The organism is Streptomyces sp. NPDC058000 (assembly GCF_042886435.1).
GTDB lineage: Bacteria > Actinomycetota > Actinomycetes > Streptomycetales > Streptomycetaceae > Streptomyces.
The window spans coordinates 1-57,671 of sequence record NZ_JBHVQS010000026.1; the positions used below are offsets into that span (position 1 = coordinate 1).

The 57,671-nt window shown below is 72.2% G+C and carries 41 protein-coding genes and 1 tRNA gene (1 of these 42 running past the window's edge); 12 read left to right on the top strand and 30 right to left on the bottom strand.

Features of this window, described 5'->3' with window-relative positions; translation table 11 throughout:
* Positions 1–467: 467 nt before the first annotated feature.
* The 3 genes from ACFVT2_RS23835 to ACFVT2_RS23845 all read right to left on the bottom strand — a co-directional run bounded on the left by ACFVT2_RS23835 (position 468) and on the right by ACFVT2_RS23845 (position 3,218).
* Positions 468–1,325: a MetQ/NlpA family ABC transporter substrate-binding protein gene (locus ACFVT2_RS23835; RefSeq protein ID WP_390021175.1), complete on the bottom strand. Its 858-nt coding sequence runs from the start codon at positions 1,323–1,325 to the stop codon at positions 468–470.
* A 100-nt stretch (positions 1,326–1,425) separates the two neighbouring features.
* Positions 1,426–2,163, bottom strand: coding sequence for a methionine ABC transporter permease (locus ACFVT2_RS23840; protein ID WP_390021177.1), 738 nt, complete (start codon positions 2,161–2,163; stop codon positions 1,426–1,428).
* Positions 2,160–3,218: a methionine ABC transporter ATP-binding protein gene (locus ACFVT2_RS23845; protein ID WP_390021179.1), complete on the bottom strand. Its 1,059-nt coding sequence runs from the start codon at positions 3,216–3,218 to the stop codon at positions 2,160–2,162. Before ACFVT2_RS23845 ends, ACFVT2_RS23840 begins: the two co-directional genes overlap by 4 nt.
* A gap of 668 nt (positions 3,219–3,886) precedes the next feature.
* Here ACFVT2_RS23845 and ACFVT2_RS23850 point away from each other — a divergent pair.
* Both ACFVT2_RS23850 and ACFVT2_RS23855 read left to right on the top strand, forming a co-directional pair.
* Positions 3,887–4,255: a hypothetical protein gene (locus ACFVT2_RS23850; RefSeq protein ID WP_390021180.1), complete on the top strand. Its 369-nt coding sequence runs from the start codon at positions 3,887–3,889 to the stop codon at positions 4,253–4,255.
* Positions 4,248–4,709 carry a hypothetical protein gene (locus ACFVT2_RS23855; RefSeq protein WP_390021181.1) on the top strand — a complete coding sequence of 154 codons (462 nt, stop codon included), beginning with the start codon at positions 4,248–4,250 and terminating at the stop codon, positions 4,707–4,709. The genes ACFVT2_RS23850 and ACFVT2_RS23855 overlap by 8 nt, the downstream gene beginning before the upstream one ends.
* A gap of 46 nt (positions 4,710–4,755) precedes the next feature.
* Here the strand turns inward: ACFVT2_RS23855 and ACFVT2_RS23860 are convergent, their stop codons facing one another.
* Positions 4,756–5,244 carry a GNAT family N-acetyltransferase gene (locus ACFVT2_RS23860; protein WP_390021183.1) on the bottom strand — a complete coding sequence of 163 codons (489 nt, stop codon included), beginning with the start codon at positions 5,242–5,244 and terminating at the stop codon, positions 4,756–4,758.
* Positions 5,245–5,447: 203 nt separating this feature from the next.
* Entirely contained in the window at positions 5,448–6,629 is a 1,182-nt protein-coding gene (locus ACFVT2_RS23865; RefSeq protein ID WP_390021184.1) for a glycerophosphodiester phosphodiesterase, read from the bottom strand.
* Positions 6,630–6,942: 313 nt separating this feature from the next.
* Between ACFVT2_RS23865 and ACFVT2_RS23870 the strand changes: the two genes are divergently transcribed.
* Positions 6,943–7,614, top strand: a complete 672-nt coding sequence (locus ACFVT2_RS23870; RefSeq protein ID WP_390021186.1) for a lysophospholipid acyltransferase family protein — start codon at positions 6,943–6,945, stop codon at positions 7,612–7,614.
* Positions 7,615–7,715: 101 nt separating this feature from the next.
* On the opposite strand, the gene ACFVT2_RS23875 is transcribed toward ACFVT2_RS23870, so the two are convergent.
* The 6 genes from ACFVT2_RS23875 to ACFVT2_RS23900 form a co-directional block, all read right to left on the bottom strand.
* Positions 7,716–9,686, bottom strand: coding sequence for a bifunctional metallophosphatase/5'-nucleotidase (locus tag ACFVT2_RS23875; protein WP_390021187.1), 1,971 nt, complete (start codon positions 9,684–9,686; stop codon positions 7,716–7,718).
* 378 nt (positions 9,687–10,064) lie between these two features.
* Positions 10,065–11,717: an MFS transporter gene (locus tag ACFVT2_RS23880; protein WP_390021188.1), complete on the bottom strand. Its 1,653-nt coding sequence runs from the start codon at positions 11,715–11,717 to the stop codon at positions 10,065–10,067.
* Complete coding sequence (locus ACFVT2_RS23885; protein ID WP_390021190.1) at positions 11,714–12,265, bottom strand: TetR/AcrR family transcriptional regulator; 552 nt, start codon at positions 12,263–12,265, stop codon at positions 11,714–11,716. The genes ACFVT2_RS23880 and ACFVT2_RS23885 overlap by 4 nt, the downstream gene beginning before the upstream one ends.
* 173 nt (positions 12,266–12,438) lie before the next feature.
* Positions 12,439–13,866 (bottom strand): argininosuccinate lyase, encoded by a 1,428-nt coding sequence (argH, locus tag ACFVT2_RS23890; RefSeq protein WP_390021191.1) that lies wholly within the window; start codon positions 13,864–13,866, stop codon positions 12,439–12,441.
* 116 nt (positions 13,867–13,982) lie between these two features.
* Positions 13,983–15,179, bottom strand: a complete 1,197-nt coding sequence (locus ACFVT2_RS23895; protein ID WP_390021193.1) for an argininosuccinate synthase — start codon at positions 15,177–15,179, stop codon at positions 13,983–13,985.
* Positions 15,180–15,383: 204 nt separating this feature from the next.
* Entirely contained in the window at positions 15,384–15,785 is a 402-nt protein-coding gene (locus ACFVT2_RS23900) for a DUF488 domain-containing protein (protein ID WP_390021195.1), read from the bottom strand.
* Positions 15,786–15,927: 142 nt separating this feature from the next.
* On the opposite strand from ACFVT2_RS23900, the gene ACFVT2_RS23905 reads away from it, so the two are divergent.
* Positions 15,928–16,001, top strand: a tRNA-Pro gene (locus ACFVT2_RS23905).
* Between the two features lie 133 nt (positions 16,002–16,134).
* On the opposite strand, the gene ACFVT2_RS23910 is transcribed toward ACFVT2_RS23905, so the two are convergent.
* From ACFVT2_RS23910 to ACFVT2_RS23935, 6 genes are all read right to left on the bottom strand, one after another.
* Entirely contained in the window at positions 16,135–16,677 is a 543-nt protein-coding gene (locus ACFVT2_RS23910; RefSeq protein ID WP_100602218.1) for an arginine repressor, read from the bottom strand.
* Positions 16,678–16,696: 19 nt separating this feature from the next.
* On the bottom strand, positions 16,697–17,947 hold the full coding sequence (locus tag ACFVT2_RS23915) for an acetylornithine transaminase (RefSeq protein ID WP_390021196.1): 1,251 nt from the start codon (positions 17,945–17,947) through the stop codon (positions 16,697–16,699).
* Positions 17,944–18,897 carry an acetylglutamate kinase gene (gene argB / locus ACFVT2_RS23920; protein WP_390021197.1) on the bottom strand — a complete coding sequence of 318 codons (954 nt, stop codon included), beginning with the start codon at positions 18,895–18,897 and terminating at the stop codon, positions 17,944–17,946. Before argB ends, ACFVT2_RS23915 begins: the two co-directional genes overlap by 4 nt.
* Positions 18,898–18,961: 64 nt before the next feature.
* Positions 18,962–20,116 (bottom strand): bifunctional glutamate N-acetyltransferase/amino-acid acetyltransferase ArgJ, encoded by a 1,155-nt coding sequence (argJ, locus tag ACFVT2_RS23925; RefSeq protein WP_390021198.1) that lies wholly within the window; start codon positions 20,114–20,116, stop codon positions 18,962–18,964.
* A 112-nt stretch (positions 20,117–20,228) separates the two neighbouring features.
* Positions 20,229–21,257, bottom strand: coding sequence for an N-acetyl-gamma-glutamyl-phosphate reductase (argC, locus tag ACFVT2_RS23930; protein ID WP_390021200.1), 1,029 nt, complete (start codon positions 21,255–21,257; stop codon positions 20,229–20,231).
* Between the two features lie 202 nt (positions 21,258–21,459).
* Entirely contained in the window at positions 21,460–22,413 is a 954-nt protein-coding gene (locus ACFVT2_RS23935; protein ID WP_390021201.1) for a phosphotransferase family protein, read from the bottom strand.
* 194 nt (positions 22,414–22,607) lie between these two features.
* On the opposite strand from ACFVT2_RS23935, the gene ACFVT2_RS23940 reads away from it, so the two are divergent.
* Positions 22,608–23,075 (top strand): hypothetical protein, encoded by a 468-nt coding sequence (locus ACFVT2_RS23940; protein WP_390021203.1) that lies wholly within the window; start codon positions 22,608–22,610, stop codon positions 23,073–23,075.
* A gap of 330 nt (positions 23,076–23,405) precedes the next feature.
* Here the strand turns inward: ACFVT2_RS23940 and ACFVT2_RS23945 are convergent, their stop codons facing one another.
* Positions 23,406–23,993: a cysteine hydrolase family protein gene (locus tag ACFVT2_RS23945; protein WP_390021205.1), complete on the bottom strand. Its 588-nt coding sequence runs from the start codon at positions 23,991–23,993 to the stop codon at positions 23,406–23,408.
* Between the two features lie 83 nt (positions 23,994–24,076).
* Here ACFVT2_RS23945 and ACFVT2_RS23950 point away from each other — a divergent pair, with 83 nt between their 5' ends.
* Positions 24,077–25,078: a GlxA family transcriptional regulator gene (locus ACFVT2_RS23950; RefSeq protein WP_390021284.1), complete on the top strand. Its 1,002-nt coding sequence runs from the start codon at positions 24,077–24,079 to the stop codon at positions 25,076–25,078.
* A 273-nt stretch (positions 25,079–25,351) separates the two neighbouring features.
* Here the strand turns inward: ACFVT2_RS23950 and ACFVT2_RS23955 are convergent, their stop codons facing one another.
* The 3 genes from ACFVT2_RS23955 to ACFVT2_RS23965 form a co-directional block, all read right to left on the bottom strand.
* On the bottom strand, positions 25,352–26,389 hold the full coding sequence (locus ACFVT2_RS23955) for a D-alanine--D-alanine ligase (protein WP_390021206.1): 1,038 nt from the start codon (positions 26,387–26,389) through the stop codon (positions 25,352–25,354).
* Between the two features lie 229 nt (positions 26,390–26,618).
* Positions 26,619–28,226, bottom strand: a complete 1,608-nt coding sequence (locus ACFVT2_RS23960) for a N,N-dimethylformamidase beta subunit family domain-containing protein (protein WP_390021208.1) — start codon at positions 28,224–28,226, stop codon at positions 26,619–26,621.
* Positions 28,227–28,500: 274 nt separating this feature from the next.
* Positions 28,501–28,692 (bottom strand): DUF1059 domain-containing protein, encoded by a 192-nt coding sequence (locus tag ACFVT2_RS23965; RefSeq protein ID WP_390021210.1) that lies wholly within the window; start codon positions 28,690–28,692, stop codon positions 28,501–28,503.
* Positions 28,693–28,824: 132 nt separating this feature from the next.
* Here ACFVT2_RS23965 and ACFVT2_RS23970 point away from each other — a divergent pair, with 132 nt between their 5' ends.
* A complete protein-coding gene (locus tag ACFVT2_RS23970; protein WP_390021212.1) occupies positions 28,825–29,928 on the top strand; it encodes a class I SAM-dependent methyltransferase in 1,104 nt (367 codons plus the stop codon).
* A gap of 130 nt (positions 29,929–30,058) precedes the next feature.
* Complete coding sequence (locus ACFVT2_RS23975; protein WP_390021214.1) at positions 30,059–30,838, top strand: LuxR C-terminal-related transcriptional regulator; 780 nt, start codon at positions 30,059–30,061, stop codon at positions 30,836–30,838.
* A gap of 234 nt (positions 30,839–31,072) precedes the next feature.
* Here ACFVT2_RS23975 and ACFVT2_RS23980 read toward each other — a convergent pair whose 3' ends face one another.
* Positions 31,073–31,525: a GNAT family N-acetyltransferase gene (locus ACFVT2_RS23980; protein WP_390021216.1), complete on the bottom strand. Its 453-nt coding sequence runs from the start codon at positions 31,523–31,525 to the stop codon at positions 31,073–31,075.
* Between the two features lie 68 nt (positions 31,526–31,593).
* Entirely contained in the window at positions 31,594–33,060 is a 1,467-nt protein-coding gene (locus ACFVT2_RS23985; RefSeq protein ID WP_390021218.1) for a PLP-dependent aminotransferase family protein, read from the bottom strand.
* Between ACFVT2_RS23985 and ACFVT2_RS23990 the strand changes: the two genes are divergently transcribed.
* Positions 33,059–34,012: a DMT family transporter gene (locus ACFVT2_RS23990; RefSeq protein ID WP_390021220.1), complete on the top strand. Its 954-nt coding sequence runs from the start codon at positions 33,059–33,061 to the stop codon at positions 34,010–34,012. The two genes, ACFVT2_RS23985 and ACFVT2_RS23990, sit on opposite strands and share 2 nt — an antisense overlap.
* 191 nt (positions 34,013–34,203) lie before the next feature.
* Complete coding sequence (locus ACFVT2_RS23995) at positions 34,204–34,413, top strand: DUF1918 domain-containing protein (protein ID WP_390021221.1); 210 nt, start codon at positions 34,204–34,206, stop codon at positions 34,411–34,413.
* A 74-nt stretch (positions 34,414–34,487) separates the two neighbouring features.
* Here ACFVT2_RS23995 and ACFVT2_RS24000 read toward each other — a convergent pair whose 3' ends face one another.
* Positions 34,488–35,711: a glycoside hydrolase family 10 protein gene (locus tag ACFVT2_RS24000; RefSeq protein WP_390021223.1), complete on the bottom strand. Its 1,224-nt coding sequence runs from the start codon at positions 35,709–35,711 to the stop codon at positions 34,488–34,490.
* Positions 35,712–35,870: 159 nt separating this feature from the next.
* On the opposite strand from ACFVT2_RS24000, the gene ACFVT2_RS24005 reads away from it, so the two are divergent.
* Positions 35,871–36,740, top strand: a complete 870-nt coding sequence (locus ACFVT2_RS24005; RefSeq protein ID WP_390021224.1) for a 3-hydroxybutyryl-CoA dehydrogenase — start codon at positions 35,871–35,873, stop codon at positions 36,738–36,740.
* A 558-nt stretch (positions 36,741–37,298) separates the two neighbouring features.
* On the top strand, positions 37,299–37,925 hold the full coding sequence (locus tag ACFVT2_RS24010) for a hypothetical protein (protein WP_390021225.1): 627 nt from the start codon (positions 37,299–37,301) through the stop codon (positions 37,923–37,925).
* Between the two features lie 152 nt (positions 37,926–38,077).
* Here the strand turns inward: ACFVT2_RS24010 and ACFVT2_RS24015 are convergent, their stop codons facing one another.
* From ACFVT2_RS24015 to ACFVT2_RS24040, 6 genes are all read right to left on the bottom strand, one after another.
* Entirely contained in the window at positions 38,078–39,196 is a 1,119-nt protein-coding gene (locus tag ACFVT2_RS24015; protein WP_390021227.1) for a zinc-binding dehydrogenase, read from the bottom strand.
* The gene (locus tag ACFVT2_RS24020) at positions 39,193–40,005 is read right to left on the bottom strand and encodes a phytanoyl-CoA dioxygenase family protein (protein ID WP_390021228.1); all 813 of its coding nucleotides are present in this window, start codon (positions 40,003–40,005) and stop codon (positions 39,193–39,195) included. Before ACFVT2_RS24020 ends, ACFVT2_RS24015 begins: the two co-directional genes overlap by 4 nt.
* 60 nt (positions 40,006–40,065) lie before the next feature.
* Entirely contained in the window at positions 40,066–40,803 is a 738-nt protein-coding gene (locus tag ACFVT2_RS24025; RefSeq protein WP_390021230.1) for an SDR family NAD(P)-dependent oxidoreductase, read from the bottom strand.
* Entirely contained in the window at positions 40,800–42,473 is a 1,674-nt protein-coding gene (locus ACFVT2_RS24030; RefSeq protein ID WP_390021231.1) for an amidase, read from the bottom strand. The genes ACFVT2_RS24025 and ACFVT2_RS24030 overlap by 4 nt, the downstream gene beginning before the upstream one ends.
* Positions 42,474–42,670: 197 nt before the next feature.
* Complete coding sequence (locus tag ACFVT2_RS24035; RefSeq protein ID WP_390021232.1) at positions 42,671–52,975, bottom strand: amino acid adenylation domain-containing protein; 10,305 nt, start codon at positions 52,973–52,975, stop codon at positions 42,671–42,673.
* Positions 52,972–57,671 carry the 3' portion of an amino acid adenylation domain-containing protein gene (locus tag ACFVT2_RS24040; protein ID WP_390021233.1) on the bottom strand. It continues 3,136 nt past the right edge of the window, so 4,700 of the gene's 7,836 nt are visible here — the last part of the coding sequence; its start codon lies off the right edge, out of view; the stop codon is at positions 52,972–52,974. Before ACFVT2_RS24040 ends, ACFVT2_RS24035 begins: the two co-directional genes overlap by 4 nt.

Genomic DNA, 57,671 nt, shown 5'->3' on the forward strand with positions numbered 1-57,671 from the left:
GCCTCAGGGGCCCGCGGGGGCGCCGCGGGCCGGGGCCGGGGCGGGGGGGGGGGGGGCGGCGGGGGCCCGTGACCCCACCCGCCCACCCCCCGAAGGGGGGTGGGCGGCGGGGAAAAACAAGAGGTACGGGTGGGCGGCGGGCTATATAGGAGCGCACCCGCCACCCCCGTTACCAAGGGCGTGCTCACCGCTCTTCGATAAGAGCCGCGAGCACCTCTCCCGTAAAAGAGGCGAGCACCGTGATACGGCCGAGCACCGCTCCCTTAATAGGGCGGGCACAACCGCTCCCCTAAATAAAGGACAACGGCTTCGCCAGGGAGACGGCTCCCCTGAAAAGACACCTCCCGTAGGGAGAAGCCCCTCCGGGGAAGGAAGGGCGACTCCTTGGGAAGACGACTCTTGTGGGGCACGACTCCGGTACGAGGAGGGAGCCGCCGAGAGGACGGCTCCCCCACGGGAACGAGGCGTCAGCTCTTGACCGGGCCGAAGGCCGGGATGACCGAGCCGTCCTTGTACTTGCCCTCGATGAACTTCTTGACCTCGTCGGAGTTGAGGAGCTTGGCGAGCTTCTTGATCCGCGGGTCGTTCTCGTTGCCCTTCTTGACGGCGAGGAAGTTGGCGTAGGGGTTGCCCTGCGCCTTCTCCAGCGCCAGCGCGTCGGTGGACGGCTTGAGGTCGGCGCCGACGGCGAAGTTGCCGTTGATGACGGCGGCGTCGACGTCGGCGAGGCGCGCCGCGGTCTGGGATGCCTCCAGCTCGGTGATCTTGATGCCCTTGTTGTCCTTGACGTCGGTCAGCGTGGCGTCGGCTCCGACGCCGGACTTGAGGGTGATCACACCGTTGTCGGCGAGCAGCTTGAGCGCGCGGCCCTCGTTGGACGGGTCGTTGGGGACCGAGACGGTGGAGCCGGACTTCAGGTCGGAGAGCTTGTGGATCTTCTTGGAGTAGACGCCAAGCGGCTCGATCTCGACGTTGACGACCGGGACGATGTGGGAGCCGTTCTCCTTGTTGTAGGTGTCCAGGAACGGCTTGTGCTGGAAGAAGTTGGCGTCGACCTGGCCGTCTTCGGTGACCTTGTTGGGCAGCTTGTAGTCGTTGAAGGTCTTGACGACCAGCTTGAGGCCCACCTGGGGCGCCAGCTTGTCCTTGACGTAGTCGAGGATCGTGGCGTGCGGGGTGGGGCTGGCGGCGATGACCAGCGGGGCGTTCTTGTCGCCCTTGTCACTGCTCGCGGACACGTCGGAGGGGGCGCTGCAGGCGCTGGCGCCGAGGGCTACGGCGGAGGCGGCGGCCACCGCCACGGTGATCTTGATGGTGTTACGCACGAAGAGTGCCTCTTTCTGGTGCACACGGGGGTCCGTGTGAGCTGCGCCCGGCAAAGGGTCCGGGCTTACGGGGTGCGGGTGACGCGGGTGGTTCGTGGGGTCAGGCTGCCTCGGTGGCCGGGGCCGGCTCATCGGTGCGGACCCGGCGCAGACCGACCCGCAGAGAGGAAGAAGGACGGGTGCCGCGGCCGGCGAGCCGGCGGACGATCAGGTCGCCCAGCAACTGAACGACGGTGACGATGGCGATCAACTCGACGACGGTGACGATCATGAGCGTGGTGTCGTACCGCAGATAGCCGTAGTTGTAGGCCAGGGCGCCCAGTCCGCCGCCGCCGACCGCGCCGGCGATCGCCGAGTAGCCGATCAGCGTGATGACCGTGGTGGTGACGGCGGCGACCAGGGCCGGCAGCGCCTGCGGGAGCAGCACCTTGAAGATGACGGTCCAGGTGCCGCCGCCCATCGCCTGGGCCGCCTCGACCAGCCCCTGGTCGACCTCGCGCAGCGCGGCCTCCACGAGGCGGGCGAAGAACGGGATGGCGGCGATGGTGAGCGTGACCACGGCACCCGTCGGGCCGATGGCGGTGCCGACCAGGAAGCGGGTGAAGGGCATCAGCACGACGATCAGGATCAGGAACGGGAAGGACCGCCCGATGTTCGCGATCGCGCCGAGGACCTTGTTCACCACGACGTTCTGGAGCAGGGCCCCGCGGTCGGTCAGGTGCAGCAGGACGCCGATGGGGATGCCGATCAGGACCGAGTAGACCGTGGACCACCACAGCATGAAGACGGTGTCGAGGGTGGCGTCGGACAGCAGCGGCTGCATGTCGTTCCAGCTCACTGGGCATCTTCCTTCTGGAGCGGGGTGGTCGTCGGGGCGGCGTCGGCAGCGGCGCCGTCGACGACGTCGACCTGCAGACCCTGCTCGCGCAGGAAGCCGATGGGGACGACGTTGTCGTCGAAGCGGCCGGGCAGCTCGATGCGCATCCGGCCGACCTGCTTTCCGCCGACGGTGTCCATGGCGGCGCCGAGGATCGAGACGTCGACGTTGTAGGTGCGGGCCAGTTCGGAGACCACCGGGCGGGTGGCGGCCGAACCGTGGAAGGTGACGTCGACGACGGTGCGGTCCTCGCCGGAGGGCTCGCCGCCGACCGGGAACAGCTCCCGGGCGAGTTCGGAGCCGGGGGTGGCGAGGAGTTCGGCGACGGTGCCCTGTTCGACGACCCGGCCGCCCTTCATCAGCGCGGCGGAGTCGCAGATGGTCTTGACGACGTCCATCTCGTGCGTGATGAGGACGACGGTCAGGCCCAGCTGCTGGTTGAGGTCGCGCAGCAGTCGGAGGATGGAGCGGGTGGTCTCCGGGTCCAGGGCGCTGGTGGCCTCGTCGGAGAGGAGCACCTTGGGGTCGCCGGCCAGGGCGCGGGCGATGCCGACGCGCTGCTTCTGGCCGCCGGAGAGCTGGGCGGGGTACGCCTTGGCCTTGTCGGCGAGGCCGACCAGGTCGAGGAGTTCCAGGGCCTTGCGGGTGCGGTCGCGGCGCCCGACCTTGAGGATCTCCAGCGGCAGTTCGACGTTGTCCTGGACGGTGCGTGAGGACAGCAGGTTGAAGTGCTGGAAGACCATGCCGATGTGGCTGCGGGCGGCGCGCAGTGCGGCGTTGGCGCGCTGACCGCGTCCGCCGAGGGCGGTGAGGTCCTGGCCGGCCACGGTGACCGTGCCGGAGGTGGGGCGCTCCAGGAGGTTGAGGCAGCGGATGAGGGTGGACTTGCCGGCGCCGCTCTGACCGATGACGCCGTACACCTCGCCCTCTCGGACGTGCAGGTCGACGCCGTCCAGGGCGGTGACCTCACGGCCTCCCGATCGGTAGACCTTGGTCAGGCCCGTTGTGGTGATCACAGGGAATTCCGTCACTGTCGAGTGCTCGGCGGCTGGCCGGGCACGGGGCATGCTGTGCGAGTGCGGCAGGGGGGGAACGGGGAGCGGCGGTGGGCGCGGGGCCCGGCTCCGGGTTCCGGTGACGCGGGGCGGCCGATGGCGCCGGGTTCTCGGCGTGCGGCTCATGGTGGGGTCCCCTGCTCCTTCGGAGCGCGGGGGCAGGTCTCGCTTCGGGGCGCGAGGCTCAGACGGGGGCCCTCAGCGGTCACACATTCGACACATGCAACGAGCACCGGGCGTGGGGTACGCCTCGGTCGCGGGGGTGCGGCGGCTCGTCGTGGTCATGGCGGTCAGTAAACCAGACAGCGGTACGACCCGATCAACCCTGTCCGCATAGCGGACGGTGGTGCCCGGTCCGTGGACGGCGCCCCGTCCACCCCGGACGATCCTGCCGGTCCGCCCGTGGCCTGCGCGGATACTGCCGGCGGCACGGAGGCCCGGCGGCCGGGCGCCCGGCCGGTGCGGGACGAGCTGTGGCCAACGCCACGACCGCCGGGCCGCCCCCGTACCCCGGCGCCGGTCCGGCGGGCAACGGCGGGGCCGGACGCGGTGATCCGTCCGGCGCCGATTAGCATCGGGCCCATGCTCCACAACCCCACAGCGCGCGGCCGCCTCGCCCGGAGGCCGCGGTGATCGACGCGCTGACGATCGCGGTCGGCGTGGCCGCTCTCGCGCTGGCCGCCTGGTGCGGCTTCGCCGCGTACCGCAACGAACCCACCAAGGACTGGCACTTCATCGGCATGATCGTCGTGTCGCTGCTGTGCATCGTCCAACTGGCCATCGCCATCGTGCAGTTGGCGCGCGGACACTCCCCCGCCAAGGGCACCGCGCTCTTCCTCGCGTATCTGCTCGGGGCGGTCGCGTGCGTCCCGGCGACCGGGTTCATGTCGCTCTCCGAGCGGACCCGGTGGGGTTCGGCCAGCGTCGCCGCGGGCGCCGTGGTGCTGGCTGTTCTGGAAGTACGGCTCTTCGACATCTGGGGAGGCGGCAGTGTCTGAGACTGCCCCGAAGACCGCGGCGACCGGTGCCGCGGAGGAGACCACGGTCCGGGATCCGGCCACGAGGCTGGGCGCGGGCCCGGGGCGGCTGCTGGTCACCCTCTACGGCGTCTTCACCGTGGCCGCCGCGTCCCGCTCGCTCTACCAGCTGATCGCCCAGTTCGACCGCGCCCCGCTGGCGTACCTGCTGTCGGCGGTCTCCGCGCTGGTCTACGGCTTCATCACCTTCTCGCTGGTGCGCGGCGGCGAGGGGGCCCGCCGGGCGGCGGTCGTCTGCTGCGGCCTGGAGCTGCTCGGGGTGGTCGGCATCGGCACCTGGACGCTGGTGGACCCGGCGGCGTTCGCGGACTCCACGGTCTGGTCGTACTTCGGCATGGACTACCTCTTCATCCCGGTCGCCCTGCCGGTCACCGGACTGATGTGGCTGCGCCGGGCCCGTACGGCGACGGCGTAGCGCACGGGGGGATGTCCGGGCCCGCCGTCGCGGGCCCGGTCCGGCGTCACTGCGCTGCGGCGGGCTCCTTCTCCAGCGTGACCAGGCTCAGCCGGTGGGTCAGCTGCTCGGTGCCGACCGGGGCGTAGCCGTGGCTGCGGTAGAGCCGGAGGTTGCCCTCGCTGCGGTGGCCGGTGAAGAGGCGGTAGCGCTTGGCCGAGCGTTCGTCGGCCAGTCGCCGCTCGACGGCGGCCAGCAGCCGGCCGCCGATGCCGTGCCGCTGGAGCCGGGGGTGCACGATCAGCTTGGCGATCTTCGCCGTGCCGTCGGTGTCGACCGTGCCGCGCACCGAGCCGACGACCTCCTCGCCCAGTCTGGCCACCACGACGCAGCCGGAGGTCAGTTCGGCGCGCAGGGAGTCCAGTGTCTGGGTCAGCGGCTCGATTCCGTAGTCGTCGTAGAGCGCGGCCTCGGCCTGGTAACAGAGGTATTGGAGTTTGAGGATCTGCTCGGCGTCGTCGTCGGTCGCCGTCGAGATGGTCACGCTCGTGCCCATGCGCGTCTGCCTCCCCTTTTCGGTTCGCTGTCCGCTTCCGGACTCCCCGGCATTCGGCAGCGGCAATCTCCGCCGGAGGCATTCTGCGCGGGCATACGGGACAAGCGGAACGGACCGGCGCCAAGCTCCCCTGTGACATTGCCAACTCAGATGAGTGCGCGGGTCAGTGGGGCAGGGCGCCGGTCCGGGAGGCGCGGCGCGGGTCAGTGCCGGCGGAACTCCTCGGCGGCGAGCAGCGCGGTGTCCGGATTGTCGGAGAACAGGCCGTCGATGCCGGTGGCGAAGAGCGCCTTGAAGTACGCGAGCGAGTTGCCGTAGTCGCCCGGGTTCTTGCCGACCTGGAAGTCCAGCGGCAGGAAGTTGTTCTCGTTCCGCACGGTGTACGGGTGGACGACCAGTCCTGCGGTGTGCGCGTCGCGGACCAGGGTGGTGGGCTTGCCGAGCTTGCCCTTGTCGTCCTGCGCGATGATCTGCGGCAGCCAGGGGCCGATGCCCTGGGCGAAGCCGGCGATCCACCTGAGCCCCTCGGGCTTGAGCAGGTCGGCGGTGGTGCGCGGGTCACCGGACTCGACGAAGTCCCAGGGCCGGACGGACGGCTCGTCGAGCAGGACGACCTTCGGGCACTTCACGCCCAGTTCGCCGAGCCGCCGCAGGCTGCTGGGCTCGAAGGACTGGAGGAAGTTCGGGGCGTGTGCGGTGTGCCGGCCGTAGCGACGCAGCAGGTGGGCGAGCCGCTCCTCCAGCCCCAGGCCCAGCTTGCGGAAGTAGGTGGGGTGCTTGGTCTCGATGTGCAGCCAGACCGGACGGCCGCGCTCGCGCCCCTTCTTCTCGGCCCACTGCAGGGCCTCTTCGAAGGTGAGGACCGGCCAGACGCCGTTGTAGAGGGTGTTGTGCTGGCGGACGTCCGGTATGCGCTCCTTGGCGCGCAGCGTCTTGATCTCGGCGAGGGTGAAGTCCTCGGTGAACCAGCCGGTGATCTTCTTGCCGTCGATGGCCTTGGTCGTCCTGCGGCCGGCGAACTCCGGGTGCTGCGCGACATCGGTGGTGGCACTGATGTCGGGCTCGTGGCGCAGGATCAGGTGCCCGTCCTTGGTGGGGACGAGGTCACCGGCCTCGATGACGTCCGCGCCCATGTCGAGGGCGAGTTGGTAGGAGCCCATGGTGTGCTCGGGGCGGTAGCCGCTGGCGCCCCGGTGGCCGACGACCAGCGGGACCGGCAGCTTGCCGGGCCGGCCGGCCGGTGCCGGCCGGTTCGCCGGGGCGGCGGCGTGCTCCGCCGGGCCGGCGGCGTACGCCTGTCCCGCGCCGGCCATTACCGCCGCCCCCGCACCCAGGGCCGCGGCACCCAGTACCGTCCGTCGTCCCGGCTCGTGCCGCTTCTCCATGCCCGCGCTCCTCGTTCTGCGTCGTGTCCCGGTCCGACCCGGTGGCATTCCGGATGTTCCGGGGTATTCCGGTGTATCCAGGGGTCCGGAAGGTGTCTGTGGACTCCTTCCGGAAGCCCCATGATCGTAAGCACGGACGGGTGATGCCGGGGAGACGCCCGGAAGGACTGCGGGGAACATGGACGTAACACACGTCAACTCTGCGTATCGGCCCCGTGAACCCGATGTGCGCGCGGGAGTGACCCGCGAGTATGGTCCTGGGCTGCAGAGCGCTGCGTCCCCTGCTACTGACCACCACGACCCGGAGGGCCCGTTGTCCCGCATTGTGCTGAAGGCGATCCTCGGACTGATGATGCGTGTCCTGTTCCGCCCGAAGGTCGAGGGCATGGAGCGGATTCCGGAGACCGGCCCGGTGATCATGGCCGGCAACCACGTCACGTTCATCGACTCGCTGTTCCTGAGCCTGGTGGTCAAGCGCCCGGTGTTCTTCATCGGCAAGGACGAGTACGTCACCGGCAAGGGGATCAAGGGCCGGCTGATGGCCTGGTTCTTCACCACCGCCGGGATGATCCCCGTGGACCGCGACGGCGGGCACGGCGGGGTCGCAGCGCTGATGACCGGCCGCCGGATCCTGGAGGAGGGCCACGCCTTCGGCATCTACCCGGAGGGCACCCGCTCCCCCGACGGCCGCCTGTACCGCGGCCGCACCGGCGTCGCACGGCTCGCGCTGATGACCGGCGCCCCGGTCGTCCCGTTCGCCATGGTCGGCACGGACAAGGTGCAGCCCGGCGGCACGGGCCGTCCGCACCTCGCCCCGGTGACCGTGCGCTTCGGTGAGCCGCTGGACTTCTCCCGGTACGAGGGCATGGACCGGGACCGCTACGTCCTGCGGGCGGTCACCGACGAGGTGATGAGCGACGTCATGGAGCTGTCCGGCCAGGAGTACGTCGACGTGTACGCCACCAAGGCCCGCGCCGCCGCCTGATCCCGCCCCCCACGCCACGAAGGGCCCCGTCCTCGGACGGGGCCCTTGGCGTGCGCGGCCGCTCGGTGCGGCGGTCCGGCCGGACCGCGGCTACCGGGCGCTCAGCAGGGGACCTGGAAGCCGCCGGGTGCCCGCTGGCCCTCGGCGTCGCCGGCGAGCGCCTTGCGCAGCGCCTCCTCGGGGCGCGGGATGCGGCTGCCGTCGGCCTGGAGGAGCTGCTGGTGCACGGCGACGGAGCCGACGTGGGCGCCGGGGAGGTGGGCGTTCTTGGCCGTGATGCGGTTCAGTTCGGTCGGGGACAGCCGGCGCCGGGTGCGGACGTAGGCGATGAAGCTCTCGAAGTCCCGGGTGTGCCGGACGGGTTCGGTGAACCCGGTGAAGGCGCTGAAGCCGTCCTGGTTGATGAGGGTGTACGAGGGTGCGGCGAGGCGGTAGCGGCGGGCCGGGTCGAGCCGCTCGCCGTCGATGCGGACCTCGGCGGGGTCGATCCGGTGCCCGGCCCGGCCGGCGGCGTCGAAGGTGTAGCGGACGTTGCCGGAGACGGCCAGCGGGGCGAAGGACAGGCCGCCGCCGGCGGTGGACGCCCACTGTTGCTCCAGGGCGTCGTGGATCTGCCGGCCGGTGACCGTGACGGTCATGATCGGGTCGCCGAAGCCGACCGCGTTCCACGCCTGCCCGTAGGTCACCACGCCGTCCGACGCTTCGTCGCGCACCAGGTCGGCGGCGATGATGGCGGCCCCGACCCGCGGGGCCACCGCGATGACGGCGAGTTCGGCGGGGACGTTGCGGTGGCCGCCGGGGTCGTCCATCGGACCGTGCGGCTGACCGCCCGCCCACAGCGCCCAGTCGGCGACGAGGTTGCCCATGGTGGACTCCCCCACCTCGTTGCGCCGGCGGGTGAAGGAGGCGGTCTGGGTGCCGATCCGGGTGCGGGCGCGGCGGGCGCCGTAACCCGCCCAGTAGTCGGCGATCGACTTCAGCTCCGGATCCGGTGTCACGTCGCGGGTGTTGGGGTGGTTGACGGAGGTGGTCAGCGCCCGGATCACCTTGCCGGTCACCGGGTCGAGCCGCAGGTTGATCTCGTTGATGATCTGGCCGTAGCAGCCGGCCTCGACGAACGGGCGGGGCACGCCCTTCGGGTCGGGCAGCATCATGGTGAAGGCGCAGTGCCAGTGGCCGGTGACGATGGCGTCGATGTCCGGCGAGACCCGCAGCGCCAGTTCGTAGGCCGGGCCGGAGGGGTTGCTGCCGCTTTGGAAGTCGCTGCCGGCGACCGCGCCGTCGTGCATGCTGAGGATGATCGCGTTGACGCCCCGGCGCTTCAGGGCCGCCGCGCAGCGGTTGGCGGTCTCCAGTTCGTCCAGGGTGCGCAGTCCGGGCTGGTAGGAGCCGGGGAAGGACTCGGTGCCGATGGCGGTCAGGTGGATGAAGCCGATCGGCAGCCGGCGGCCGCGGCCGGTGTCCACGTGCACGATGTTGTACGGCGGCAGCACCCGCCGGCCGGTGTCGTGCCACACCATGTTGGCGCTGTAGTAGGGGAAGTTCGCGCCGCGGAAGCGGTGGCCGGTGGAGTCGGTGAAGGAGTCGTCGCGGCCGACGACCGGGAACGGGCGGCCGCGTTCCATGTGCTCCCGGAGGAAGACCGTCGACTTGTCGAACTCGTGGTTGCCGGCCGAGGCGAAGTCCATCCGTAGGGCGTTGAGGGCTTCGATGGTGGGTTCGTCGGCGAAGGAGGCGGCGTCGAACTCCCAGCCGGAGAAGAGGTCGCCGGGGGCGAAGAAGAGGGAGTTGCGCCGTCCGGCGCGCAGCCGCTCCAGGTGGGCGGCCATGTAGGCGACGCCGCCTACGGTGTAGCGCTTGCCACCGGCGCCTGTGATGACGGAGTTGGCGCCCGGGGCACCCTGCAGATAACCGTGCAGATCGGTGATGTTGAGCAGCTGGACGTCGACGTACTCGTCCGCCGTGGCGGCGTCGCGGGCGTGGCCGGTGGCATAGGCGTTGGTACCGATCGCGCTGGCGGTGGCCATCGCCCCCGCGGCGGTTACGAAGGACCGTCGTCCGATGTCGCGCACTGCGTCACTCTCCTGAGCGGGTCCGACCGTTGGGGGGACGACGGGAGAGTCAAACGAGCCGCGCGGGACAACCGGCCACCAGGACGCGTACCGGGCGTGAACGGCAGAGGACAGTCGCCCCCAGGGGCGTGTCCTGTGGATCATGGCCGGTGCGTGCGGTCACGTTCCACGGGACACGCCTGCGTGGGGGCAGGGGGCGGGGCGCTGTCCCTCGTTCGCCCGCCGGGTGGGCCCTTACGGGTGCCCGGTCGGGGGTGGGGTGGGGAACGCAGGGCGGGTGGGCGGGAGAGGGCAGCGCGGGTGGGCGGGAGAGGGCAGCGCGGGTGGGTCAGAAGAGGGCAGCGCGGGTGGGTCGGGTGAGGGCTGCCGGTGGGCCGGTCACGGGAGTTCGGACGGGCCGCCGGCGGCGGAGCCGGAGCCGGCCACCGGTGCGGTCGCGGCGTCCACCGCCGGCTGCGGGGTCGCCGCGCTGTCGCCCAGCCGCTGGCCGCGGAGCAGGAACCACGCGGCCACCGCGGCGCCCAGCAGCACTACCGCGCCCACTCCGGCGGCGGTGTCCACGCCGCTGACGAAGGAGTCCTGGGCGGCCTTCAGCAGGGCGGCGCTCTGGTCGGCGGGGAGGCGGGCGGCGGCGTCCACGGCACCGCCGAGCGAGGAGCGGGCGGCGTCGGCGACGTGTTCGGACACCCCGGCGGGGGTGGCGAAGCCCTGGTAGATGCTGGTCACGATGGAGCCCAGCAGGGCGATGCCGAGCGCGGCACCCAGTTCGTACGCGGTCTCGGAGACCGCGGAGGCGGCGCCGGCCTCTTCCTTGGGCACGCTGGAGAGGATGACGTCGGCGGTGACCGTGAAGGCGAAGCCGGCGCCGACGCCCACGACGAAGAGGATGCTGCACAGCGCGAAGGTGCCGGTGTCGCCGTGCAGGGTGATACAGCCGGCGAGCGAGAGACCGACCACCGCCAGACCGCCGGCCACCACCAGCCGCACCGATAGCCGCCGGGCGACCCAGCCGGCCGCCAGACCGGCACCCACCGCGCCGATCGCGGCCGGGAGTTCGATCATGCCGGCGTTGAACGGCGAGCGCATCTGCACCATCTGGAGGAACTGGGAGAGGAAGAAGACCAGCCCGGACAGGCCGAGGATGGTCAGCAGGTTGGCCAGGACCGCGCCGGAGAAGCCCCGGTGGTGGAAGAGCTTCATGTTCAGCAGCGGCGAGGCCAGGGTGAGCTGGCGGCGGACGAACAGCAGCAGGGCGAGCAGGCCGATGACGGCGGCCGGCCCGATGTCCCACCGGAGGCCGTGCACCGCCGCTTCCTTGATGGCGTAGACGATGCCGAGGACGCCCACGAGGGACAACAGGACGCTGGGGACGTCCCACGGGCCCGGGTCGGGGTTGCGGGACTCCGGGATCACCTTGGCGCCGACGACGACCAGCAGCGCCATCACCGGCAGGTTGATCAGGAAGACCGAGCCCCACCAGAAGTGGCCCAGCAGGAAGCCGCCGAGGACCGGCCCGACCGCCGTACCGGCTGAGGCCATCGCGCCCCAGATGCCGACCGCCAGGCTGCGTTCCTTCGGGTCGTGGAAGAGGTTGCGGATGAGTGCGAGGGTGGAGGGCATCAGCGTCGCACCGGCCACGCCCTGGAGGGCCCGGGCGGTGATCATCATCGACGGGGTGGTGGCGTAGGCGGCGAGCACCGACAGCGCGCCGAACGCCACCGAGCCGATCAGCAGCAGCTTCTTCCGGCCGACCCGGTCGCCGAGACTGCCCATGGAGACCAGCAGACCGGCGATGACGAACGAGTAGATATCACCGATCCACAGCAACTGGGTGCCGGTCGGCCGCAGATCCTCACTGAGGAAGGGGGTAGCGAGGCCGAGCACGGTGGCGTCGACGCCGACCAGCAGGACCGCCAGGACCAGGACCGAGAGTGCGAGCCAGCGGCCCGGCCGGGGCTGCTCGTCCGCATGGGCCGAACCGGCCCGCCCCGCGGCTGAACCAGCCCGCTCTGCGGCTATGGGATCGCTCATTTCTCCATGCTCCGTCGGATGCCGCCGAGCAGCAGCTCGGCGATCGAGTGGTTGAGGTCGTTCTTGGCGACGCGGCCTTCGTGTACCGCCCAGGCGCCGGCGCCGAGGAGTCCGTAGAACGCCTCGGTCAGCCAGGCCGTACTGAGGTCGACCCGGAAGTCGCCCTCCTCCTGGCCGCGGCGGAACAGTGCGGCGAGCCGGGCGTCGAGCCGGGCCCAGCCGGCGTTGACCGGCCCGCTCTCGAAGAGCTGGTTCTCGGTGAAGAGGAAGGCCAGCACGCCGGCGACCGGTTCGGCCTCGCGGATCAGGCGGCGCAGCGCCCCGGCGGCGTCCCCCTCGTCGAGCCGGGCGGCGTCCATCGCCCGCGCGAACCTCGCTATGCCGTGTTCCTCCAGGGCCCGGATCAGCGCGTCGCGGCCCGCGAAGTGCCGGTGCAGGGTCGCCCGGCTGATGCCCGCGGCGCGGGCGATCTCGTCCATCGAGGTCGTCGCGCGGCGGGTGAGCAGTGCGGCGGCTTCGGTGAGTACGCGTTCTCGATCCACGGCCATGAGACGAAGAGTATCCGAATGAGACACCAATGTCTCAGCGAGTTCTCCGGGGCCGCCCGCGCCGTCGTCCACCGGAGCCCCGCCGCCGGGCACGTCCACAACGCGAGGCGGCCTCCACCCGATCGGGTGGAGGCCGCCTCACCGGCCGGCGCGCGGCGCCGGCCGCGCTCCCGTCACTTCTTGGCCGCAGCCCACTCCTGCTGCTGCACCAGGTCCGCCCGCACCTCGGCGAGCTGGACCGCCACCGCCGACGGCGCGGTGCCGCCGCGGCCGTTGCGCGCCGCGAGCGCACCGGGGACGTTGAGGACGCCCCGGACCTCGGGCGTCAGGTGCGGCGAGATCTTGGCGAACTGCTCGTCGGTGAGCTGGTCCAGCTCGATGCCCTGCGCCTCGCACTCCTTGACGCACTCACCGGCCACCTCGTGCGCCACCCGGAACGGCACGCCCTGCTTGACCAGCCACTCCGCGATGTCGGTGGCCAGCGAGAAACCAGCCGGCGCCAGCTCCTCCATCCGCGCCCGGTTGACGGTCAAGGTGGCCATCATCCCGGTGAACGCCGGGAGCAGCACCTCCAGTTGGTCGCAGGAGTCGAAGACCGGCTCCTTGTCCTCCTGGAGGTCGCGGTTGTACGCGAGCGGCAACGCCTTCAGCGTCGCCAGCAGCCCCGTCAGGTTGCCGATCAGACGCCCGGACTTGCCCCGCGCCAGCTCCGCGATGTCCGGGTTCTTCTTCTGCGGCATGATCGACGAGCCCGTGGAGAAGGCGTCGTGCAGGGTCACGAAGGAGAATTCCTTGGTGTTCCAGATGATCACCTCCTCGGCGATCCGGGACAGGTTGACCCCGATCATCGCGGTGATGAAGGCGAACTCCGCGACGAAGTCCCGCGCGGCCGTGCCGTCGATGGAGTTGCCCACCGAACCGTGCTCGAAGCCGAGGTCCGCGGCGACCGCCTCCGGGTCGAGCCCGAGGCTGCTGCCGGCCAGCGCCCCCGAGCCGTACGGCGAGACCGCGGTCCGCTCGTCCCACTGCCGCAGCCGCTCCGCGTCCCGGGCCAGCGGCTGCACATGGGCGAGCACGTGGTGGGCGAAGAGCACCGGCTGGGCGTGCTGGAGGTGGGTGCGGCCCGGCATCGCGACGTCCGGGTGCGCCTCGGCGAGGCCGATCAGCGCCTCCTGGAGGTCGGCGAGCAGCCCGCCGATGATCCGGGCGTGGTCCCGCAGGTACATCCGGAAGAGCGTGGCGACCTGGTCGTTGCGGGACCGGCCGGCGCGCAGCTTGCCGCCGAGGTCCGGGCCGAGCCGCTCCAGCAGCCCGCGCTCCAGGGCGGTGTGCACGTCCTCGTCGGCGATGGTGCCGGTGAACGAGCCGTCGGCGACGTCGCGTTCGAGCCTGTCCAACCCCTCGATCATGCGGGCCAGTTCGTCGGCGGTGAGCAGGTCGGCCTTGTGGAGCACGCGGGCGTGTGCCCGGGAGCCGGCGATGTCGTAGGGGGCCAGCCGCCAGTCGAAGTGGACGGAGGCGGAGAGTTTGGCGAGCGCCTCGGCCGGCCCGTCGGCGAAGCGGCCGCCCCAGAGCCGGACGTCGCCGTTGTTGCTGCTCACTAGCTGTGCTCCTCGTGGATGGTGGGTTCGCGGCGAGCGCCGGACGGGCCGGAGGTCAGCCCGTTCGGCGCTCGAACGGCGGGCGGGTCGGACCCGTGCGCCGGGTCCCGGAAGGGTCAGCCTGTCAGGTCACGCCGTGCGGCGATCTTGCTCGACATGCCGAAGAGCTCGATGAAGCCCTTGGAGAGCGACTGGTCGAACGTGTCGCCGGTGTCGTAGGTGGCGAGGTTGAAGTCGTACAGCGACTGCGCGGACCGCCGGCCGGTGACCACCGCGCGGCCGCCGTGCAGGGTCATCCGGATGTCGCCGGAGACAGCCTGGTTGGCCTCGTCGAGAAAGCCGTCCAGGGCCCGCTTGAGCGGCGAGAACCACAGGCCGTCGTAGACCAGCTCGCCCCAGCGCTGCTCGACCTGCCGCTTGTAGCGGGCCAGTTCGCGCTCGACGGTGACGTTCTCCAGCTCCTGGTGCGCGGTGATCAGCGCGATCGCACCCGGTGCCTCGTACACCTCACGGGACTTGATGCCGACCAGCCGGTCCTCGACCAGGTCGATCCGGCCGACGCCCTGGACACCGGCCCGCGCGTTGAGCTGTGCGATGGCCTGGAGGACGGTGACCGGCTGACCGTCGAGGGCGACCGGCACCCCCTCCTTGAAGGTGATGACGACCTCGTCGGCCTCGCGGGCGGCGGCCGGGTCCTGGGTGTACGCGTACACGTCCTCGGTCGGCGCGTTCCAGATGTCCTCCAGGAAGCCGGTCTCCACGGCCCGCCCGAAGACGTTCTGGTCGATGGAGTACGGCGACTTCTTGGTGGTGGCGATCGGCAGGTCGGCCTTCTCGGCGAAGGCGATCGCCTTGTCCCGGGTCATCGCGTAGTCCCGGACCGGCGCGATGCACGTGAGGCCGGGGGCGAGGGACGAGATACCGGCCTCGAACCGGACCTGGTCGTTGCCCTTGCCGGTGCAGCCGTGCGCGACCGTGGTCGCGCCGTGCTTCGCGGCGGCGGCGACCAGGTGCTTGACGATGACCGGTCGGGACAGCGCGGAGACCAGCGGGTAGCGGTCCATGTAGAGGGCGTTGGCCTTGATCGCCGGGAGGCAGTACTCGTCGGCGAACTCGTCCTTGGCGTCGGCGACCTCGGCCTCCACGGCACCGCAGGCGAGTGCACGCTTGCGGATGACGTCCAGGTCTTCGCCGCCCTGGCCGACGTCCACCGCCACGGCGATGACCTCGGCGCCCGTCTCCTCGGCGATCCAGCCGATGCAGACGGAGGTGTCCAAACCGCCCGAGTAGGCGAGTACGACGCGCTCAGTCACGGGCTTCTCCTTACGGTGGTGCATACGCTGATAGGCATAAGTATGCACTCGACCGTATGTTTCGTCAACGGATTCGGAAAACCGCAGGTCAGCGCTACCTCATCGGACGGCGCCACTCGATCATCGGCACGGCATCGACGTGACATCGGCGCGACGCGGACGCCGGAGCACCGCATTTCGCCCCCCCCAGCGCCCTCAGCCCCCTCACCGCTCTCCGAGCACCTCCCGCAGTACCGCCGCATGGCTGAGCGGCACCGCTTTCGTCGATGTCAGCAGCGTGAGCGGACCGCCCGCCGCCAGTTCCCGCAGGTGCGCCAGCGCCTCCCCCGCCGCCCCCTCGGCCAGCTCGGCCCGGTAGCGCTCGACGAACTCCCCGAACCGCTCCTCGTCGTGCCCGTACCACTTGCGCAGCTCCGACGACGGCGCCACGTCCTTGCACCACTCGACGCCGGCGATCCGCTCGTCCCCCTTCGCCATCCCCCGGGGCCACAGCCGGTCCACCAGGACCCGCGCCCCGTCCACCGGCTCCGGCGGGTCGTACACCCGGCGGACCTCGACCTCGTGCGACGCCTTCGATTTCTTCGCTTTGGATGGCTTTGCGGGCATATACCCATCGAATCACGGCCGCCGCGGGCCCGCCCGGAGGCCCGGGAACGCCCCGAAGGGGACCCGCTTTGGATTCATCGGCCAAGACAGGGTATTTTTCTGTCTGCACGCCCCGACCGGGACTCCCGGTCGGAACGAGCACCGGGACGTGGCGCAGCTTGGTAGCGCACTTGACTGGGGGTCAAGGGGTCGCAGGTTCAAATCCTGTCGTCCCGACGGTGCAGAACACAGGCCGGAGGCCGCCTTCGCAGAGATGCGAAGGCGGCCTCCGGTCGTTTTGTGCGGCGGCGTCGCGGGGCCGGCGCGGCACCGCCCGGTGGGCGGGCCCCGGCAACCGGCCCCGTCAGCCCTACCGCGCCCCTTCCGCCAGTTGGAGGAGGTGGTCGGCGAGCTGCTGGCCGCCCGTCGGCTCGCGGCTGATCAGGAGCAGGGTGTCGTCGCCGGCGATGGTGCCGAGGATGTCGTGCAGCTCGGCCTGGTCGATGGCGGAGGCCAGGAACTGGGCGGCACCCGGCGGGGTGCGCAGGACAACGAGGTTGGCGGACGCCTCGGCGGAGATGAGGAGTTCGCCGGAGAGGCGGCGCATCCGCTCCTCCTTGGCGGACTCCCCCAGCGGCGCCCGCGGCTTGCGGTCGCCGCCCTCGCTCGGTACCGCGTAGATCAGCTCGCCGCCGGTGTTGCGGATCTTGACCGCGCCCAGTTCGTCCAGGTCGCGGGAGAGCGTCGCCTGGGTGACGGAGAGCCCGTCGTCGGCGAGCAGCTTGGCGAGCTGGCTCTGGGAGCGGACCGGCTGCCGGTTGAGGATGTCCACGATCCGGCGGTGGCGGGCGGTGCGGGTCTGCGGTACGGCCGGGCCGCTGTTCTGCGACTCGTTGCCCTGCGGCTCGGTCATCGTTGCGTCAGTCTCCGGATCATCGTTCCCCGTTGGCCGGTTGCTCGGCCGTCTTGAGGACGCCGGGGAGCTTCTGGAGGAAGGTCTCCACCTGCTCGTCGGAGACGATCAGCGGCGGGGCGAGCCGGATGACGTCCGGCGCGACCGCGTTGACCAGAAGTCCCGCGTCCTGGGCCGCCTGTTGCACCTGTGGCGCGAGGGGCCCGGTCAAGACGATACCGAGGAGCAGGCCGGCACCGCGGACCTGGCCGACCAACGGGTGCCCCAGGGCCTCGATCCCGGAGCGCAGCCGCTCGCCGGCCCGCTTGACGTGGTCGAGGAGGCCGTCCGCCTCGATGGTGTCCAGGACGGCGAGGGCGCCGGCGCAGACCACCGGGTTGCCGCTGAACGTCGAACCGTGCGAGCCGGGGGTGAGCAGCTCGGCGGCCGGCCCGAAGGCGAGGGTGGCGCCGATCGGGAGGCCGCCGCCGAGGCCCTTGGCGAGGGTGATGACGTCCGCGTCGATGCCCTGGGCCACGGACTCCAGCCAGTGTCCGGTGCGGCCGATACCGGTCTGGATCTCGTCGAGGACCAGCAGGGTGCCGGTGGCGGCGGTGATCTCGCGGGCCGCCTTGAGGTAGCCGGGCGGCGGGACGACCACGCCGTTCTCGCCCTGGATGGGCTCCAGGATGACGAAGGCGGTGTCGGTGGTGACGGCGGCCCGGAGGGCCTCCACGTCGCCGTACGGGACGTAGTCCACGTCGCCGGGCAGCGGGCGGAACGGGCCCTGCTTGGTGGGCTGGCCGGTGAGGGCCAGGGCTCCCATGGTGCGGCCGTGGAAGCCGCCGGTGGTGGAGACCATGTGGGTGCGGCCGGTCAGTCGGCCGATCTTGAAGGCGGCCTCGTTGGCCTCGGCGCCGGAGTTGGAGAAGTAGACCCGGCCGGGCCGCCCGGCGAGCGCCAGCAGCCGCTCGGCGAGGGTCACGGTGGGCCCGCTGACGAAGAAGTTCGACACGTGGCCGAGGGTGGCGATCTGGTCGGAGACCGCCCGGACCACCGCGGGGTGGCCGTGGCCGAGCGAGTTGACCGCGATCCCGCCGAGGAAGTCGAGGTAGGCGTTGCCGTCGGCGTCCCATACGGTGGCGCCCTCGCCCCGGACGAGCGGGACGCGGGGGGTGCCGAAGTTCTCCATCATGGCGCCCTGCCAGCGCCGGGTCAGTGCCTCGTTGGTGACCGGGCCGTGGCCGGTCTCCGTGCCCCGGGTGGCCAGGGTCTCTACCGTCTCGCTCATGCCGCCCCCTCCGCGGTGTGGTGTGCTGTGCTGCCCTGCGGTTCGGTGGCCGGTTCGGGGTCCGGGACCACCATCGTGCCGATGCCCTCGTCGGTGAAGATCTCCAGCAGGATCGAGTGCTGGACCCGCCCGTCGATCACCCGGGCGTTGCGCACCCCGTTGCGCACCGCGTGCAGGCAGCCCCGCATCTTCGGGACCATGCCGCTGGCCAGGTCGGGCAGCAGCTTCTCCAGCTGGCTCGCGGTGAGCCGGGAGATCACCTCGTCGCTGTGCGGCCAGTCCTCGTAGAGGCCCTCGACGTCGGTGAGCACCATCAGTGTCTCGGCGCCGAGCGCCGCCGCCAGGGCGGCGGCCGCGGTGTCGGCATTGACGTTGAAGACGCCGGCGGTGTCGTCCTCGTCGCTGCTGCGGGCGATGGACGAGATCACCGGGATCCGGCCGTCGTCCAGCAGCGCCTGCACCGCTCCGGCGTCGATCGCGGTGATCTCGCCGACCCGGCCGATGTCGACCTGTTCGCCGTCGACGTCCGCGTAGTGCTTGGTGGCGGACATCAGTCGGGCGTCCTCGCCGGTCATGCCGACGGCGAGCGGGCCGTGCTCGTTGAGCAGGCCGACCAGCTCGCGCTGGACCTGGCCGGCCAGCACCATCCGGACGACGTTCATCGCCTCGGGCGAGGTGACCCGCAGTCCGCCCCTGAACTCCGACTCAAGGCCGAGGAGTTCGAGCTGGGCGCTGATCTGCGGGCCGCCGCCGTGGACCACGACCGGGCGCAGTCCGGCGTGCCGCAGGAAGACCACGTCCTGGGCGAAGGCGCGCTTGAGTTCGTCGTCCACCATGGCGTTGCCGCCGAACTTGATCACCACGGTCTTGCCGTGGTGCCGGGTCAGCCAGGGCAGCGCCTCGATGAGCGTGCGGGCCTTGGGGAGCGCGTTGTGTTTGCGGGTGGTCATGCGGCGGCCTCGTTCCGCTCCGTGGGGTGTCCGTCCGGTGCGCGCCGGTGCGCGGCGGGTCCGGTCATGAGGAGTACGCGCTGTTCTCGTGGACGTAGTCGGCGGTGAGGTCGTTGGCCCAGATCACCGCGGACTCCGTGCCGGCGGCGAGGTCGGCGGTGATCCGCACCTCGCGGTAGCGCATGTCCACCAGCTCCCGGTCCTCGCCCACCGAGCCGTTCTTGCAGACCCAGACGTCGTTGATCGCGACGTTGAGGCGGTCCGGGTCGAAGGTGGCGGCGGTGGTGCCGATGGCGGAGAGCACCCGGCCCCAGTTGGGGTCCTCGCCGTGGATGGCGCACTTGAGCAGGTTGTTGCGGGCGATGGAACGGCCGACCTCGACCGCGTCGTCCTCGGTGGCGGCGCCCACGACCTCGATACGGATGTCCTTGCTGGCGCCCTCGGCGTCGCCGATCAGCTGTCGGGCCAGGTCGGCGCAGACCTCCCGGACCGCCTCGGCGAAGGCGTCCGGGTCCGGGACGACGCCGGAGGCACCGGAGGCCAGCAGCAGCACCGTGTCGTTGGTGGACATGCAGCCGTCGGAGTCGACCCGGTCGAAGGTGGTGCGGGTGGCGGCGCGCAGCGCGGCGTCCAGCTGCTCGGCCGGTACGTCGGCGTCGGTGGTCAGCACGACGAGCATGGTGGCCAGGCCGGGCGCGAGCATGCCGGCGCCCTTGGCCATCCCGCCGACGGTCCAACCTCCCTGGGTGGCCTGGGCGGTCTTGTGGACGCTGTCGGTGGTCTTGATGGCGATCGCGGCCTTCTCGCCGCCGTGATCGGTGAGTTCGGCGGCGGCCTTCTCGACGCCGGGCAGCAGCCGGTCCATGGGGAGCCGCACGCCGATCAGGCCGGTGGAGGCCACCGCGACCTCTCCGGCGCTGTGCCCGTCCAGCACCTCGGCGACCTTCTCCGCGGTCGCGTGGGTGTCCTGGAAGCCGAGCGGGCCCGTACAGGCGTTGGCGCCACCGGAGTTGAGGATCACCGCGGAGACCCGGCCGCCCTTGAGGACCTGCTCGGACCAGACGACCGGCGCGGCCTTGACGCGGTTCGAGGTGAACACGCCGGCGGCGGCCAGGCGCGGCCCGCTGTTGACCACCAGGGCGAGGTCGGGGTTCCCGTTCTCCTTGATCCCGGCGGCGACGCCCGCCGCGAGGAAGCCCTGCGCTGCCGTCACACTCACTGCATCTCCTTGTTCGCCCCGCCGCAGCAGCGGCTCGTGTCACTGTCGCCCGCGCAGCGCAGCGGCGCGGCGTTTGTCATCGTCTGCGGCCCGGCGGCTGCGCGTGCGACGCTCACGGCGCGACTCCCATCGTGGAAAGTCCCAGCTCCTCGGGGAGGCCGAGGGCGATGTTCATGCTCTGGACCGCGCCGCCGGCGGTGCCCTTGGTCAGGTTGTCGATGGCGCTGATCGCGATGATCCGGCCGGCCGCCGGGTCGAGGGCCACCTGGATCTGCACCGCGTTGGAACCGTGCACGGAGCCGGTGGCGGGCCACTGCCCCTCGGGCAGCAGTCGGACGAACGGTTCGCCGGCCAGCGCCTTCTCGTACGCGGTGCGGACCGTCTCGGCGTCCACACCGGGCCGGGCCTTGGCCGAGCAGGTGGCGAGGATGCCGCGGGGCATCGGCGCCAGGGTCGGGGTGAAGGACACCGCGACCCGCTCGCCGGCCGCCGCGCTGAGGTTCTGGATCATCTCCGGGGTGTGCCGGTGCCCGCCGCCCACGCCGTACGGGCTCATCGAGCCCATCACCTCGGAGCCGAGCAGATGCGGTTTGAGGGCCTTGCCCGCGCCGGAGGTGCCGGACGCCGCGACGATCACGGCCTCCGGATCGGCGAGGCCGGCCGCGTAGGCGGGGAAGAGCGCGAGCGAGACGGCGGTGGGGTAGCAGCCGGGGACCGCGACGCGCTTGGCCCCCGCCAGCGCCGCGCGGCCGCCGGGCAGCTCCGGGAGGCCGTACGGCCAGGTGCCGGCGTGGGCCGAACCGTAGAACGCCTCCCAGTCGGCGGCGTCCTTCAGGCGGAAGTCCGCGCCGCAGTCCACGACCAGGACGTCGGGGCCGAGCTCTTCGGCGACCGCCGCGGACTGGCCGTGCGGCAGCGCGAGGAACACCACGTCGTGGCCGGCCAGCACCTCGGGCGTGGTCGGCGCCAGCTCCCGATCGGCCAGCGGGCCCAGATGTGGCTGTAGTGCGCCCAGGCGCTGCCCCGCGTTGGAGTGCCCGGTGACCGCCCCGATCTCGACCTCCGGGTGCCCCAGGAGCAGGCGCAGGAGCTCACCTCCCGCGTATCCGCTCGCACCGGCGACTGCTGCTCGTACCGTCATGGCCCCTGGACCCTCCTCATCGATGGCATGACTATACGGACTGCGGCAGTTTTATGCAATGGCTGGCGGCTTTATGCATCCGCCCGCCCCGGTCGGGTGGCGCTGCTGTGCGTGTGCGGGCGAGGCAGCGGGCGCGAAGATCCCGTCGGGTTGGTTGAGCTGTGAACGATGAGGCCAGGGCCGCGCCCCGGACTGCCTTGGCTCAGCCCAGCGCGTCCATCAGGGCAGTGACATAGGCGTCCAGCCGCTCCTCCACGGCTCGCGTCGTCAGCTCTGTTCTGCCCGCCTCCCGCCATGGCTGCGACACCAACTGCACTTCTTCTGAGCACGCCAGCCCGTCCCGCACCCGCCAGTACAGCCGCTCGCTCGCGGCCGCGGCCAGCACCCCGCCTGCCTCCTCGTACGCCTCAGCGAACCGCAGACCCCACGCCGGGCCGTGCAGCAGCGCGAGATTGGTGGAGCAGTGCGCCACATCGAGATCCGCCGGGCCCCAGGAGGCGGCCGCCCAGTCGACGACGCCAGCGATCCGGGCACCTGCCGGCCTTGGGGGCGGCACGTCGAACAACACGTTGCCGGGTTGGAAGTCCCGATGCAGGAATCGCCCTTCATAGGGCGGCGCGGGCTTGCGGATCACGTCGATCGCCGCGGCCCATGCCGCCGCGTCGGCACCCTTCGGGGTCACGACGGTGTCGGCGGTCGTCAACGCCACATACTCCCTGGGCCGCTCAGCGGGTCGCAACGCGTGGATCGCCACGAGTTGACGCGCCAGCAGCGGGACGCGCGCCTCCAATCCCTCATCGTCGAGGACCGTCCGGCCCGCCAGATGTGTCATAAGGAGCGATGGATACTCGCAATGCGCGGCGGCCGGATCAACCGCGACCAGGCCAGGAGCCGGCACGCCGGTCCCCGTGCACAGGGTCAGGGCGCCAGCCTCCCTGTTCAGCCGGTCCTCGGCGTGCTCCACGTTGACGAAGGTCCGCAGCACCAGGTCGCGGGTGCCTCCGTCCCGCGTGCCGATGGTCAGCCTCCGCATTTCGGCAGTGATGCCGCCGTGCAGCGCCTCGGTTCCGACGATCCGTTCGCCGACCTCCAGGTGGCGGCTCACCCAAGCCAGGGTCAACGGTCGAACAGCCGCCGCCTCATCGTGGTTGGTCACCGTGCCGGCCCCAGTCCTTCCAGTCACTTCCACCGACGTCGGACCACCTCACCACCAGGCTCACGCACAGCGAACGTCCACACACATAATTCTGCGTCGATGGCCGTGGCTCGTCCCCGCCCCCTGTGAACAGCGGAAACGTCCCGACTCATGGGACTGGGGGACCGCCACCCCCGTGCCGTAGCCTTGCCGCGATGTCCTTCATAGCCAGAATGTCCGAACGTCATGCCACGAAGTTGGCCTGGATCATCGTCCTTGGTGGCGCCGCATCGGTCGTCGTGGGAGATCCCCTGTGGCGTTGGGTGTCCGGTCTCGGTCCGGGTGCGGGCTTCGCCTTCGGCGTGTTCTGTGGCAGCGGCATTCTCTGCTGCTGGGCACTGGCCTCAGCCGCGCTGAGACGGCGGCAGCGGGTTCGTTGCATCGGCGCGGCAGCCCTCGGCTGCGTGGCGTTCCTCGCTCTGTCCTGCCTGGTCCCTGGGCGCAACGGCCGCCTCGTCGGCTCCATTGGCATGGCGGGCGACCGGCGCATGTGGGTGGAGGAGAACCCAGCTGTGTGGGCAGCCATAGGGATCGGCCTCGCTGTCGGCGCACTGGCCGTCTGGTACAGGGCGCCTCACCGCGCCACGGGACGACGGCGGCGCCCCGGCTCCGCCCAGGAATAACCGAGATCGAGTTCCGTGAACTCGTGTTGGTCGACCGCCGCCTCGGCACCCTCGCCCTCCTGGTAGCCGCCGACGACTGAGACGGCTGCTGCGGCCGAGTCTTCGGGTCGGCCGACGCGTCGCACCACACTGAGCGCTCCACTTGGACCACACCCGCGTGGGGTCGGGTGGCCGGAGCACGCCGCGTGGGGCTGAGTCTTCGACCTGGCATGTGGGCTGTCGGGTGGGCCCGGGGGAGTGGCGGAGGCTGCCTGCCGGGCAGGGGATGGCTCTCCCTGGCGTTCCAGTGGTAGCCGAAAGAGCCGAGGGAGCCGCCCCCGACCTGGGGTGTCAGGGGCGGACGGCGGCCACCAGCTCGTCGGTCGTCACCACCCGGGCGAAGCGCCCGCCATGCAGCGAGACGGCAGTCGCGCGGGCCAGCTCGTCGGCCGTCAGCTGCCAGCCGTTCGGGCCGGTCAGGTCGAAGGTATGGGTGGCGTCGAGGGCGACCAGCACGTCGTAGCCGAGGTTGCCGCCCATGCGGGCGGTGGTCTCCACGCACATGTTGGTCTGGATGCCGGCCAGTACGACCTGGGTGATGCCCGCCGCCTTGAACCAGTCGTCGAGGTCGGGGGTGCCGTAGAACGCCGAGTTCACGGACTTGGTGACGAGCAGCTCCGGCCCGCCGCCCTTGCCGCGCCGCCCCTCGACGTACTCCTTGAAGTCGTTTCCCTCGTACCCGGTCCGCAGCGGCGAGCCGGGCTCGTTCGAATCGTGCCGTACGAAGACGACCGGCCGGCCGGTGTCCTGCCAGGCCGCGATCAGCGCGGCGATGTTCGCGTCGGCGGCCGGGTTGTTGCGCGGGCCCCAGAACTCCGACTCGTCGAAGCCTTTCTGCACGTCCACCACTACCAGCGCCGCGTTCTGTGTGATCTCCATGCCCACGATCCTGCCGCCCCGGCGGGCCCGCTCACAGGAGGTGAAAAGACAGCGATCGATGGTTTACTGCCAGGGTGACCCGTCTGGCACCGGCCCACCGCATCGCCCTGGTCGCCTTCCCCGGCATCCGGGCGTTCGACGTCTCGGTGATCACCGAAGTGTGGGGCGCGGACCGCACCGACCACGGGGTGCCCGCGTTCGAGCTGCGCCGGGTGGCCGCGGGCCCCGAACCGGTACCGATGCGCGGCGGGCTCGCGCTCACACCGGACCGCACCCTCGCCTGGCTGCCCCGCGCCGAACTGATCGTGGTGCCGGGCCTGGACGACCACGTCACCCCAGCGCCCGAGCCGGTCCTCGCGGCGCTGCGCCGCGCCCACGCCCGGGGCACCACCATCGCCGCGCTGTGCGGCGGCGCGTTCACGCTCGCCCAGGCGGGACTGCTGGACGGCCGCCGGGCCCTGACCCACTGGGCGCTGACCGACCTGTTGCGGGCCCGGCACCCGCGGGTGCGGGTCGGGCCGGACGCCCTGTTCGTCCAGGACAGCAATCTGTGGACCTCCGCCGGCACCGCCGCCGGCATCGACCTGTGTCTTCATCTGGTGCGCGCCGCACACGGCGCGGAGGCGGCCGCGGCAGTCGCCCGCTCCATGGTCACCGCGCCGTTCCGGACCGGCAGCCAGGCCCAGTTCATCGAACATCCGACCCGGCGCGCCGACCATGACGCGGACGCGTTGGCCGAGGTGCGTGCCTTCGCCCTGGCCCATCTCGACGAGCCGCTCACCGTGTCCGCGCTCGCCGCCCGCGCCGGGATGTCGCCGCGCTCGTTCGCCCGGCACTTCGCGGCGGCCACCGGAACCACGCCGCTGCGCTGGCTCGTGGACCACCGCATCGCGGCGGCCCAGAAACTCCTCGAACGCACCGATCTGCCCATGCCGGAGGTCGCCCGCCGATCCGGTTTCGGCAGCGAGGTCACCATGCGCCAGCACTTCGCATCCCGCCTGGCGACCAGCCCGCGCGCCTACCGCACCTCGTTCGCCGAGCAACCTCCCCTCCATCGGCCTCGGGTGTCATCCAGTGCCGGATGAGGCAACGTTCGCCCTGCCGTTCTTGGTGGGCCGGGTGGCGTCGGACGGCCGGCACGACTTCCGGCCGGCCGGGCTCGTCCGTAAGGCCGGCACGGGAGGCCGTGCCGATCTGGTGCGCATGCGGGCCCTGGCGCGGGCACGCCGCCGGCAACAGGCGACAGCACGCCACTCGCTCCGGCTGACGCCAGCTGACGTCGGCGGTGGCGGGGCCGCGTGTCAGGGTGGGCGAGCGGGGTGGCCCGCGGTGCTGCCGGCATGTCGGGGCGTCCGCGCTCAGCGCGTCGAGAGGTCCACGAGGCGCTGGATGAGGTCGGGGTAGGTCCAGCCTGCCCCGGCCGCCGCACGCGGTACCAGGCTCCCCGCCGTCAGGCCCGGGAGCGCGTTCGTCTCCAGACACATCGGCTCGCCGCTCGGGTCGCAGCGGAAGTCGGTGCGCGAGTACGCAGCGCTGCCGAACCCCAGGGCCTGGTGCGCGCACCGGGCCAACTCCTGCATCCGGACGGCGAAGTCGGCCGGGATCCGCGCCGGACACACTTCGCCGACCGCCCCGGGCTGGTACTTGGCCGCGTAGTCGAACACCGGCGTCGTCAGCTCGATCTCGACCACGGGGAGCACCTGGTCGCCGACCACGGCCACGGTGAACTCCCGCCCCGGAAGGAACGGTTCCACCAGCATCTCCACCTCACCGGAGCGCACCTCGGCTGCCACCTGTGCCAACTGCGGGAGCGAGTCGACCCGGTAGACCGACACACTCGAACCGTCCGCAACCGGCTTGGCCACCACCGGCCCGGCCGCCACCAGCCGTTTCACGCCCTGCGGCACCTCCTCCGCCCCGGGCCGCCACACCACCCGCTCGGCCACCGGCACACCTGCCGCACCCAGCACCGCCTGTGCCCGCCCCTTGTGCCACGCCGCCGCACATGCCGCGCTGCCCGCACCGGTGAAGCGCACGCCCGCCATCTCCAGCAGCGCCTGCACATGCCCGTCCTCGCCCCAGCCGCCGTGCAACGCCAGGAACACCAACTCCGCGCCACGCAGCAGCTCCAGGACCGGACCCCCGGTCAGGGCGGCGTGCATCCGTGACCGCAACTGGTCCCGGCCAGACAGGGACGGCGGTTCCTTCCCGACCGCGATCCCGTCGACCACGTCACCGGGTCGCAGCGGCCCCGCCAGGACCGGCACCGCGGCGGCCGGGTCGACCAGCACCACGTCGTGCCCCCGCTCCAACAGGGCACGGGCCACCGACGAGCCCGAGGCCAGGGAGACGTCTCGTTCCGAGCTCTCGCCACCGCACAAGATCACCACACGCATAGCGGAATTCCGATCAGTTGGTCCTGTGAGTCCTGTGGGTTCTGTGGGGCCTGTAGGGCCTGTGGCCCCTGGTAGCCCGTGACGTGCCGATCCCGATGCACGGCGCCCGGGGCAAGGTCGCTTTCGATCATGGGGAGGCAGCGTAGCGACCGTGGTTGGGTTTTCCAAGTTTCTGCTTTGAAAAACAAAGTTACGGCGTCATGCGGGACGGCTCCCGCTGCCGCCCGGCTCAGGCCCCGTACACCCGGTCGGTGTTCCGGTCCGGTGGCGGGCGGAGCCGTGCCGCGGGGCCCTCGGCGAAGGCGCGCAGCAGGTTCTCCGTGGTGCGGGTGACGAAGGCGCCGGTGCGGCGGTCCAGGCCGTGGTTGCGGCCGTTGTCCCGGCTGCCCGCCATGAGGGCCTCGACCCAGCGCATGGTGCCGGTGGCGAAGACCCCGGCGCCGCCCGGGACGGTGTAGTACGCGGAGTCGGCGTGGCTGGCGCGGCCCCCGCAGACCAGCGGGGAGTGCGCGACGATCTCCAGGTCGGCGGGGGTGGGGGCGGCGGGCGTGACCCGGTCGTACTCCACGCCGACCAGGTGCGCGAAGGCGTCGCCGGCCCGGACGCCGGTGCCCTCGAAGAGCCAGTGGTCGGCGCCGTGGACGACGTAGGGCGCGTCCGTCGGGTAGCCCTCGTAGAAGACGCCGGTCAGGGAGGACTCCGGGTCGGCGGCGGGTGGCGCGCGGAAGTCGTGGGTGGGCGGCTCGTGGTGGGCGGCGAACCGGGGGTCGTCGCGGTAGGCGGTCTTGTAGCAGGTCACGGTGCGCAGCGGGCCGCCCGGGCCGGCGTCCAGGCGGACCCGGCGGAAGCAGGCGTTGGCGCCGAGGAAGGCGACGTTGGTGCCGGTGTCGCGGGCCCGGGTCACCTGGTCGCGCTGCTGCGGCGTCCAGTATTCGTCGTGGCCGAGGGAGAGCACGGCGGTGGCGCCGCGCAGTGCGGACGGGTCGCGGTGGACGTCCACCGAGGTGGTGTAGGCCAGCGGCAGGCCGAGGCGTTCCGCCAGCACCACCAGGGCGCGCTCGTAGACCAGGAACTTTTCGGCGCCGGTGGCGTCGTAGGGGCGGTCGAAGCTGACGGCGAGGGAGCGGGTGGCGTAGGAGCCGTCCCGGCCCTGGTAGAGGCTGTGGCCGCCCCAGGCGTTGTACGCCTGCCAGGTTGTCACCGCGTGCATCAGGACGGTGCGGGCGGCGGTGGCGGCCGAGCGGACCACCAGCGGGACGTACCGCTGGTGGCCGTGGTCCGCGTCGAGGCGCAGCAGGTAGGCGCCGGGTGGCCAGCCGTCGGTGCGGACGGTGGTGGTGCGCGGCCAGCCGGCTTCCACGGTGCGGGTCCCCGCCACCCACCGCGGGGCGGGGCCGCGCCGTCCGGCGAGCCGGTCCGAGCGCCACACCAGCCGGGCCTGGGCGCCGCCGTACCAGCCGACCCGGTAGGCGGAGATGCGGAAGCCGGGCGCGGTGGTGGAGACGTGCAGGCCGAACTCCTCGCCGGGCAGCACGCTCACCCGGTCCGGGTAACCCTCGATCGCGTCCGGCGGACCGGTGGTGCGCAGGCGCCAGTCCGGGCTGCCGGGGCGGGTGCGCTCGGCGTCGAGCGGGTCCGTGGGCCGCTGGCCGCGGGCGGTGCCGCCCGGGGAGCCGCAGCCGGTCAGGCCGGTGGCGAGCGCCGCGATCCCGGTGGCGGCGCCGAGGAAGTGCCGGCGGTCCAGAGCGGCGCGCGGCCGGTCCGCGGTGGGCCGGTCCGCAATGTGCCGATCCACGAGGTGCCGCTCCCCCGCGCCGTGCGCCGGTCCGTCCGCCATCGGCCCGCTCCCGTCCGTGCGTTCCCGGTCTCGGCCCGGTCGTCCCGGTCGTCCCGGTGGCCGTTTCCGTGGCCGTACCGTGAGATGGGCCTGCCGCGGCGCGGCGGCCCGGGACGCGCCCGGTCGGTGCACCGTCCCAGGACGATCCTGCGCCGGGCGGCGCGGCCGGACGACCGCAGCGGGCCCGAACGCGGGTACCGGGCCCGCCCCGGGCACGAAGGACCCGGCCGCCCCAGTGGGACGGCCGGGTTCGGTCCACCGCTGCGCCGGCGGCTCACGCGGGCTGCGGCATCTCGTTCTTGAGGGACTTGCGGAGTTGCTCGCGCAGTTCGGGGCTGTCCGTGTGGCCGTGCACGGCGATCGCGTGCTCGGTGGCGGCGCGGAGCACTTCCTCCTCCTCGCCGATGAGGACGAGGGAGCAGTTCGTCTCACTGGGGTGGTCCCGGCAGTCGATCATCTTGCGCATCACCCACCACCTCCTCACCTCCAGTGTCGGCCGCCCGCATCCGCCCGGCCCCGCGTATACGGGGAACCGCGTATGGCGCACGGGCCGCCGGAACTGGTGCAGTGGAGACAGTGAGGCGAGGAGGTGACGGCCATGGCGGTTTCCGCCCCGGCCGCACCGGGCGCCGCCGGGAACGGCGGGACCACCCGGGAGGACCGGGTGGGCGCGTTCCTGGAGCGGGTGATCACCGACGGCGGGGCCGCGGTCGCGGGCCTGTGCACCTCCCTCGGCGACCGGCTCGGGCTGTACCAGGCGATGGCCGGCGCCGGCCCGCTGACCTCCGCGCAGCTCGCCGCCCGCACCGGGCTGGTCGAGCGGTACGTCCGGGAGTGGCTGGCGGCCCAGGTGGCCGGCGAGTACGTGACGTACACGCCGGACCGCGGCACCTACCTGCTGCCGGACGAGCACGCCGCGGTCCTCGCCGACCCCGGGCTCCCCAGCTACGCGGCCGGCTTCTTCACCATGCTGCAAGCGCTGTACGCCACGGAGAACAGCCTGATGGACGCGTTCCGCACCGGTGAGGGCATCGGCTGGGAGGAGCACGGACCGGCGCTGTTCGAGGGCACCGCGAAGTTCTTCCGCCCCGGCTACACGGCGGCGCTGGTGCCGGAATGGCTGGCCGCGCTGGACGGAGTGGTGGAGAAACTGGAGCGCGGCGGCACGGTGGCGGACATCGGATGCGGCTACGGCTACTCCACGGCGCTGATGGCACGGGCGTTCCCCAACTCCCGCTTCACCGGCTACGACTTCCACCGCCCGTCCGTCGAGACGGCCCGCGGGATCGCGGCCGAACAGGGCGTGGCCGACCGGGTGTCCTTCGAGGTGGCGGCCGCCGACGACTTCCCCGGCGAGGGCTTCGACCTGATCACCTACTTCGATTGCCTGCACGACATCGGCGACCCGGGCGCCGCCCTCCGGCACGCCGAGCACGCCCTGGCCGAGGACGGCACCTGCATGATCGTGGAGCCGAACGCCTCCCCGCGCGCCGAGGAGAACGCCAACCCGGTGGGCCGGGTGCTGACCGCCGCCTCGGTGGCCGTCTGCCTGCCCTCCGCACTGGCCCAACACGGTCCGCAGGCCCTGGGGAACCACGCGGGCGAGCGGGCCCTACAGGAACTTGCCGACGCGGCCGGGCTGCACCACTGGCGACTGGCGGCCCAGAGCCCGGTCAACCGCGTCTATGCCGTCGGGCGCTAGCGCGCCCGACGCCCCCGGCCGGTCTTCCCCCGGCCGGCCGGGTGGCCCCGCTCCGAACGGCTCCCGGGGTGCCTCGGGAGCCGTCCGGAGCGGCCTTGACCTGTGCCGGGGGGCTCGGCACGCTGGACGTATGAGCGCGGCCGCGGAGGCCGGCCTGCGGCGCATCCTCTCCGTCGTGGACCTCCTGATCGACGCCGTGGACGAGGACGCCCTGGTTCCGGCGCTGCTTCCCCTGCTGCTCGGCGCGCTGCCCGGCGACAGCATCATCTGGTCGCCCCGCCCTGACCCGGTCCATCCGCTGCGCACCCTCCCGGACGACCTGTTGAGCCAGGACGTGCTGGACGCGTTCGACCGCGGGTGGTGGTGCGACTCCTTCGTCCGGCACACCCGGATCGGCAGCGGCACCCCGATGCGCCGCTCTGCGCTGCAGACCCCCGGCGAGTTCCACGCGCTGCCCGTCTACGCCGACGTCTACCGCCCGTTCGGCGCCGAGCGGCAGCTGGCGATGTCCTTCCCCGCCGGGTACGCAGCGGGCATCCCGCGGCGGGTCTCGGTGGTGGTCAGCCGCGACCGTCTCGGCAGCGACTTCAGCGACGCCGACGTGGCCGCCGCCGGTCTGCTGCGCACCCGCCTCAGCCGGGTCCTGGGCCGCCTGGCCCCACCGACCCCGGCCCCGGCAACGGCCCGGGACCTGGTCACCCGCCGCGAATCGGCCGTACTGGGCCTGCTCGCCGACGGTCTGACGAACCAACAGATCGCACACCGGTTGGCGATCAGCCCGCGGACCGTCGACAAGCACCTGGAGCACGCCTACGCCAAGCTGCGGGTGGCCGGCCGGGTCGCGGCGGCCAACGCCTGGCTGATGCGGGAAGCGGGACCGCCGGACCACGGGCCGAAGGGCGCGGCGTGACCCACCGGGGCGCCCCCGCGGCCTGTCCGGTGGATCATGGCCGGGCCCTGGGCCGCCCGCCGCGGCCGGATCCGTTCCCCGGCCCGCGCGAACCGCTCCAGCAGGGCCACGTACGGCGCCGGGTGCGGCCACAGCGCGGTGGGCGCGACGTCGGCGGCCGGGCTGCCCGGCGCCCGCGCCGCCCAGGTGCCGGGCGGTGGTACCGGGCGCCCGGTCATGCGGGGGCTTCCGGCGTCAAGGACCGACCGGGCCCGGGTCGAGCAGCCCCAGCGTCATCCACTGGTCGGGGGCCGTCAGCGGCCGGAAGCCGATCTTCGCGTAGACGCCGTGCGCGTCCTTGGTGGCGAGGGTGATCCGGGCCAGCCCGTGCGGGGCCAGGTGTTCGGCGACCGCCTCGACCAGGGCGGTGCCCAGCCCCTTGCCGCGGTCGTCGCGGGAGACGTAGACGTCGCAGAGCCAGGCGAAGGTGACGTAGTCGGTGACGATCCGGGCGTAGGCGGCCTGGCGGCCCGAACCGGCTTCGTACAGGCCGAAGTTGAGCGAGCCGGCGATGGCCCGGTCGTGGTGCTCGCGGGTGCGGCCGAGGGCCCAGTAGGAGTCGGTGGCCAACCAGTGGTGGACCAGTTCGGAGTCGAGGCGGTCCGGGTCGGTGGAGATCTCGTAGCCGTCGAGGGCGCGGGCAGTCATGCCGGGAGACTGGCAGAAGGGGCGGGCCCGCGTCGAACGGGCTTCCGGACCCGGCCCGTCCGCCTGGTTCAGGCTACGGGGACGCCCAGTTCGTCGCAGGCGACCCGGAGTCGGTGCACCCCCTCGGCCAACTCGCCGGCGCTGGCCGCCGAGGCGAAGCTCAGCCGGAGGTGGGCGGCCGGCGGCTCGGCGGGGAAATAGGGGCGACCGGCCGCCACCGCGACGCCGGCCCGCAGCGCGGCGCCGGTCAGCGCCGCCTCGTCGGTGCCGGCCGGCAGCCGCAGCCAGAGGTGGTAGCCGCCGAGCCTCGTACGCTGCCCGGGGCCCCCGGCGCCCAACGCCGGCAGCTCGCGCTCCAGGGCGGTCCGCAGGGCCTGCCGACGCACCGTCAACTCACCCGCGATCAGCCGGAGATGACGACCCCAGGCAGGCGAGCCGACGAGTTCCAGCGCGGCTTCCTGGAGCGGACCGGGCACGAAGTAGCTGTCGACGATCTGGATGGCGCGCAGCCGGTCGAGCACCGGGCCGCGGGCCGCCAGGGCACCCACCCGCAGGCTCGGCGAGGTCGCCTTGGTCAGCGACCGGACGTGGACCACGGTGCCGTCCGGATCGTCGGCGATCAGGGTCGGCGGCAGCGGGGGCGTATCGGCGTGGCCCAGCAACCGGGCGAAGTCGTCCTCGACCACGAAGGCGCCGGCCGCGCGGGCCACCCGCAGCACCTCCCGGCGGCGCTCGGCGGCCAGCACCGCGCCGGACGGGTTCTGGAACAGCGGCTGGCAGATGAAGAGCCGGGCGCCGCTGGCCCGGAAGGCGTCGGCGAGCAGATCGGTGCGGACGCCGTCGGCGTCCACCGGGACCGGGACCGGACGGAGCCCGGAGGCGCGGGCGACGGCCAGCATGCCGGGGTAGGTCGGCGACTCGACGAGGACCGGGGCGCCGGGTGCGGCGAGGGCGCGCACCGCCGCGGTCAGGGCGCTCTGACCGCCCGCGGTGATCAGGACGTCACTGGCGACGAGCGGGCCGCCGGGGCCGCCGATCTCCCGGGCGAACCAGGCCCGCAGCTCCGGCACCCCGCCCAACGGCGGTCGGCTCCAGGCGCCGGGCCGCCGGCCGGCCCGGGCCAGCGCGGCGGCCAGGGCGCGTTCCGGCTGGAGGGTGGCGTGCAGATAGCCGCCGTTGAGTTCGATGACGCCGGGCGCGGGGGCGGCGAGCGTGGCCAGGACACCGGAGGCGTCCACGCTGCGCGGCACCTGGTCGCCGGCCGGTTCGGCGCTCAGTGCGATCTCCTGCCAGGAGGTGTCGGCCCGGCGCGGTGCCGCGCGGCGCGGCTCGGCGCGGAACGCCCCGGCGCCCGGGCGAGTGACGACCAGCCCTTCGGCGACCAGCTCGGCCAGTGCCCGGGAGACCGTCACCGGACTGACCCGGTGCCGCTCGACCAAGGCGCGACTCGACGGCAGCTTCTCACCCGGAGAGTAGCGCTTCAGCTCTTCTCGCAGGATCGCGGCCAGCTCAGCACCACTGCTACGCTCATGCATGAGAGCTAACGATAGCGCTATCGCCACCTCGCCGATAGCGGTCACCACCCCGGCCCCGGCCCCCGCCGCAGCGCGCCCGGCGCCGCCGGCCCGCGCATCCGGCGCCGGCGCCCTCCTCGCCGCCCTCGGCGTCGCCACCTTCTCGCTGACGTTCCCGGCGACCGCCTGGGCGCTGGAGGGCATGGGCCCCTGGGCGGTGGTGATGCTGCGCAGCGTGCTGGCCGCCGCGCTGGCCGGCTCGTGCCTGGTGGTCTGCCGGGTCCGGGTGCCCGAACGCCGCCACTGGGCCGGTATCGCGGTGGTCGCGGGCGGGGTCGTCCTGGGTTTCCCGTTGCTGACCACCCTCGCGCTCCAGACCTCCACCACCTCGCACGCCGCCGTGGTCATCGGCCTGCTGCCGCTGGCCACCGCCGCCTTCTCGGCGGTACGCACCGGGGCCCGGCCCTCCCGTACGTTCTGGGGCGCCGCGCTGGTCGGCGCCGCCGCCGTCATCGGCTTCGCGGTGCAGCAGAGCGGCGGCGCGCCGGACACCAGTGACCTGTTCCTCTTCGCGGCACTGCTGGTGTGCGCGGCGGGCTACGCCGAGGGCGGCCGGCTGGCCCGCCATATGCCGGGGTGGCAGGTGATCGGTTGGGCGCTGGTGCTGGCGCTGCCGGTGACCGTGCCGGGCGCGGTGTGGGCGCTGGCCGGCGAGCCGTTGCACCTGACGGGCCACTCGGTGGCCGGGCTGCTGTGGCTGGCGGTCGGCTCGACGTTCCTCGGGATGGTGGTCTGGTACCGCGGGATGGCCGCCATCGGCGTCTCCCGGGCCAGCCAACTCCAGCTCGCCCAGCCGCTGCTGACCCTGATCTGGTCGGTGGTGCTGCTCGGCGAGCGGCTGCCGCCGGCCGCGCCCGTGACGGCGTTGGCGGTGCTGGGGTGCATCGTGGTCACCCAGCGGGCGCGGAGCTGACGGCCATGGGCCGGGCGGGGCGGGTCCGGCTCACCGGGTGCGCTCCGGGCCCGCGGACATAAACTGGCGGCGATGGCAGTACTGCCGTCCGGGCCGATCCCGGGCCCGCAATCCATTGGCCGTCCAACCGCCCGGTCGTCGTGCGCGTCGGCCGCCCCGGTAGGCGGCCGCCCGAGGCGGGAGGAGCTCAGATGCACGCGAGCAAGGGCGACCGGCTGCTGGTACACGGCAGAACGGTCGGTCACGGCGACCACATGGTCGAGATCGTGGAAGTGCTGGGGACCAATGGCGACCCGCCATTCCGCGTCCGTGCCGAGGACGGCCACGAGACGATCATGTGGCCCGGCCCGGACTGCGTCGTCCAGCACCCCAAGTCCACCCAACCCCACACCATCAGCTGACGGGCTTTGCGGCGGTGGCGGGCCCCGCCACCGCCGCACTCATGCCACCGCACGAGCGCATGACCGCACGGCCGTCACCGCCGGGCCGCAGCACCCCCGTAGTGGTCCTTGACGACCCGGGCCAGCGCGCCCAGCGGATCCTTCGCCACGTCCTTGGCCGAGAAGTAGACGTGCCCGCCGACCTGGGGAAAGCGGTGGGCGAAGGCGAGGTGGCGGGAGAGTTCGGCCGGGTCCCGCCAGGCTTCGGGTTGCGCGGCCCGGCCCGCCTTGTAGAGGGCCTCGCCGATGTAGAGGTCCACCTGCGTGCCCGCCACGGTCCGGGCCCACCAGGCCACCAGTTCCGCGTAGTCGGCGGCGGCGAAGCCCAGCGGCCAGTACACCTGCGGCACGATGTAGTCGAGCCAGCCCTCCCGCACCCAGCGGCGGGTGTCGGCGTAGAGGTCGTCGTAGGTCTGCACCCCGGCCTCGGTCCGGGAGCCGTGCGGATCGGTCGCGGCGTTGCGCCAGACCGCGAACGGGCTGACGCCGAAGCGCACCCGCCGGCCCGTCCCGGCGATCCGCTCCCGCATCTCCCGGATCAGCAGGTCGATGTTGTCCCGCCGCCAGTCGCCGCGGTTGGCGAAGTCCGCGCCGTACGCCTCGTAGGCCGCGTCGTCGTGGAACGCCTGACCGGCGACCGGGTACGGGTAGAAGTAGTCGTCGAAGTGCACCCCGTCGACGGGATAGCGGTGCACGGCGTCCAGCATCGCGTCCTGGACGAAGCGGCGGACCTCGGGCAGCCCCGGGTTGTAGTAGAGCTTGCCGCCGTACGGGAGGACCCACCCCGGATGCCGGCGGGCGGGGTGGCCGGGCGCCAGCCGGCCGGGGTCGGCGTGGTTGGCCACCCGGTACGGGTTGAACCAGGCGTGCAGCTCCAGCCCGCGCCGGTGAGCCTCGCGGACCGCGAAGTCCAGTGGGTCCCAGCCCGGATCGCGGCCCTGGACACCGGTCAGGTACTGCGCCCAGGGCTCGTACGGCGACGGCCACAGCGCGTCGGCCGTCGGCCGCACCTGGAAGAACACCGTGTTCAGCCGCCGCTCGACCGCCGCGTCGAAGAGCGCGGCCAGTTCCCGCTGCTGGGCCGCGCGGTCCGGGCCGGGCCGGGACGGCCAGTCGACGTTGGCCACCGTCGCCAGCCACATCCCGCGCAGGTCGCGCCCGGTCGGGGCGCCGTGACCCTCCGGGGCACCCGCACCCAGCAGCCAGGAGGCGGCACCCAGTGCCGCCGCGCCGAACCCGCGGCGTGTGATCCCTCGCATGAAAAGCCCCCATCTTGTCCGTTTCGTCCCACGTAGCAGCCTCAGAATGCCCGCCCCGGCGCCGTCCTCCCAGCACCTCGCGGAGTAACGTCGGGGGCGAGGCGGGCGTCGGACCCTTACGGCGTACCGCCACTTCTGAAGATCAGCGAAAGGCACGAGGTGACGGACTCATTCGCCGACATTGCACGCGTCGGAGTGGTCGGCTGCGGCCAGATGGGCGCTGGCATCGCCGAGGTGTGCGCCCGCGCCGGGCTGGACGTCAAGGTTGCGGAGACCACCGGCGAGGCACTGGAGCTGGGGCGCACCCGGCTGACCAACTCGCTCGGCAAGGCCGCCGAGCGCGGCAAGATCACCGTGGCCGAGCGCGATGCGACGCTCGGCCGGCTCAGCTTCACCACCGATCTCGGTGAGTTCGCCGACCGCGACCTCGTCATCGAGGCCGTGGTGGAGAACGAGCAGGTCAAGACGGAGATCTTCCAGGTGCTCGACCAGGTGGTGGTGCGCCCGGACGCGATCCTGGCCTCCAACACCTCGTCCATCCCCCTGGTGAAGTTGGCGGTGGCCACCTCCCGGCCCGACCACGTCATCGGCATCCACTTCTTCAACCCGGCGCCGGTGCAGAAGCTCGTCGAGCTGATCCCCGCCCTCACCACCGGCGAGGAGACCCTCAAGCGCGCCGAGTCGCTGGTCGAGGACGTCCTCGGCAAGCACGCCATCCGCGCCCAGGACCGCTCGGGCTTCGTGGTGAACGCCCTGCTCATCCCGTACCTGCTCTCCGCGATCCGGATGTTCGAGTCCGGCATGGCCAGCCGCGAGGACATCGACAACGGCATGGAGATGGGCTGCGCCCACCCGATGGGCCCGCTCAAGCTCTCCGACCTGATCGGCCTGGACACCGTCGCCTCGGTCGCGGCCTCCATGTACGAGGAGTACAAGGAGCCGCTGTACGCCGCTCCCCCGCTGCTGCAGCGGATGGTGGACGCCGGCCGCCTGGGCCGGAAGTCGGGTTCGGGCTTCTACTCCTACTAGAGCGCACGACGTCGCCGCCAAGTGGCGCTGTTTCAGGGGGAGTTCACCCGGAGCAGCGCCAGCGGCGGCGCGACGTCCGGTCGACTCCCGCGGCCTCTGCCGGGCCCTCGTCCGCACAGTCGCGCCCGGCCGCCACGGCCGCCACGGCCGCCACGGCCGCCACAGGGAAACGACGCAGTGAGCGTCCTCGACTGGCGGAAATCCCTGCCCTGCCCTGGCCTGGCCCTTTGCTTCTTTCAGGGCCGTCGGGCCCTTCTCTGCTCACTCAGCGAGAAGTCCCTGGAAAGTCCCACCGGCCGGCCCCTGGTGCCCTGTAGACGCCTGAGCGGTGGGCTGTGGCTGGTTGTTGCCTCGGCCCGTCGCTCCGCGATGCGCCAGGATCAGGCCCAGATGTCCGCCACCCCTACGGAGTGAGTCACCGTGCCCCGAAAGGATCCGCGACGCCGCCACGCTGCATGGGCCATAACCGTGTCGGCTTGCCTGGTCGCCGCAGCGGACGGCTGGATCGCATGGGACCACTCGCATATCCACGAGGTGGCGGTCCGTGGCGATGTACTCATGAGCAGCGACGGCCGTACCCTCTCCACGCCCGTCGACTGGACGAGCTGCGAGGACGAGCCCAATCTGGAGGCGCACGAAGCCGCCCGCACCATCACCCTGGTGCTCACACGGAAACGGCACTCCTTCGATTCCGCGAACGCCGCGTGCGACGACCCTCGTGACGGGCTGGTCAGTACCACGCTGTCGAAGCCGGTCGGCGACAGGGACATCACCGACTCCGTCACGCACTCCACCATCACCCCTTTCGACGGCTCCCATCTCGACCGCCCCCGCTACCTTCCGCACGGCTACACCCTGGTGAACACCGTCATCGCCCCCGGAAACCGCTCCGCCCCGCCCTACGTCAGGGCCCAGAAACCCGCCTGGACAACCACATACCAACGGAACCTCGACAAGGGAGGTCAGGCCGGATACGTGAGCATCTCGAAAACCATGGGCGAGCTCCCGATCACCGCCGGGACCCCTGTCGTGATCAACGGACACGCTGCCCGCTTCCAGGAACACGCCCGCGGTAGCCGATCCGTCACCTGGCCCGACAAGGGCTACACCGTCACCGTCGAAGCTGGCGACCCCCTCATGTCCCAGGACGAGTTCCTGCACATCGCCAGGCAACTCAACCTGTAGAAACCGGCGAGCGGAGCGGACAGCCGCCCCTGCCGGCATCCGTCACATGCAGGGTCCAGTCGGCCTCGCCCGCTCCGCCGGTGCGATGGGGGTGGCCTTCCGGCGCGGAGCCGGAAGGTGCCCACGTGCGGGGTGTTGCGGCGGGTCGGCTGTCAGCTCGCGAGGACCGCCTTGATCACCGTTGCTTCGCTGACGGCCGTCAGCGCTGTGGCATGCTCGCTCAGCGGATACGACGTCACCAGGTCGCGCAGTCCGAAGCGCGCGGTCAGGGCCGGGAGCAGCTTCACGTACTCGGCCAGGTGTGCTCCGGTGAAGGCCCAGGAGCCGACCACATCGAGCTGGCGGTACACGATCTGGTGCGGGTTGAGCAGGGTGTCACCCGCGTCGGTGTACTGGCCGATGATGAGATACGAGCCTCCCCTGCGTGCGAGCCGCAGGCCCTGCGCGACGGCGCCGGGCACGCCGGCGCACTCGATGACGAGGTCGGCCCCGTCGCCGCCGGCAGCCTCACGTACCCGGTCCAGGACCTGGTTCGGATCCTCGGCTTCGGCGATGTTCAGGTGGACATCGCCGATGCCCGCCGCCGCCGCTGCCTCCAGCCGTCCTGCGGGCCCGCCGACGATGATCACCTTTGCCGCGCCCGCGAGCTGGCTCAGGGCCGCCGCCGCGAGCCCGACCGGGCCGCTGCCCTGTACGACGACGACCTCGCCGAGGCGGACCGGGCGCCGCTCGTACAGCGCGTGGACGGCGGTGGGGCCGGCGCAGGCCAGCGACATGGCGGCGAGCGGGTCGATGGCGTCGTCAAGGCGCACGACGGTGGTGCCCGGGCGCAGCGCGATGTGCTGTGCCCAGGCCCCGTTCAGACCTGGACCGTCGTCCAGTGTGCGGTTGACTCCGTACGTGCGGCGGTTCTGGCACAGGGTGGGCTCGCGGTGCTGGGTGCAGGGGACGCAGCGGCCGCAGGCGATGGACGAGGCCCACATCACGGTGTCCCCGGGCCGCAGTGCAGCGCCGTTCGCGTCGTGTGTGACCCCGTCGGCGAGCTCCCGTACGGTACCCAGTCCCTCATGGCCGAGGACCAGGGGCGTGGGGATGGCCAGGTGGCCTTGTTGGAGGTGGAGGTCGGTGCCGCAGATGCCGCCGTAGGTGCAGTTCACGGTCATGCCGCCCTCGGGAGGTGAGGGGATCCCGAACTCACGCAGAGCCAGCGGTTTGCCGAACTCTTCCAGTACGACTGCCTGGCTTCGTGCGGCTTCACGGGTCTCGCTCATGCCGCCACCGCCCCGAGTTCGTCGAGGAAGGGGGAACCGAGGGGGCGCAGCGGATCGGCGTCGCGGCACACGACGTGCTCAGGGCGCGGCTCGCCCTCCCAGGAGGGCAGGTTCGCGCAGTCGTTGTAGGTGGCGATGAGGAGCCGGCGTGGGAACGGCGACATGTTCGGCGCGGAGCCGTGCACGATCTCCGGCGAGAAGAGGACCACGGAGCCGGCCGGGCCCTTCGGGCTCACCATGCCGTTGTGCTGGGCGAGTTCGGCCAGCTGCTGCGGGGTGAGCGAGATGTCGTCGGGGTCGAGGTGCTGCGCCGACCTGGCGGACGCATCGCGGTCGTCGCGTACGAGCCCGGTGCGGTGCGAGCCGGGGATGTAGATGACGGGGCCGTTGAACTCATCCACGTCGTCGAGGAACAGGCCGACGTTGATCTGGCGCGGGGCCGGGAGGCGGTCGGCGATCCGCCAGGCGGCGTAGTCCTGGTGCCAGGACCACTTCTCGCCGCCGAAGGCAGGCTTGGCGTTGATCTTGAACTGGTAGACGTAGACGTCGTCCGTCAGGAGTTGCCTGGCCGGGGCCAGGATGCGCGGGTCACGCACGAGCGCGGCGAACTCCGGCTGCCTGTGGTGTGAGGCGTAGACCGCGCGGGCCTCGTCGCGGCCCTCCTCCAGTATGAGCTGAGGGCCGGGTACTTCGCAGTCCCGTTGAAATGCCTTGCGCAGGCAGGTGATTTCCCTCTGGTCCAGTAGGGACTCAAAGAACAAGAAACCGTTTTCACGGTATTCCTCGATCTGCGTCTGAGTCAGTTGCATTTCTTGTCGTTCCTCCACTTACTGGTTCTGCGGACCGGACGCATTCAGGTTCGCCGGGGTTCACGCCATGAAGTGGCCGCCGTCTACGATCAGTTGCTGTCCGGTGATGTAGGAGCTGCCGGCGGTGACCAGGAACTCCAGCGCCTCCGCGATGTCCGCGGTCGTGCCGATCCGGTCGCGCGGAATACTGCGGACGATCTCGTCCCGTTTCTCCGGCACGTCCAGGCCGTACCGTTCTGTCACTTCCGGGGTGTCCGTGAATCCGGGGATCAGGGCGTTGACCCGTACCGCCGGGGCGAGTTCCAACGCCAGGCACTTGGTCAGTTGCAGCAGGCCCGCCTTGCTGGCGCAGTAGTTGGCGCCGTCGCGGCGGGGGCGGATCGCCGTCGTCGAACCGACGTTGACGATCGTGCCGCGACCGGCGGACACCATGGCAGGGGCGAGGGCGCGGCACAGCCGGAAGGGGCCGGACAGGTTCGTGGCCAGTACCTCGTCCCAGTCCTCGTCGGTGAGTTCGGCGAAGGGCCGGTCCCTGTTGCGGCCCGCGTTGTTCACCAGCACCTCGGGGGCTCCGTGCTCGTCCAGGATGCGGCGGCAGCCCTCGCGTACCGACGCGGCATCCGCCACGTCGAGGCGCACCGCTTCGATGGAGCCCGCGCCGGCTTCCTCCGCGTCTCGCGCCGCTTCCCGGTCGTTCCGGTAGAGGGCGATCACCCGGTGGCCCAGCGCGCCGAGTCGAAGGCTCAGCGCCAGTCCGATGCCGCGGGTGCCGCCGCTGACGACCGCGGTGCGCGTCACAGGCCGACGCTCGGCGGTGTGAAGCCCGGGGCGCGCCGGACCGGGTGGGCGGTCTCGAAGGCGTGCGCGAAGCGGATCAGATCGGGTTCGCTCCACGCCGTGCCGGCGAAGGTGATACCCACCGGCAGCCCGTGGACGAAACCGGCGGGCACACTGATCGCCGGGTAGCCGGCGTAGCCCACGGCGAGGGCGCTGCCCATGATCGTCGGATCGCCGTTGACCAGGTCCATCTTCCAGGTCGGCGCACCGGTCGGCATCAGCAGCGCATCCACCCGGTGCTTCTTCAGCGCCGCGTCGATGCCCTGGTCCCTGGACACGCGCCGGACCGTCGTCACCGCCTCCTTGTACGCGGCGTCCGACGGCTTTCCCTGGTAGGCGGCCACGGTTTCCAGCATGCTCTGGCCGAAGTACTCCAACTCGGTGTCCGCATGGGCCTTGTTGTAGGCGATGAGCTCCGCCAGGCTGCGCGGATGGGTGCCCGGTGTCCGGGCCAGATACTGCTCGGTGTCGTTCTTCATCTCGGTCATCTGGAGGGTGAGCGCCTCCTGGAAGTCCGTCATCATCCGCTGGGCGGTGGGGATGTCGGCATGGTCGACGATCATCGCGCCGGCGTCCTTGAGCACCTCGATGGCCTGTGCGAGCACGTTGTCCGCGTGGTCGCTGTAGCCGGTGAAGACGTCCCTGACGACGCCGATCCGGGCGCCGCGCAGACCGCCCGGCTTGAGGAAGGGGGTGTAGTCCCGGTGGAAGTGGCCCTCGCTCGCCGCGGTGGCCGCATCGGTGGGGTCGGTCCCCGTGAGTACGCCCAGCAGCAACGCCGCGTCCGCCACGGTGCGGCACAGCGGGCCGATCGTGTCGAAGCTGCGGGCCCCGGGGAACATGCCGGTGCGGCTGACCAGCCCGGTGGTGGGCCGGATGCCGACCACGCCGTTGGCGCCCGAGGGACCCAGGATCGAGCCGATGGTCTCGGTCCCGATGGCTCCCGCGCACAGGCCGGCCGCGGTGGCCACCGCGGGGCCCGCACTGGAGCCGTTCGGCGAGCGGTCGAGCTTGTACGGGTTGCGGGTCTGGCCACCCCGCGGGCTGTAGCCGCTCGACGAGCTGACCAGCGAGGTCAGGTTGCCCTTGCCGAGCGGAACGGCGCCGGCCGCACGCAGCCGGGCGACGACCGTGGCGTCCTGCGCGGGCCGGACGCCCAGCAGTGCGCGCATGCCGTTGCTGGAGTGCATCTTGTCCGCGGTGCCTATGTTGTCCTTGATCAACAGCGGGATGCCGTGCAGCGGTCCGCGGATCTTGCCCGCGCGGCGTTCCGCGTCCAGGGTGGCGGCGAGTTCGAGGGCGTCCGGGTTGGTCTCCAGGACAGCGTGCAGGGCCGGGCCCCGGTGGTTCAGTTCGGCGATCCGGTCCAGGTAGAACCGTGTCAGCTCCACCGAGGTGAGCTTCCCGTCGGCCAACCGGTCCCGCAGTTCGGTGAGGCTCGCCTCGTTCAGGCCGCCGTGCTCGCCGGTCGCGGCGGGCCGGACGGGCGGGTGCCCGCCAGGCGCGTCGGCGGCCCGTGCACGGGGCGCGGACAGACTCAGCAGAGCGGGGGCGGCGGCCGCGGCCGCACCAAGGCCGAGGAGCCTGCGGCGGCGCAGGTCGGCTGTGTCGGAAAGGGGTGTCCCGTCCATGGTCTCGCTCTCCGGATCGGGGATCGGCAGGTTGCCAGGACCGTATGAGGGCACGGTTTTCTTTCGTTATCGGGTTGCTCGCCTACGGGCCGTTCGCCCGGCTCGGGCGGGCGAACGGCCGCCAAGTCGGCTGCCGGGGCCCCGGGTTGCCCTACCGCCGTCCGGAAGGGGGCAGGCGGTAGGGCAGTGGCCCGGGATTACTTGCCGCGGGCGGCGTCCAACGTCCGCAGCCGCTCGGCGAGCACCGCACCGACCGTGTGCAGCGCCTCGCCCTCCAGCAGGTCGTCGTGCGTGGCGGCGACCGGGTGGCAGATGACCTCACCGTCCGTGAGGCGCTGCCATGCCTCGGGCATCGCGGCGTGGTCCGGGCGCCCGACGGTCGTGGTGATCAGCAGCAGATCGCCCTTGAACACCTGCGGCTCGTACCGGCTGGTGTTCCCGACCGTGACGATCATCGCGTCCAGCAGCCGGGAGAGCTGCTCCTCGGTCATGTCGTCCGGCAGGCTGGGCCGGAGCGAGTCGATCACGTCCCTGCGCATCCGCGCCGTGTCCGCCGGCCAGCCGCTGCCCCCGCTCAGATCCGCGTGGAACCGGGCGAGGATCTGGCCGCCGGTGAGCGGTTCGGGGTCGACGTCTCCACCGGGGTAGGCGTCGAGCACGGCCAACAGCTCCACCTCCTCGCCCCGCTCCTGGAGGAGGGCGGCGAGTGCCTGGGCGATGTTGCCGCCCAGCGAGTAGCCCAGCAGCCGGTAGGGACCGACGGGCTGTACCTGCTGGATCCGGGTGGCGTACTCCTCGATCATCTGCGGGAAGTCGACCGGCAGTTCGCTGGTGCCGGTCAGCCCCGGGCTCTGCAGACCGTAGAGCGGGTAGCCGGGGTCCAGCTCCTTGAGCAGGCCGGTGTAGCACCAGCTCAGCGGAACGGTGGGGTGCGCGCAGAACAGCGGCGTACGGTCGCCGGCGGGCCGCAGCGGCAGCAGTACTTCCAGCCCGTCGCCCCGGTGCCCACGGCCGTCGGGCCCGCTGCCGCCGTCCCCGGTGCCGATCCCCGCGGCGAGCGCGGCGACGGTGGGCGCGGCGAACAGGTCCCGGACGCCGAAGTCCGCGCCGAACGCGGTGCGCACCCGGCCGGCGAGCTGCGCGGCCAGCAACGAATGCCCGCCCAGATCGAAGAAGTTGTCATCGATCCCGATCCGCTCCACTCCGAGGACCTCCGAGAAGAGCGCACACAGCGTCTCCTCCCGCGCGCTGCGCGGACCGCGGCCGCCCTCGGTGCCGCTGACGCGCGGCGCCGGCAGTCCCGCCCGGTCCAGCTTGGCGTTGGGGGTCAGCGGCAGGGCGTCGAGGACGACGAAGGCGGACGGCAGCATGTAATCCGGCAGCGCTTCGGCGGCCCGCTCCCTCAGTTCGGCGACGTCCAGGCCGCCCGCACCGGCATCCGGGCCGCCTGCACGGCCCGTACCTGCCGACTCCGGCACGACGTACGCGGTGATCCGCTTGTCTCCGGGACGGTCCTCCCGCACGATGACCACGGCCCGGCCGACGGCCGGGTGCGCGAGCAGGACGTTCTCGATCTCGCCCAGCTCGATGCGGAACCCGCGCACCTTGACCTGGTTGTCGACGCGGCCGACGAACTCCAACTGGCCGTCGTGCCGCCGCCGCACGAGGTCACCGGTGCGGTACATCCGCTCCCCGGTGGCGCTGTACGGATCGGCGACGAACCGGCCGGCGGTCAGCGTCGGCCGGCCCAGGTAACCGCGGGCCAGCCCCCGACCGGCGAGGTACAGCTCACCGGTCACGCCCGCCGGGACGGGCTGCAGCAGGTCGTCGAGGACGTACAACCGGGTGTTGAAGACCGGCCGGCCGATGGGCGTCCGGCCCGAGCCCTGGTGCGGGCCGCAGACCGCGTAGCAGCTGTCCACGGTCGCCTCGGTCGGGCCGTACGCGTTGACCATCCGCCGCCCCTGCGACCAGTACGCGACGACATCCGGCGGGCACGCCTCCGCGCCGACCATCAGCGAGGCGAGCTGCGGAAGGTACCGGCGCGGCATGCCCGTCAGCAGCGCCGGGGGTACATGGGCGTGGGTGATGGCCCGGTCGGCCAGGAAGTCGGCCAGCTCCTCCCCGGCGGGCTGCTCGGCGGGCATGACCAGGCAGGCGCCGGACAGCAGGCCCATGGACAGCTCCGCCACGGAGACGTCGAAACTCGGCGACACCAGTTGGGAGACCCGGCAGCCCGGGCCGGCGCCCAGCCGTTCGGTCTGGTGCGCCGACAGGTTGGCCAGTCCCCGGTGGGCGACGACGACGCCCTTGGGTCGGCCGGTGGAGCCGGAGGTGTAGACCACGTAGGCCGGGTGGTCCGGCAGCAGTCCGGTGGTGCGGTCGGCGTCCGAGGGATCGTGGTCGGTGCCGGATACGAGGTCCGCCACCAGGGACACCGGCGCGCCGGTCCGGGGCAGCCTGCCGGCCGCCCGGTCGCTGGTCAGAACCAGGGCGGGCCGGGCGTCGTCCAGCATGTGCGCGATGCGGTCGGCGGGGTAGTCCGGGTCGACGGGAAGGTAGGCGGCGCCCGTCTTGAGGACCGCGAGAATCGCGACGACCAGGTCGACGGAGCGGGGCAGCGCGAGCGCCACGATCCGCTCCGGGCCGACACCGCGCCCGATCAGGTGGTGCGCCAGCCGGTTCGCCCGCGCATTCAGCTCCCCGTACGACAGCGTGTCGTCCTCGAACTCCAGCGCCGGAGCCCCGGGGTCCCGTGCCACCTGGGCCTGGAACAGCTCCGGGAACGTCGCCACCGGGACGTCGTGCGCGGTGTCGTTCCAGCCGGTGAGCAACCGCTCGCGCTCCTCGGCCCCGAGCACGTCCAGCTCCCCGATCGGCCGGGCCGCATCCGCCACGACCGCGCGCAGCAGCCGCTCCAGCCGCCCGGCGAGTTCCTGCGCCGTCCTCCTCTCGAAGAGGTCCGTGGCGAACTCCACGACGCCGTGCAGCCCGTCGGGCTTCCCGTCCTCGCCCACCCGCTCGGCGAGGTTGAACGCCAGATCAACCTTGGCCACGCCCGTGCCGACGGCCAGGTCCTCGACCGTCAGCCCGGGCATCTCCAGCTCACCGGCAGCCGTCTCGTCCAGCCCCAACGCCACCTGGAAGACGGGGTGATGGGCCAGTGAGCGGACCGGGTTGGCGAGCTCCACGAGCCGTTCGAAGGGCAGGTCCTGGTGGGCGTAGGCGGCCAGGACCGCCTCCCGCACCCGCTCCAGCAGTTCGCCGAAGGTCGGATTCCCGGAGGTGTCGGTGCGCAGCACGAGGGTGTTGACGAAGAACCCGACCAGGTCGTCGAGCGCTTCGTCGGTCCGGCCCGCGGTGGCCGTGCCCAGCGGGATGTCGGTGCCGGCGCCGAGGCGGGTCAGCAGGGTGGCCAGGGCGGCCTGGAGCACCATGAAGACGCTCACCCGGTGCTCGCGTGCCAGCCGCGCGATGTCCTGGTGCAGCGCGACGTCCCACGCGAACTCCACGGTCCCGCCCTGGTGCCCGGCGATGGCGGGCCGGGGCCGGTCGGTGGGCAGTTCGAGCTGATCGGGCAGGCCGGCCAGAGTGTCCTTCCAGTAGGCGACCTGACCGGCGATCACCGACTCCGGGTCGCTCTCGTCACCCAGGACATCGCGCTGCCACAGGGTGTAGTCCGCGTACTGCACCGGCAGCGGAGCCCACACCGGCGCCCGGCCCGCGCGGCGCGCCTTGTACGCGACGGACAGGTCGCGGGCCAGCGGGGCCACCGAAGCCCCGTCACCGGCGATGTGGTGGATCAGCACCAGCAGCGTGTGCTCGTCCGGCGCCGTCTCGAACAGCCATGCCCGCAACGGGATCTCGCGCGTCAGGTCGAAGGCGTACCGGGCCGCCTCGGCGACAGCCGGCGCCAGCTCGTCCGGGGTGAGGCGGGCGCACTCGACGGTGGGCCGCCCCGCCGCACCGTGCCGGATGAGCTGGTGGGGGGTGCCTTCGTCGTGCGGGAAGACGGTGCGCAGGCTCTCGTGCCGTCCGGTCAGGTCGGCCAGCGCCGAGCGCAGCCCCGGTACGTCGAGCGTGCCGGTCAGCCGCAGCAGGAGCGGCACGTTGTAGGTGGGACTGGGGCCCTCCAGCTGGTGCAGGAACCACAGGCGCCGCTGGGCGAACGACAGCGGTATCCGCTCCGGCCGGTCCATCGGGGCCGGGCCGGAGCGTCCCAGGGCGGCGTCGGCCTGGCGGGCGGACACGCCCGCGACCGTCGGCGCCTCGAACAGGTCCCGGACGGACAGTTCGATGTCGAAGGTGGTGCGGATGCGGCTGATCAGTCGTATGGCGAGCAGGGAGTGCCCGCCGAGGTCGAAGAAGTTGTCGTCGATCCCGACGTGTTCGACGCCGAGGATCTCCGCGAAGATGCCGCACAGCACCTCCTCCTGTGCGGTGCGCGGTCCCCTGCCGTCCGGCGCCGCGGCGGTCTCGGGGGCCGGGAGCGCGGCGTGGTCGAGCTTGCCGTTCGGGGTGAGCGGCAGCGTGTCCAGCACGACGAACGCGGACGGCAGCATGTATCCGGGCAGCGTCTCCTCGGCGTGCACCCGCAGCTGCGCGGTGTCCGGCGCCGGGTGGCCGTCCGCGGCCGTGAGGTAGGCGGTGATCCGCTTGTCGCCCGGCCGGTCCTCGCGGACGATGACCGCGCTCCGGCCGACCGAGGGGTGCGCGGCGACCACGGCTTCGATCTCCCCCAGCTCGATGCGGTAACCGCGGACCTTGACCTGGTTGTCGACGCGGCTGACGAACTCCAGCTGGCCGTCGGTGCGCCACTTGGCGAGGTCGCCGGTGCGGTACATCCGCGCGCCGGAGGCCGCGAACGGGTTGGCGACGAATCGGCCGGCGGTCTGGCCGGCACGGTTCAGGTAGCCGCGGGCGAGGAGTTCACCGGCGATGTAGAGCTCACCGGTCACCCCGGCGGGCACCGGCCGCAGCCGGGCGTCCAGGACGTACATCTGGGTGTTCCAGATCGGCCGGCCGATGGTGACGACGCCGCCGGGCGCGCCGGCACCCGGTGCGATCCGGAACTCCGTGCAGCCGACGGTGGTTTCGGTCGGCCCGTACTCGTTGATGACCGTGACACCAGGGTGCCGCTGCCGCCATTCGTCCAGGATCTCGCCGAGGAGCGACTCGCCGCCCAGGACGAGCTGGCCGGTGGGTGAGAACCGCTCGGGCAGGGCCATCAGCAGCCCCAGGTGGGAGGGGGTCGCCTTGACGAACGTGGGGCGCTCGGGCAGTTCATCGGCCGACTCCTCGGTCAGCTCGATGAGCTGTACGCAGCCGCCCGCCGTCAGCGGCCCGAACAGGCCGGTCACGGTCAGGTCGAAGGACACCGGCGAGTGCACCAGCGCCCGGCCGCCAACCGACCCGTAGGCGCTGCGGGCCCACGCCAGGTAGACGTTCAGCGACCGGTGTTCGACGACGACGCCCTTGGGGCGGCCCGTCGAGCCCGAGGTGTAGATCACGAACGCCGGGTTCGTCATGGCCGCCGGCGCCAGGCGGTCCGCGTCCACCGGATCGCGCTCCGGCAGCGCGGCCAGCGCCCCGGCCGTCCCCGGCACGTCCAGCACGGGTACCTCGGTCCGCGGCAGCGTCCGCGCGATCTCCGCGTCGCTCAGGACGAGCACGGGCCGGGCGTCGCCGAGCATGTACGTGATGCGGTCGGCGGGGTAGTCCGGGTCGACGGGAAGGTAGGCGGCGCCCGTCTTGAGGACCGCGAGAATCGCGACGACCAGGTCGACGGAGCGGGGCAGCGCGAGCGCCACGATCCGCTCCGGGCCGACACCGCGCCCGATCAGGTGGTGCGCCAGCCGGTTCGCCCGCGCATTCAGCTCCCCGTACGACAGCTGTGCCCGGTCGTGTGCGACCGCCACCGCGTCGGGTGTCCGTGCCACCTGGGCCTGGAACAGCTCCGGCAGCGTCGCCACCGGGACCTCGTGCGCGGTGTCGTTCCAACCGGTGAGCAGCCGCTCGCGCTCCTCGGCCCCGAGCACGTCCAACTCCCCGATCGGCCGGGCCGCATCCGCCACGACCGCGCGCAGCAGCCGCTCCAGCCGCCCGGCGATCACCCGCGCGGTGTCCCGTTCGAAGAGGTCCGTCGCGAACTCCACCGATCCGCGCATCCCGGCGGGCAGCCCCGCGTCGGTCAACTGCTCCTCGACCGCGAAGGACAGGTCGAACTTGGCCGCCACGGCGGCCAGGCTGTGGTCCCGGGCCTCGATGCCCGGAAGGCCGACCTCGATCTCCTCGTTGTTCTGGAAGGTCAGGATGACCTGGAACAGCGGGTGGTGGGAGAGCGAACGGGCCGGGTTGACGATCTCCACGAGCCGTTCGAAGGGCACGTCCTGGTGGGCGTAGGCCGCCAGGTCCGTCTCCCGTACCCGGCCGAGGAGTTCGGCGAAGGTCGGGTCGCCGGAGGTGTCGGCGCGCAGCACGAGGGTGTTGACGAAGAACCCGACCAGGTTCTCCATGGCGTCGTCGGTGCGCCCGGCGATCGGCGAGCCGATCGGGATGTCGGTGCCCGCGCCGAGCCGGGTCAGCAGTGCGGCGATACCCGCCTGCACGACCATGAACAGGCTCGCCTGATGCTGCCGGGAGAGCCGCACCAACCCCTCGTGGAGGTCCGCGTCCCACTGGAAGGCGACGCTGTCGCCCTGGAAGCCGGCGATGGCGGGCCGGGGCCGGTCGGTGGGCAGTTCGAGCTGGTCGGGCAGGCCGGCCAGCGTGTCCTTCCAGTAGGCGACCTGACCGGCGATCACCGACTCCGGATCGCTCTCGTCACCCAGGACATCGCGCTGCCACAGGGTGTAGTCCGCGTACTGCACCGGCAGCGGAGCCCACACCGGGGCCTGGCCGACACAGCGCGCCCGATAGGCCGCCGAAAGGTCGTGCAGGAGCGGGCCGATCGACGCGCCGTCGCTCGCGATGTGATGGGCCAGCAGCAGCAGGAGATGGTCGTCCTCGGCCAGCGTGAAGACATGGGCCCGCAGGGGCACTTCGTCCGTCAGGTCGAAGGGACGGCTCATCGCCTCCCGCACCGCCGCGTCCAGACCGTCCTCGTCGGCAACGACGACCTCGACCACCGGGCGGGCCGCGGCGCCCTCCAGCACCCGCTGGTACGGCGTGCCGTCGGCCTCCGGGAAGATCGTCCGCAGACTCTCATGGCGCTCCGTGAGGTCGGCGATTGCGGTACGCAGCGCCGCGATGTCGAGTGCGCCGGAGAGCCGCAGCGCCAGCGGCACGTTGTAGGTCGCGCTGGGCCCCTCCAGCTTGTGCAGGAACCACAGGCGGCGCTGGGCGAACGACAGCGGCACCCGCTCGGGCCGCTCGGCCGCCCGGGTCAGCACGGGCCGCGCTCCCGCCACCGCGTCCAGCCGGGCGGCGAGTTGCGTCACCGTCGGTGCCTCGAACAGGTCCCGCACGGACAACTCCACATCGAACGTGGCCCGGACCCGACTGATCAGACGCATCGCCAGCAGGGAGTGCCCGCCGAGGTCGAAGAAGTTGTCATCGATCCCGGCACGCTCGACACCCAACACCCCGGCGAAGATCCCGCACAGGATCTCCTCACGCGCCGTACGCGGCTCCCGACCACCCACAGCCGCAGTGAACTCCGGAGCAGGCAACGCAGCAGTGTCGACCTTGCCGTTGGGCGTCAGCGGCAACGCGGCAAGCGTGACGAACGCCGCCGGAATCATGTACTCCGGAAGCGACTCAGCCAACCCGGCCCGCAACCCGGCCGAGTCCGCATCGATGCCCGCACGCAGGACGACATGGGCGACGATCCGCCGATCGCCAGGCTGATGCTCACGGACGGTCACCACAGCCTGAGCAACGGCCGGCTGAGCCGCCAACGCATTCTCGATCTCGCCCAACTCGATACGGAATCCGCGGACCTTGACCTGCGTATCGGCGCGTCCCACGAACTCCAACTGCCCGTCAGCACGCCGGACGGCGAGGTCACCGGTGCGGTACATCCGCGCACCAGGCGCCCCGAACGGGTTGGCGACAAAACGGGTTGCGGTGACACCGGGCCGTCCCAAATAGCCACGGGCCAACCGGGCTCCCGCGATGTACAGTTCACCGGCCACACCCACCGGCGCCAGACGCAGCCGCTTATCAAGGATGTATGCCTGGGTGTTCCAACCCGGCCGGCCGATCGGCGGCGCCTCACTCCCCCGGAGCCGGTCGCTCGCCGTAACCCACACCGTCGCCTCGGTCGGGCCATACCCGTTATGGACAGCGTGGTCGGCCGACCACCGGCCGGTGACCGCGCCGGTGACCGCTTCGCCGAGGGTGAGCAGCGTCCGCAGTGCGGGCAGCGGCCGCACCGGCATACTCGCCAGCGCCGCCGGCGTCGTTGCCGCGTGAGTGATCCGCAACTGTGCCAGCGCCTCGGTCAGCGCCTCCCCCGCCAACGGACCGGCAGGCGGAACCACCAGACAGCCACCGGAACCGAACGCCAACCACACCTCCAGCAGAGACACGTCAAAGCTGGGCGAGGTCAGTTGCAGCACCCGACTGTCAGGCGTCGGCCGCCAGCGGTCAGCCATATCCGCGACGAAGGAAGCCATACCGGTGTGCGGGACGACGACGCCCTTGGGGCGGCCCGTAGAACCCGACGTGTAGATGACATAGGCAGGGTGGTCCGGCCGAAGCGGGGAACGGCGGTCGGCGTCCGACGGGTCGTGTGCCGGGCCCTGAACCAGGCCGTCCAACATCATCACGGGCGGTCCGGAATCCGGCAGGCGCCCGGACGAAGCCCCGTCGGCCAGCACCAACACCGGACCGGCATCCTGCAACATGTAAGCGATGCGCTCGGCAGGGTAGCCCTGGTCGACAGGCAGGTAGGCGGCGCCGGTCTTCCAGGTGGCGACGATCGCGACGACCATGTCCAAGGAACGCGGCAGCGCGAGCGCCACGACGCGCTCGGGACCCGCACCCCGACGGATGAGCTCATGTGCGAGGCGGTTGGCGCGGGTGTTCAGTTCCGCGTAGGTCAGGGCCGTTTCGCCCTGCTCAAGGGCCGGCGCATCCGGCGTCCGCGCCACCTGCGCCTGGAACAGATCCGGCAGAGTCGCCGGGGCAATCGCACGGGCAGTGTCGTTCCAGGTGCCCAGGACCTGCTCCCGCTCCGTCTCGCTGATCAGCGTGACCCGGTCGAGCGGCAGGTCCGGCGTCTCCATCACCGAGGTGAGCAGCGCCCGCACCCGGTCGAGGAGGCCGGTGGCGCTCTCCCGGTCCATGAGGTCGGCGCGGTGGTCGAGGCGCAAGGCGAGCCTGTCGCCCACCAGGTCGCCCACGAGGCTGAGGGCGTAGTGCGTGGCGTCCCGCCCGTCGACCTCGGTCAGTCGCAGCCCGGCCACGGGAGCCTCGTCTTCGGCCACGCCCAGCGGATAGTTCTCCAGCAGCGCGGTGGTGTCGAAGAGTTCACCGGCACCGGCCAGCTGCTGGATACGGCCCAGCCCCAGGTGTTGGTGCGGTAACAGGGCGCTCTGCTCCTCCTGGAGCCTTACGAGGTTGTCCAGCAGCGACTGCCGCTGGTCCAGCCGCACCCGGACGGGAATGGTGTTGATGAACAGCCCGACCATCGACTCCGAGCCGGGCAGCTCGGCCGGGCGGGTGGACACGGTCGTACCGAACACCACATCGTCCCGGCCGGTCAGCTGGGCGAGCGCGACCGCCCACGCGCCGTGCAGCAGGGTGCTCATCGTCAGCCGCCGCTCGCGCACCGCCGCGGTCAGCCGCGCGGTGGCCTCGTGCGACAGCTCCAGCTCGACCCGGCCCGGTATCTGCGGCGTCCGGTCGGCGGCCGCCACCAGCGTCGGTTCGTCCAGGCCCCGCAGCGCCCGCTGCCAGGCGGACTCCGCCGCGGCCTGGTCCTGCCGGCCCAGCCAGGCCAGGTAGTCGCGGTACGGCGTGACCCGCGGCAGCCCCGCCGGGCTGCCCTGCTGCCCGTACAGCGTGAACAGTTCGTCCAGGACCAGCGGCATCGACCAGCCGTCGAGGAGGATGTGATGGCAGGTCAGTGCCAGGCAGTAGCGGCGGTCGGCGAGACGGTGCAGGGTCAGCCGCAGCAGCGGTGGCCGGGCCAGGTCGAACCGCTCGGCCCGGTCGGCGGCCAGCTGCCGTTCCAGCTCCGCGTCCTGGCCGGCCGGCCCGCCCGCGGCCCCGGTCAGATCGCTCTCCCGCCACGGCAGCGCCACCGTGCGGTGGATCACCTGGATCGGCTGACCGTTCTTGCGGGTGCGGAAACCGGCGCGCAGGTTGGCGTGCCGGGCCAGCAGCGTGCTGGCGGACGCGCGCAGCGCGGCGGCGTCCACCTCGCCCTCGATCCGCAGTACGAGCTGCACGTTGTAGATGTCGGGTGCCTGCCCGTCATACAGCGCGTGGAACAGGAACCCCTCTTGCAGCGGCGCGAGCGGCAGGACGTCCTCAAGTGCGGACTGAGTCTTCACAGCGTGTCCAATTCGGCTTCAAGGTCATCGATTTCGTCCTGGCTCAGCGATTCCAGGGACAGGTCGGAGGGGGTGAGACCACCGGCGTTCGGGTCCTCGCAGTGGGCCACCAGTGCGGTCAGTGCCGCGAACCAGCTCTCGGCGAACGCATGGACGTCCTGCTCGGCCAGCAGGTCCCGCGGCCAGTTCCAGGTGGCCGAGAGCCGTGGCCCGTCGGGCAGGTCCTCGGTCACCGCGTTGATCACCAGCGCGTGACCGGCCGGCATCCGGGGGTCGGCGCCGGGCGGGGTCGGGGCGTCGGCGTCGAGGTCCCAGTCGGCGGTGGCGCCGCCCTCTGCGACGGTCAGGCGGCCCAGGTAGTTGAAGCCGATCTGCGGGGTGGGCAGCCCCGACAGTTCGGCGGCGGCCGTGGGGTTGAGGTGTCGCAGCAGACCGAAGCCGATGCCGTGGTCGGGGACGGCCCGCAGCTGTTCCTTGATCTGCTTCACCACCTGGCCCATCCCCGGGCCGCCGGCCCACACCTCGTCCCGGTCGAACGGCCCCGGATCGAGCCGCACCGGATACAGGCTGGTGAACCAGCCGACGGTGCGGCTCAGGTCCACACCGGGCACGATCTCCTCCCGGCCGTGCCCCTCCAGATCGATCAGTACCTGGCTGCCAGCCTCGCCGCGGCCCCGGCGCCGGTCGACGACGGCCAGCGCCAGCGCGGTCAGCAGGATGTCGTCGATCCTGGCGTGGAACGCCTCCGGCACCGTGGTCAGCAGGGCCGTCGTGGTCGGTGCGGGCAGGGTGAGGGTCAGCGACCGGGTGGTGCTTCCCAGGTCCCGGGTGCGGTCCAGCGGCCGGCTGCCCAGCAGCGGCTCCTTGGTTGCCAGCATCCCGGTCCACAGCGGCAGTTCGGCAAGCCGCTCGGGACGCTGCGCAGCCGCCGACAGCTGCCGCGCCCACTGCCGCAGGGATGTCCCCGTGCGCTCCGGGGACGGCTGCCCGCCCGCTGCCACCGCACGCCAGGCGGCGGCCAGATCCGGCAGCAGGATGCGCCAGGACACCCCGTCGACGACCAGATGATGCAGCGTCAGTAGCAGTCGGCCGGGGGCGGCGGGCCCGGCGTCGAACCACACGACCTGCACCATGGCGCCCTCGCGCGGCCGCAGCCGGGCCCGTGCCCGCTCGCCCTCGGCGGCCATCAGGTCGGCCAGTTCCGCGCCGTGCAGCCCTTCGGCGTCGATCCGCCGCACACAGTCCTCGGCCGCCACCTTGCCGCTGGGGAGCACCTCGTGCTCCCAGCCCGGCAGCCCGGCGCCGTCGTCCGCCGGAAGCTCCGTGAGGCGCATCCGCAGTGCGTCGTGGTGGTCGAGCAGCGACTGCACCACGTCGACGAGTTGCTGCTGCGCCAGCTCTGCCGGGACCTGGAGCACCATCGACTGGTTGAAGCCGTCCACCGGCGCGTCCAGCTCCCGCAGCCAGTGCATGATGGGCGTCGGCGGCAGCGTACCGACCGCGTCCTGCGGATCCTCGGCGGCGGCCGCCGGCAGACCGGCGGCGAGCGCGGCCAGCGCCTCGACGGTCTGGTGGCGGACGATCTCCCGCGCCGTGAGCACGATGCCCTCGTTCCGCGCCCGGGAGATCACCTGGATGGACAGGATGCTGTCCCCGCCCAGCGCGAAGAAGCTGTCGTCGACACCGACCCGGGGCAGGTTCAGCACCTCGGCGAAGATCCGGCAGAGCGTCTCCTCGCGTGCGGTGCGCGGCGCCCTGGTGCCCACGGCCGCCGCGAAGTCCGGTGCGGGCAGCGCCCGGACGTCCAGCTTGGCGTGGGCGGTGAGCGGCAGCTCGTCCAGTTCGAGGAACGCGGCGGGCAGCATGTAGTCGGGCAACTGCCCGGCCAGGTGCGCCCGCAGCGCGGCGGCGTCCACCGCGGCGTCTTCGGCCGGTACGACATAGGCGACGATGCGCTTGTCGCCCGGCCGGTCCTCGCGGACGATGACCGCGGTGTCCGCCACCGCCGGGTGACCCGCCAGGGCGTTCTCGATCTCACCCAGCTCGATGCGGAAACCGCGGACCTTGACCTGGTGGTCGACGCGGCCGACGAACTCCAGCTGACCGTCGGCCCGCCAGGTGACGAGATCACCGGTGCGGTACATCCGCGCACCGGGCGCGCCGAACGGGTTGGCGACGAACCGCGCGGCGGTCATCCCCGGGCGGCCCAGGTAGCCGCGGGCCAGCTGGACGCCCGCGAGGTACAGCTCGCCGGGCACCCCGGCCGGCACCGGTCGCAGCGCGGCGTCGAGGACGTACACCTGGGTGTTCCACACCGGGCGGCCGATCGGCGGGGCCACCGGCTCGGACAGCGCCGGGCTCGACGTCACCCAGACCGTCGCCTCGGTCGGCCCGTAACCGTTGACCATGCGGCGCCCACCGGCCCAGCGTGCGACGACCTCGCCGGTGAAGGCATCCCCGCCGACCGTCAGCGTCCGGAGCTCCGGCAGCGGCGCGGCCGGCATACTCGCCAGCGCGGCGGCCGCCAACGCCACGTGGTTGATGCGGAGTTCGGCCAGGTGCTGGGCGAGCACCGCACCGGCGAGCGGCCCGGCCGGGGGAATCACCAGGCAGGCGCCGGACAGCAGCGCCAGCCACATTTCGAGTACCGACGCGTCGAAACTGGGCGACGCGAACTGCGCCACCCGGCTGCCCTCCTCTATGCCGCAGCGGTCGATCTTGTCCGTCGCGAAGCTGGCCATACCGGTGTGCGCGACGACGACGCCCTTGGGGCGACCGGTGGATCCGGAGGTGTAGATGACATACGCCGGGTGCCCCAGCAGCAGTGGCGCGGTCCGGTCGGCGTCGGTCGGATCGGTGTCGGGCCGGTGCGGCCAGGCGTCGGCGTCGCCGGGCACGGCCAGCGTGGGCAGGCCCGGCACCGGCGGCGCGACGTCGTCGGCCGTGGTGAGGACGAGGACCGGTTCGGCGTCGCGCAGCATGTAGTCGATGCGGTCGGCGGGGTACTCCGGGTCGACGGGCAGGTAGGCGGCGCCGGCCTTGAGGACCGCGAGCACGGCGACCACCAGGTTCAGGGAGCGCGGCAGTTGCAGTGCCACGATCCGCTCGGGGCCCGCGCCCCGGTTCATGAGTTCATGCGCCAGCCGGTTCGCCCGGGTGTTGAGCTCCGCGTACGTCAGTGTCCGGCCCTCGTGCTCGACCGCCGGGGCGTGCGGAGTGCGGGCGGCCTGCGTCCGGAAGAGGTCCGGGAGGGTGGTCGGCGGCACCTCGCGTGCGGTGTCGTTCCACTCCACCAGCAGCTGGTGCCGCTCGGCCGGGGACAGCACGTCCAGCGTGGCGACGGGCAGCGAGGCGTCCGCCACGACGGCCCGCAGCAGCCGCTCCAGCCGCTCGGCCAGTACCCGGGCCGTCTCCCGGTCGAAGAGGTCGGTCGCGAACTCCACCGTGCCCGCCAGCCCCGCCGGAGCGCGCTCGGCGGAGTACAGCTCCTCCATGTTGAACGCCAGGTCCACCTTGGCGGCACCGGTGTTGACGTCTTCCAGTCCCGCCCGCAGACCGGGCAGGGCGAGCTGGGCTTCCTCAGTGTTCTGGAGGACCAGCATCACCTGGAACAACGGGTGGTGGGCCAGGGAACGGGTGGGGTTGACGAGCTCCACGAGCCGTTCGAAGGGCACGTCCTGGTGGGCGTAGGCCGCCAGGTCCGTCTCCCGTACCCGGCCGAGCAGTTCGGCGAAGGTCGGGTCGCCGGAGGTGTCGGTACGCAGCACGAGGGTGTTGACGAAGAAGCCGACGAGGTCTTCCAGGGCGTCGTCGGTGCGCCCGGCGATCGGGGTGCCGATGGGGATGTCGGTACCCGCACCGAGCCGGGTGAGCAGCGCGGCGAGGCCGGCCTGCAGCACCATGAACACACTGCACTGGTGCGCGCGGGCCAGCCGGGCCACCCCGGCGTGCAGTTCGGCGTCCCAGGCGAAGGCGACATTGTCGCCCCGGTAGCCGGCGACGGCGGGCCGTGGGCGGTCGGTGGGCAGCTCCAGCTCCTCCGGGACACCGGCCAGGGCCGTGCGCCAGTGGTCCATCTGGGCGCGGATCACGCTGTCCGGGGCGTCCTCGTCGCCCAGGGTCGCCTGCTGCCACAGCGTGTAGTCCGCGTACTGCACCGGCAGCGGTGTGAAGGCGGGTGCGGAGCCGGCCAGCCGCGCGGTGTAGGCGACGCTCAGATCATGGGCGAGCGGCGCCAGCGAGGCGCCGTCGGCGGCGATGTGGTGCGCGAGGATCAGCAGGGCGTGCTCCTCGGGTGCCGTGGTGAACACCCAGGCCCGCAGCGGGATGTCGCGGGTCAGGTCGAAGGCGTGCCGGGCGGCCGCGGTGATCAGCTCCGGGGCCTGCCCGTCGTCGGTGTCGACGACCTCGACGACGGGCCGGGCCGCGGCGCCGTCCAGCACCAGCTGGTACGGCTTGCCGTCGACGTCCGGGAAGACCGTGCGCAGACTCTCGTGGCGTCCGGTCAGATCCGCCAGCGCCGCCCGCAGCGCCGGGACGTCCAGTTCCCCGCTCAGCCGCAGCAGCATCGGCACGTTGTACGTGGCATTCGGTCCCTCCAGCTTGTCGAGGAACCACAGCCGCCGCTGTGCGAAGGACAGCGGGATCCGCGCGGGCCGCGCCGCCGGCTCCAGCGCCGCCCGTGCGCCGGCCGCTC

Bases quoted from the DNA above. Each gene is read 5' to 3' on its own strand.
- ACFVT2_RS23860 (WP_390021183.1), bottom strand. From the start codon at position 5,244: ATGGGCACGAGCGTGACCATCTCGACGGCGACCGACGACGACGCCGAG.
- ACFVT2_RS23865 (WP_390021184.1), bottom strand. From the start codon at position 6,629: ATGGAGAAGCGGCACGAGCCGGGACGACGGACGGTACTGGGTGCCGCG.
- ACFVT2_RS23880 (WP_390021188.1), bottom strand. From the start codon at position 11,717: ATGAGCGATCCCATAGCCGCAGAGCGGGCTGGTTCAGCCGCGGGGCGG.
- ACFVT2_RS23885 (WP_390021190.1), bottom strand. From the start codon at position 12,265: ATGGCCGTGGATCGAGAACGCGTACTCACCGAAGCCGCCGCACTGCTC.
- ACFVT2_RS23900 (WP_390021195.1), bottom strand. From the start codon at position 15,785: ATGCCCGCAAAGCCATCCAAAGCGAAGAAATCGAAGGCGTCGCACGAG.
- ACFVT2_RS23910 (WP_100602218.1), bottom strand. From the start codon at position 16,677: ATGACCGAGCCGCAGGGCAACGAGTCGCAGAACAGCGGCCCGGCCGTA.
- ACFVT2_RS23915 (WP_390021196.1), bottom strand. From the start codon at position 17,947: ATGAGCGAGACGGTAGAGACCCTGGCCACCCGGGGCACGGAGACCGGC.
- argB (WP_390021197.1), bottom strand. From the start codon at position 18,897: ATGACCACCCGCAAACACAACGCGCTCCCCAAGGCCCGCACGCTCATC.
- argC (WP_390021200.1), bottom strand. From the start codon at position 21,257: ATGACGGTACGAGCAGCAGTCGCCGGTGCGAGCGGATACGCGGGAGGT.
- ACFVT2_RS23940 (WP_390021203.1), top strand. From the start codon at position 22,608: ATGTCCTTCATAGCCAGAATGTCCGAACGTCATGCCACGAAGTTGGCC.
- ACFVT2_RS23945 (WP_390021205.1), bottom strand. From the start codon at position 23,993: ATGGAGATCACACAGAACGCGGCGCTGGTAGTGGTGGACGTGCAGAAA.
- ACFVT2_RS23955 (WP_390021206.1), bottom strand. From the start codon at position 26,389: ATGCGTGTGGTGATCTTGTGCGGTGGCGAGAGCTCGGAACGAGACGTC.
- ACFVT2_RS23960 (WP_390021208.1), bottom strand. From the start codon at position 28,226: ATGGCGGACGGACCGGCGCACGGCGCGGGGGAGCGGCACCTCGTGGAT.
- ACFVT2_RS23965 (WP_390021210.1), bottom strand. From the start codon at position 28,692: ATGCGCAAGATGATCGACTGCCGGGACCACCCCAGTGAGACGAACTGC.
- ACFVT2_RS23970 (WP_390021212.1), top strand. From the start codon at position 28,825: ATGGCGGTTTCCGCCCCGGCCGCACCGGGCGCCGCCGGGAACGGCGGG.
- ACFVT2_RS23975 (WP_390021214.1), top strand. From the start codon at position 30,059: ATGAGCGCGGCCGCGGAGGCCGGCCTGCGGCGCATCCTCTCCGTCGTG.
- ACFVT2_RS23980 (WP_390021216.1), bottom strand. From the start codon at position 31,525: ATGACTGCCCGCGCCCTCGACGGCTACGAGATCTCCACCGACCCGGAC.
- ACFVT2_RS23990 (WP_390021220.1), top strand. From the start codon at position 33,059: ATGAGAGCTAACGATAGCGCTATCGCCACCTCGCCGATAGCGGTCACC.
- ACFVT2_RS23985 (WP_390021218.1), bottom strand. From the start codon at position 33,060: ATGCATGAGCGTAGCAGTGGTGCTGAGCTGGCCGCGATCCTGCGAGAA.
- ACFVT2_RS23995 (WP_390021221.1), top strand. From the start codon at position 34,204: ATGCACGCGAGCAAGGGCGACCGGCTGCTGGTACACGGCAGAACGGTC.
- ACFVT2_RS24000 (WP_390021223.1), bottom strand. From the start codon at position 35,711: ATGCGAGGGATCACACGCCGCGGGTTCGGCGCGGCGGCACTGGGTGCC.
- ACFVT2_RS24010 (WP_390021225.1), top strand. From the start codon at position 37,299: ATGAGCAGCGACGGCCGTACCCTCTCCACGCCCGTCGACTGGACGAGC.
- ACFVT2_RS24015 (WP_390021227.1), bottom strand. From the start codon at position 39,196: ATGAGCGAGACCCGTGAAGCCGCACGAAGCCAGGCAGTCGTACTGGAA.
- ACFVT2_RS24020 (WP_390021228.1), bottom strand. From the start codon at position 40,005: ATGCAACTGACTCAGACGCAGATCGAGGAATACCGTGAAAACGGTTTC.
- ACFVT2_RS24030 (WP_390021231.1), bottom strand. From the start codon at position 42,473: ATGGACGGGACACCCCTTTCCGACACAGCCGACCTGCGCCGCCGCAGG.